Consider the following 57671-nt stretch of genomic DNA (forward strand, 5'->3'; position numbering starts at 1 on the left):
CAGTAAAGATAGAGCTTGAGAAGATATTCCCGACGGTAAGGTTTTTGCCCCGCTTTAGTGCCCGAATACATCTGAAACCCCAATTCTTCCAGGGCCAAACTATCGACGTAAGCATCAATGACTCGGACAGGATTTTCTTCTGCTACAAAGTCGTCCAACGTATTTGGCAGTAAATGAATTTGATGTCTATCTTCACCCTCAATATATGGCATACGAGCTCATCTCCTTTGATATGGAGATTCGACAAAAGCCAGCCATTTTCATGCCCAAACGAAGACTTTTCAATAATTGTTAGACAGTCTGACGTACGGTTTGATGAGGGGGAAGCCATGAAAGTGGTTTCCCTACTCTATTATTTCTTATAAAAAATTCATGTAAACATATAATGCAATTTTAACTATCATTCTTCATAGAATTTTATTAGAATTAATCCTAATTTTCTGGAAAATAATACTTATCTATGTTAGAATTCTGGTATGGTGAAAGGAGGGGATGAAGTGAATATCTATAAGTTGTTTTATTCTGAGAATAAACCAGATTTAGATAAAAACTTGTTGGTTTATATCACCGGGAAATGCCAATCGGTTTTTGGGCTTAAGGTTATTCCAGAAACCTATAGAGATTTTATGAATTCCTTATATGATTACTTTTACCAAAAAAAGATAAGACAGCACATTATGACTAATCATAAGTTTATATCCCTTATCAAAAACCATAAAATTTTAGGGCTTGAAATAGCAGATATCAGATTTGTTCAGGATGAAGAATTAAAAATTACTAAGAATGAGGTATATTTTGAGCTATGTAAAGGGTTAAATAATGAAGACTATCACAAAATTATAGAGTCACTAGAATTTCTATTAAGTGATGGCTTTCATATTTTTAGAGTGGATTTTTTTATAGAAACATCTACTGGAGGAGAAAGAATTTTAGTTCACCAGAATGGAACAATATCGTTTGCGATTAGCCCAGATATAATGGAAAGTTCTATACAAAAGAATAAAATATTAGATTTTCTAGTGAAGGGACCAGAGGTTATCTGTGAGGGATAAATTGCTAAAGGTGTTTATTGATCTATTATCGGTATGGATAGTTTTTTGTGTTGTTGGTAATCCCATTATTAAGATTATAAAATACGTTGGGATAACTGATAGTAGGGGAATTACTTTGGTTTTAGTCTCGATCTTCGGTTTTATATGCTATCTTTGTAACCATCTAATATTCAGTGTACTCCTAAAAAAATTAACATTAACAATATCATTTAGAAATAATAGTAACCACAAAGTTCGGAAAATTAGAATAGCTTGTCAAGATGTGATGGCAACTAGAGGAAACTTTAAGCTAGATATTTCAATATATGGTGGTAATTTAATAACTAACGGAATATTAAATTGGTTGGGTAGTGATATTCTTATACACTATAGGCCTGATTCCTATGATACTGAAATACCAGATGGATGGGCAAATTCAAAGGCTGATAATTTGTTCATTGATGGAGAAGGTATTGTAAGGTATTATTGGACAGACTGTGTTTCTGGTCAAGGGGAAATATCTGAGAATAAGTGTATGCAATTGAGACCAGAGTTAATTATTTGTCCTAAGAGGTTTGATGTTCCATTATGTCGAGTATATGTAGAAGTTGCTAGTAGTAAAAAGAAATGTGAGATTAAAAGATTTTTGTTTAGCTTAATAAGCAGTTGGTTAGTTAGTGTAAAACAAGTAGAATTTAGCATAGGACTGAAGGTGTAATAGGTGAGTAGTACAACTATACTATTATTATCAGATGAAATAAGTAATTTAGAGTGTGTCATTGAACAAGTATTAAGTATTCGGGTAGAGGAAGAACTTAAGAAGGTTCCCGTTAATGTCCTATATAAACTTCAAGGAAATGATAGGTTTTTAATTTCTGAGTGGAGGCAATTTGAGGATTATAGTAACGACATTTGTAAATTAACCATGCCTGATGGTGCGGACATTAGAATACTGATTAGAGAAGCATATGTTGAGACTTCTAGACAGTTGAAGAACATGTTTGATAAGGAAGGACACCTATTACCTAAAGTCGAAAGAATCATAACTGAAAATATAAGAACAGTATTTTTTGAAGTTAATAAAAAAGTTTATGCAATTTTATATACCACGTATTCTACCTCGATTAAAAAGATAAAACAAAGATTGTTTAATGAAGACTTACAAATTGAAGCTAATAATATAGATTATTCAATTAACGGGGAATTATTTTATTGGCTTTTATACATATACGAAGAAAAAAATAGATTAATTGCTGAAAGGTTTGAAATAGAGGCAATAGCAGGGTTTCTTGGTAACATTGCTGATGAAAATCACAAGATTAAAGGCGAAAGTGTAGATACTCCTAGTCTCTTAGTTACCAAGGCATTTGTAAGTAAATATCATCCATTTCGGGCTTTAGATGTTATGCTGAAATATGACGATTATAGATTAAACTTTGCATTTAACGATTTAGGTGAGTGTTCTCTTAATTCTGGTTGCAGAATACCTAATAGTACTTACGATAAAGAAATTTCTTCAGCAATTATTATTTATGCATTTATTATTCCATTACTTGATAAATTGTTTAAGAATGACAAAGACTGGTCTTCTCAAAAGAAAAAAGATTTTGCCAAAAATGTTGGAATTGAGGTTATCAAGGAGATTGCAACTTTTCACGGAATAAATTTAAAAGACATTTAATACTACCCACCACCCGGTGGGTTTTCTATTTCTCCTAAAAACGCAAAAACTATGATTCTGGCAGCTTGTTTACAAATATTTTTATCATTTTGTCAATATCCCAGACAGGTGACTAAGTGCCCCTACCTCATCGTAGGGCCTTTTTCTGTTTTCCCATTAATCAGCAGTTAATGACGAAACATGTCGGAATATTAGTCAAGGATACGTAAGCGACAAACCCACCGTCACCTAGATTCACACATACAAAACTGATACACTGGGCTACGAAAAACTTGAAAAACCACTAGTGGTAAATCAAGTAGAACTGGAGTATCAGCAATATGAATACTAGAGAAATAGCTGCGGAATACCGTTTAGCGCACTGGACACAGATCGTGCGCAGAAAAACTGAAAGCGGCCTTAGTATTAAAGCCTTCTGTGCAAGTGAGGGATTCCGTGAGAACACCTACTACTATTGGCAGCGGAAACTGCGGGAAATGGCTTGCGAACAGCTTGTAGAAATTCAAACCGGTGATGCAAAGCCGCATTCCCTAATCCCACCAGGATTTGCCGAATTGAAAATTACAAAAGCACATGAAAACCTACCGATTCAGGATGATGCCAAACAGGGTGAAATCCGCATTGAACTTGGAGGAATGCGGATTGCTGCGGACAGCGCCTATCCGGTAGAAAAGATAACCGCACTGCTTAGCCTATTTAAACAGCTATGCTAAGCCTTGCCGGAAAACGGGTATTTCTCGCCTGCGGTCAAACAGATATGAGGAAAAGCATCAACGGGCTTGCCGCCGTTGTGGAAGGAAGTTTCAAACTTGACCTCTGTGACGGGGCAGTGTTCGTATTCTGCAACAGAAGCCGCGACCGCATAAAAATATTGGAATGGGATGGCGACGGGTTCTGGCTTCACTTCAAACGTCTGGAAAAAGGACATTTCCGGTGGCCAACGTCCGGTGAGGAACAAACCCTTGTGCTTACAGGTGAGGAATTGTCAATTCTTTTAGGTGGGACAAGGGTGGCATTAAAGCTAAAACGGGAAGAGCTGATTGGAAAAAGAATTACATAAAAAACATGTAGAAAAAGCTACTAAAACAGGCAAAAACACTTGAATTTCGAAGATTTTCGTGACAATAGTAAGCTATGGAAACTGCTAAAAATTGGTCCGAAATAGTAGCAAAAAAGGATGCCCGTATAGCCGAACTGGAGGTGCTCGTAAAATTTTACGAGGAACAGTTTCGGCTTTCTAAACATCGCCAATTTGGACCATCAAGCGAAAAGGGCTGTTTGCCCGGTCAGCTTGGTCTGTTTGACGAGGTTGAAAATGTGGCTGATTTACAAAAAACCGAACCCAAGCTCGAAGAAATTGCCTATACCCGCCGCAAACGCATTGGCAAAAGAAAAGATGACCTATCAGCGTTGCCGGTGGAGATGGTGGAACATACACTTCCCGAAGAAGAACGGGTCTGCCCTGAATGCGGTGGAATGCTGCATGAAATGGGACATGATACCCGGCGCGAGCTTGTAATCATTCCGCCCCAGGTCAAGGTTGTGGAGCATAGACGTGCAGTACTCTCCTGCCGGAACTGCGAAAAAAATGGCGATCATGTGCCTATAGTAAAGGCTGAAATACCTAGGCCTTTAATCAGTGGCAGCCTTGCTTCGCCATCTGCAGTGGCCCACATCATAACACAAAAATATGTCATGCACACACCGCTATACCGGCAGGAGCAAGACTGGAAAAGGCAGGGGGTTCGACTTTCCCGCCAGACTATGGCCAACTGGATCATCCGCTGTAGTGAGGATTGGCTGTCGCCAGTTTACGAGCGAATGAAGGCTATATTGCTGATGCAGGATGTACTTCATGCTGACGAGACCACCGTGCAGGTTCTACGGGAGCCTGGGAAGTCTGCCGTTTCAAACAGCTATATGTGGTTGTACAGGACAAGTGGGGATACAAAACGGCAGGTTGTTCTCTTTGAGTATCAACCCAGCCGGTCAAGCACCCACCCGCGGCAGTTTTTAAAGGATTTTAGGGGCTTCCTGCACACGGACGGCTACGCTGCCTATCACACATTGCCCGGGGTCACCGTTGTGGGCTGTTGGGTTCATATGCGGCGTAAATTCGAGGATGCCCTTAAGGTTATTCCAGATTCCGAAAGGGCTGTATCATCAGCAAATGATGCTGTTAGGCTCATTGGTTCGCTTTTCCATCTGGAAGATCAGTGGGAAAGTTTAACCCCTGAAGAACGGCACAAACTGAGATTAGAAAAATCTAAGCCTTTGGCAGAGGATTTTTTGGGATGGCTTCAAACGCTGACTGTCCTTCCCAAAACCGCTATGGGAAAGGCAGTGCATTATGCATTGGAACAGCGCGAATGGCTAATGAATGTCTACCTTGACGGGCGTACTGAACTTTCGAACAACCTGGCAGAGAATGCCGTGCGTCCTTTTGCCCTGGGCCGCAAAAATTGGTTATTCTGCAATACTGTCAAAGGCGCTGCATCAAGCTCGGTGGTTTATTCAATCATAGAAACCGCCAAAGCAAACGGGCTGCTGCCCTTTGAATACATGAAATTCCTACTTGAAGCCGTTCCGTCCGCATCTATTCGGGAATTGGATGCCCTATTACCGTGGGGCGAAGCTATTCCTGAAAAATGCCGGATGCCGATGAAAAAGGAGAATGCCCGAGATGCCAAAGAACACTGCATCTAAATTTATGATGACCTTTGTCCAGGAATATCTGGACGGAGAGCGCAGTCGCTTGGATTTTGATCTTGATTTCAACCACTACCTGATAAAGCATTATGCAAAAATGGAACGCGAAAATCCTGATCTGGCTGAATGCTTTAATTTTTACCTAGCTGAGGACGGATTTGACCAAGCGGTGGGCCTGTCGGATGACCGGCACCGAAGGCTAATTCAAAAACAATTTAACAAATTCAAAGCGGCCTTGCGTGATGGATTTTTCTAGGGGGAGCCAATTATCCATATCCCCTTCATCCATTCCAGGGCGCTTTTTTATGTTAGCATACCCGGGGTGCTGATAACAGGTGATGCAGGGTTTGACGCTTACAAGGATACAGAGGTGAGGCTGTCAAATGAAACAGAAGAAAAGTAGTATTTCACTAAAAAAAAGGGGGGTGGAAACCAAAATCATTTTAATTAACCAACTGATTAAAGGGGGTCAAATTAAATTGAAAGAGGTAATAAAAATGAAAAAAGTAAAAGTCTGTGTAAGTTTATTTGTCTTATTTATGTTTTTTCTGCTAGGAACGAATGCGAATGCAGCAACAGTTGGACAACAATTAAAAGAACCAGAAGTAGGATGGAAAAGATATGATGATACTGATAGTAAAATTATATATACTGGATCTTTTATTAAAGTTGTTGATGCTTATGCATACAATAATAGCAGTACATATTCTGGAACGGTCCTTGATGGATCTACTATATCATTCCATTTCTCAGGTACAAAATTTAGAATCATAACAAGTGTGCACACATCTGACAGAAGTACAAAAACTAACGTTGTAGTAGACGGTAATATCGTAGGTAGTTACAGTCCATTAGGAACAACTACGCCACAATGTTTAATATATGAAATAACAGGTTTAACTAATGCGAGACATCATGTTCAATTAATACAAGTTGAAGCAGGAAGAATCATGTTAGACGCTATTGATATTGATAGCACAGGTAGCTTAATAGACTACTATCAACCTACCAACCTAACAGCAACTGCAGGTAACGCCCAAGTAAACCTCTCCTGGACTGCTGTAGCAGGTGCTACTGGATACAATGTCAAAAGAGCCACAACAGCAGGTGGCCCGTATACAACTATCGCCACCAGTGTAACTGAGGCAGTATATACAGATTCCACAGTAACCAATGGCACAACATACTATTATGTAGTTACAGCAGTTAGCAATGATGGCGAGAGTGATCCCTCAAACGAAGTATCGGCTACTCCCCAAGACCAATCATCTGGGGGCACTGGCGGGAAGGCAATATTAGTAATTACTATGGCCAATGGGATGGAGAAAGAGTACGACCTCACCATGTCCGAGATTAATGCATTTATAAACTGGTATAACAGCCGAACAGCTCCGTACTATACCATAAGTAAAAACTATAATCTCGGGCCTTTCCAAAGCCGGAAAGATTATATTGTCCAAGATAAAATAGTTAACTTTGAAGTGATGGAATACTAATCTAACAATTATAGCCCCAGCCGAAGCCGGGGCTATGTTTTTTTGTTAAAACAGGCTTTAACAAAATAGTAAAATAAATAAATTTTGCGGTTTACAAATATATTTTTATTTTGTTATCTCTCCCCACTTAATCATCCTCGATAGAATGTATTAAGTGGGGAGAGATAATTCAGTGCTGGAAAGCTATCTTACTTATTCATCAAATCCTAAACTGATCTTTAATAGAAGAATTTCCATACCAAATATCTTAATGTACGTATCAAACCTTAAGCCCCGCTTCATTATTGATAGTGTGAAAGATACCAAACCATTTATCAATTTCATAGTGTTAACCTCCTTAAAATTTAGGCCAACACTGGAATATCATACGCCCCACAATTAGAGTATAATCAATGCAGCTAAAAAATATAGGTGGATAATTTTACCGATTGATTAACCGTACATATGTTTGTTAAACTTAAGGCAAACAAATGTACGGGAGACGACACCATGAGCAAAATATACAAACAACCGGTTACAATGCAGCTAGGCCCTGGTGGTCAGCCGTTTAGCTTTTCCTGGAAAGGTAAGTGGCACCTTATCGAAAGGTGTTACCCCGTGGAGGTACAATTTCGCGACCATCAATTTTATCGCAGCATTGGCCGTGACCCTTACGCTGATTGTTACCGATGCGTGACCGATGATGGCATTGACTGCGATTTGGTGAAGGAAAAAGGCAGCTGGCTAATCGAAAGGGTGTGGGATTAGTGGGGCGGTGTGATAGCTGCAGATACTATGTTACGGTAAAAGGGCAGACTGCCAGCCGCCGATTGTGCGTGGCCGGGGTTAAGGCTTATAGGTCAGGGAGTAGGGTGCTGAATGATACTGTGGATGTTATGGAGTTAATCTTGGTGTTAGGAAAGGAAAAACTTGAGGCCATGATTGGCCGTGGCGGCGAGAATAAGATGGCCTGTGGGGAGTTTGAGAAGGGAAGAACTTAATTAATATGTCCTCTTTATGCCCTAGTAGCGACACAGTTACTAGGGTTATTCTTTTATAAAAAAGATAAGGAGGAAGAAGATGCCTACAACAACACCCAATTTGGGACTTAAAAAACCACTGGGCAATGAAATTTTCAATCGTCAGGTGTATAACGAAAACCTAGATTTGATGGATCAAAACGCTGCTAAAAAGATGGTTCTTGATGCGCATTTGGCCAACTACACGCAGGAATTAAAAACCGTCAGTAAACAATCCGTCACTTTGCCTCACGGTCTAAGCGTCCTAAACGCACCAAGGGCAGCACAGCTAAAGCCGAAGTTTAAAGGGCGGCAGTTGGTTAACTTGTTGGGGCGTGACGGGAATTGTGAGGATGCGGGGAAGTGGGGTAAAATCTATGGGGATTTATCTCTAGATACAGACAAGGTTTATGGCAATAACTCAATAAAATTAGCATCAACAGCGGTAAACGATTATTGTGTTTTGTTTAGCAGAAACATCGATATTGACCCTAATAAACACTATATTCTAATCGGCAATGTTAAGCTAACAAGCGGTAAAAACGCATATGTGCGCTGCTGTAAAATAGATGGCAGTATATCTATAGGCACCACAAAATTGGTTACGACAACAGGAGGATGGCAATTAAGTTATGCCAAGATAACCCCAACGCAATTAGCTAGATTTACTCAAATCAGAGTAGATGGCGTTCTAGCTGCGTCTGCTATTGGACAGATGGCAAACTTTGACGGCATTCGCCTCTATGAAATTACCCAAGCCGAATACAACGAAATCGACACACTAACACCCGAGCAATTTGCAGAACGCTACCCTTACGTTGACTCCTTCCAGTGTGTGCAAAATCCTGCTGTGAGGGTTGAAGGGGAGAATTTATTTAATCCCTTGAATTACAAGGGCGTTGGTGGTGCTGGCGTTAACTTCATTGACTTCTATCCAACCAAAATATCCATTAAAAATGCTTCCTCGCAAGCAATAGCTGTGTACTCGTTTAAACTAATACCTAATCAAGTGTATACGCTCCGAGTAAAGAAGAATTTTAAAGAATATGGCGCCGCAGACGTTTACGCAAATAACCAGGAAACTTTTTTAAAAGGAACTGGAGCAGGAGAGTTGGTACAATTTACTACCCCCGCACAGTTTGATACTATTGACATCTTTTTTTATAACAGCGTAAATAACATACCTGAGATTATTTTTTCGGATATTATGCTCGTCCTCGGCGACAGACTTCCAACCGAATTAAAACCGCATAACCCCTCTCACCTCTACCTACAAACCCCTCTATATGAAGGCGAAACGCTGGAGGAAATAGACGGTAATTGGGTGCGGACTAAGAAGTGGGAGAAGAAGGTGTTGGATGGGAGTTTGCCTTGGGAAAACTGGACTCGTGACACAGGAATAAAAAGAGTTCGGGTGCCAATAGTTAATGCAGTTCGTTATTTTGGATTCTGTGTTAAATATGACGGAAAGGTTCTTATATCTCAGACTAATGGAGATTTGCCACACCCTGGAGATACATTCTTTGTTTATGATAATAACTATGTTTATTTTGATATAAACATCACGGAATGTGGTTGGGGCGAAAACTACACCCCAACAGTAGATGAGATTAAGGCGTATTTTATGGGTTGGAAGATGCACCAAACCGGTTTAGCAGGGGCACCGTATGTTTCTGGAAATAAATACTGGGCAAATATAGCAAAAACCAAAGGTGGTGTAGATTTAACAGGTTGTGTTGATGGTGTTGATTATAACGTAACAACAATACCAACAACTTCTTACCCAGAGTGGACTCCTTATCTACTCCACTACCAACTCGCCACTCCCACCACCGAAGTAGTACCGCATGAAGGCGAACTTACCTTACATGAGGGTGAGAATCAAGTAGAAGTGTTTGAGGGTGTTGTGGTAAGGGAATTGGCGAAACCTTACACAGCAGGTAATGGTATTACAAGTATTAATGGCGGTAGTCCAAGTGCGGTAACTAATAATAAGGCATTGCAGATTTTAGCTGTTTATAAAAATAAAATTGTTGATTTTTCTTGGCAAAAGTCTGCAAGAACATCATTAATAGATATTTATGGTATTGGGGCGGCTAATATTATGGACGTTAGTAAATATGACCCGACCGCCCAATACAGCGTAACCTACCAAGCACTACCAGAAGAGTTTACCGCACCTCTCCTTAGTGTTGACGCTACCTACGACACCAACATCAAGTCAACTGTAGACACTCTGGTTGACGAGTTGGCTAAAGTTGCCACAAAGGCAGATGTTGGATTTAAAAGTGTATCAGACCACTTGGCCGATTTAGCGGCACACGGTGGGATACAACACAAAAATATTTTACATAACTGGGATTTTAGAAAAAAACCAGTAAATCAGCGTGGCATATCTGTGTACTCGGGTGGCGGATACAGTCTCGATAGGTGGCGAACAACGTCATCTGTAATGCAGGTTAACATCTATGATGGTTTTATCAAAGTAAGTAACGCTGACACAGGTGCGAAAAGCTTTTCGCAGATAATCGAGTCGCTTCTACCTGGATACTACGCTCTTTCGGTAATGCTATCAGACGGTTCCGTGTTTAGTGCGACCGCACACGTGAATGAAGACGTTGCGCTAGGTGCTACCGGAAAACACACAAATGCGCAAACTCTGATTCCGGGTCTTTCTGTTTTAATAGGAGATCTTAATGGATATCCTGCATTTAAAATAGTTATCGACACCGGAAAGTCGTTTAACATTGCAGCAGCGAAGCTAGAGCGCGGTAAAATTTCAACGCTGTCAAACGATACACCAGCAGACTACGGGGAGCAATTAGCATTATGTCAAAGGTATGCAACATTTATTGGATATCAAGAATTCCGCGTGTCCCATATCGCCACCGACTATCTTACATTTACAATACCTATTCCAGTAACTATGCGTTTAACACCAAGCTTGGAAAAGGGCAGCATTATAGTAATGAATGTATCAAGTACTCAACAGAGCGGGTTTACACTGCAATATCAGGCTAGAGATAACGGTATAAGGGTTGTTACAACAAAAGCGTCACATGGGCTTAGTGATGCAATCCTTAGAATTAATGCTGATGCATTATTTTCAGCAGACTTATAGGGGGTGCTAACCAATGGATAAAACATACATTGACACCGATGAAAGCATCGAAGAATACATTGACAACTACATTGTCTATGTCAAAACCGATGAAAACTCCAATATCACCGCAATTAACTCCTCTGCCTTTCTTCAAGACACAACCGATTGGAATAAAATTGATGAAGGCATTGGAGATGTATACCATCATGCCCAAGGCAACTACTTGGAAAAGGGTTTATTTGATAATAATGGTTGCTACAATTATAAGTTAGTTGATAGCATAATCCTCGAACGTACTGACGAGGAAAAGCAAATTGAAATCAGTGTCCGCCCGGTGCCGGAGCCTAGTGAGATAGAGTTACTGAAGAAACGGGCAGATCAAACAGAAGCTGATAACCTCACCGCATTGGAAGAGATTGCGGGAGCTTATGAAAAGGCCCTACTGCTGGAGGCTGAAAACGCCCAGTTAAAAGAGAGATTGGCAGCAGTAGAGGCAGATAATCTTACATCTCTAGAGAAGATTACAGAAACCTATGAAAAATCATTGTTGCTGGAGGCTGATAACACTCAATTAAAAGAAAGGTTAATAGTAGCAGAAGCAGATAACATCACAGCGCTGAAGGGCACGGCGTTGGTTTATGAAAAGACCTTGGATCTTGAAACCGAAAACGCTCAGCTAAAAGAAAAGTTAGCTGCAGCAGAAGTCGATACCCTTACTGCTTTAGAGGGTACAGCCACGGTATACGAAGAATTGCTAGCATTAAAAGAACAAATCAAAGGAGGTTCAACATGGCAGAGGTCTATTTTAAACTTATTAAAGCGGGGCGGCGAATAATCGACCAAGTACCGGATCACCTTAAGGAAGAAGTACAGGCGATGCTGGATGCTGAACAGTTAGAATTATAACAGACTTAAAAAGCGACAATCATGATAAAATTACGTATTAGATTTAATTATGGCCGGGGCTTAGTGCTCCGGTCCTTAATACTAATGGCGTGGGGGATTAAGCTATGATGACCCGCGAACAGTTGCAAAAACTTTTGGAGCAGCGGAAATCCAAGAAGAAATGATGCTACTCAGATCAGCGATGGAAAAAAGAGGGCACCCCGAGAACGTAACGAGTTTTGTGTAAATGGGAATACTTACCACAAAGGAGGAAGTACCATTTATGCAAAACTCGTCTTTTATTAAGGATTTAGCAAAGGGTTGCCGCACAGTTGAGGATGTTCAAGAAAAACTTAAGAATTTGTTTAAGGACACACTGCAAGAAGTATTTGAAGCTGAGATGGATGAACATCTAGGCTATGAAAAGCATGATGCTGTTGGCAAAAACAGTGGTAATAACCGCAATGGTTACAGTAAAAAGAAAGTCAAGACTAGGTTTGGTAAAACAGAACTGGATATTCCCCGGGATCGTAACGGAGAATTTGAACCCCAGATAGTAAAGAAGTACCAAACAACCTCAAATCAACTTGAAGATCAAGTTATCGCAATGTATGGCAAAGGCATGTCCACTCGGGATATTGAAGACCATATGCGTGACATTTACGGTATTGATGTTTCGCCAACAATGGTTAGCAGAATTACAGATAAAATTATGCCAATGGTATCTGAATGGCAATCCAGAGCCTTAGATAGGGTATATCCCATTGTCTTTTTAGATGCTATCCACTTCAAAGTACGTCAGGAAAACAGGATCGTTAATAAAGCTGCCTACAGTGTTCTTGGTATAACAGTAGACGGACATAAGGAAATATTAGGTATTTGGGTTGGTGAGCATGAGAGTTTAAAATTCTGGCTTGGCGTGTGTAATGATCTTAAGAATCGTGGCGTAAAAGATATTCTCATAGCTTGTAAAGACGGGCTTTCCGGCTTTTCTGAGGCTATCAACACCGCTTTCCCGAAAACACAAATCCAACTCTGTGTAATTCATCAAATACGTAATACCCTTAAATATGTACCCTATAAGTATCAAAAAGAATTAATGACTGATTTAAAGAGAGTTTACCAGGCATTAACCTTAGAGGAAGCAGGGTTTGCCTTTGAAGAATTCAAAGAAAAGTGGGGTAGTAAATACCCTGCGGTAATTAGATCTTGGGAAAACAATTGGGTTGAGTTAACCACCTATTTTCAATATCCCAGAGAAATACGGCGAATGATCTATACGACTAATGTTATCGAAGGTTATCATCGGCAACTAAGAAAAGTAACTAAAACAAAAACGGCCTATCCCTCAGATGAAGCATTAGTAAAAGTTCTATACTTAGCTACACTAGATATATCCAGGAAGTGGACAATGCCTTTAAGAGACTGGCGAGAATGCATATCTCAGTTTCTAATATTTTTTGGTGATCGTCTCGATAGAAGGGTTGTAGGATAATAATTTGGGGCTTCGCCCCAGAGTTTAACGCTTTAGTTCTCCCAGAAGTAGGATAAATAATAAAGGGGCAACCACAACAGTTACCCCTACTTCCGGCAGAAACCTATCTGGCGCTCAGGTTGCTCTCCAGCAGTGCCCTATCCTCCAGATAGGCAAGAGCCACGAATATTATCACCATTTATTGGCAAAATAATTCTAAGTAAGCAATTTAATAAAAATCCATTTACACAGAATTTTTTACACTCCCGGCACCCACCCCTGAAAAAACAGCTTCAATATAATACCTACTTTTGTTGCTCAACTGTGTGGTGCAGGTCTCCCAGTCTCGGATACTGGCAGGGTCTATTTCACATAGTTGGGCAAACTCATTTTGCTTTAGCCCAAGGAGGTGCCGCAGGTTCCGAAAGCGAATTCTTAAGTCATTATTCCGGTAAGAATCCGGAGTAATCAGAAACACTCCTGGGGATACACAAAATATCTTCGATAGTTTCAATGCCGTCGGTACTCTCGGTATCCATCGATCGCGCATAAGGCTACTGATTGTCTCCTTGGCTAACCCAGAGATTTTTGATAACTCATAAATAAATGTGTTTGTTTCTGTTAGCAATAACCGCAACCTCTCGCCGATGGTTAGTGACATATCAAACTCCTCTAATGGCGGCACTTTTTTTAAAGCTTTTATTACATTAACTCTTACCATTTCAATGTCCTTCTCTAACTCCCTACCTACATCAAGAGCAAGTCCAAATGTGTTTATACTGTTCCACTGCTTGTCCCGTACATATCCTTAGATTGTCGGTGTTAGGCCTAGTTACTGTGGTGGTGCTGGCCTTGCTGAGGTTGTTCAGATTTCCCTGGCGTTTTATAGCCTGGGTGGCCATTTCTGTAGTGCTCTTTTATGCCCTAATGAAAACGGGAAATGAGAAGAAGCATCGGTTATGCACCGGTGCTTTTTAAGTCACTAATGGAATCGGGGGATCATATCCTATGATAAGGATTGATAAGGTTTGGCAAAGGGTGTTGATTGATGAAGAATTATAAGAAAGAATTAGAATTTCTTTTGGCCAGTGATGCGTTTAAGAGTATCATCAATTCTGATGTAGTAAAGTTATGTCAATTAAATGCGGTACTGGCTTTGCTTATTAAACTGTGCATTCCCTTTGATACAGCCTTTTCGCCGGGAACCAGAAGAGAGGCTTCTGCAATTGAACTGGTTGTCTATATTAACCCAGTCACCACGATAAACTTTGTGTTAAATTTGGAATCAGGCAGCAGTGTTTTTACTGGCCCTCTGCCTTAATAAATGAACTAATAATTCTCAGCATCCCATGGAAGCTGGAACAAGGTCACAGCCCCTTTATGCAACTCATAAACCTTACCACTGATTGGATAAGGATTATTGATAAAACTGCTACGCCCAATCATCATGGCTTGTCGGAGATCACTTTCTTCCTTTCTTAATAAGAGCAAGACCACATCCCGATTTGGAATCATCACTTGCAAGCGGCGGCTGTTGGACAAGCCATGCTGCCTTGGCGAGAGGATCAGTGATAAAAGACGACTGGAATCATAGGTGTCACCATAGTTAAAGCCATAGATTTCCCGATTCTTATCGAATAACTGCAAAGGTTTTACTAAATCCCGGAAGAAATTATCAATAGCGGTTTGATGGATGCTTTCCAAGGAAAACTCTAACCTATCTATGGTTGGTTTATCGATAAAAAAAATACGCATACCCTCGTCTAACACATAGGCAACGGAAAGATCCTCAGCCAGAGTAGTAGTAGCAATTCCTTTTGTTTCCTTTGGACCAACAATGATGGGGTAGATTCGCTGTAGATTTTCCTTGACATCCTGGTGATTAACACCACTCTCTCTTTTTAAATCTTTGATAAAGGGTGCCAGAACTTCTGCCACATATTGCTGGCGTAGAGAAGCATTTTGACGGCAATAACCACGGTAGAAATTCTCTAGGGACAAATCAATCCAGTATTCTCCTTTTTTCATGCGAATGGCAAAGTTGTCTAGATTGTAGATCAGCGATTTAGGCACTGTTTCCAAGATATATTCAGACACTATTTTTCGAAAAACTTGCCGGTCCATGTATATTCAACCCCCTTAACGCAGGTAACCATTGTTTGAGATATGTGCGCTACTGTAATATAATATCTTTAGAAGAAATATATGCGAGGGAATTCTTCTAGAGGGGGTTTTTCTATGGCTTTAGTAGAATTAACCGTGATTCCATTGGGGACAGGTTCTACCAGTTTAAGTGGATTTGTGGCCGGTTGTGTCAAGTTTTTGCAACAGGCAGAAGGCATCCAATATCAATTGACACCTATGGGTACGATTATCGAAGGGGAACTTTCAGTTGTTCTGGAGCTTGCACGGCAAATGCACGAACAACCCTTTTTGGCTGGCGCTGATCGGGTTACCACAACCATCCGTATTGATGATCGCAGGGATAAAGAAGCTACTATGCAGGGGAAAGTGGCTGCTGTGGAAAGTAAACTAATTTCAGCAGGTGGCACCGACTGATGGAGTATTACAAAGGTCTCATGAACAGTTTGGCTAGGGGAGTGGTATCTCCTGTCTATTTACTATATGGGGAAGAAGAATACCTGAAAGAAAAAGCAGTGGCTAAGTTTAGAGAGGTTTTATTACCCCAGGCTGCGGATTTTAACTTGGACCTACTGGATGGTGAAACTGCCGAATTGCCTTCTGTCGTAGCCCTAGCAGAAAATCTGCCCTTTATGGCCGAACGCCGGCTCGTTATTGTCAAAAGTGCCCCCTGGTTTTCCAGTAAGGGAAAGTCTGGCGGAGATCCGGCAGCAGAGGGAAAGGCAGGGAGTCAGGAAGGAATACTGCTGCAATATTTAAGTAACCCCTCACCAACCACCTGCCTTATATTTATTGCTAGGGATTCCGTGGATCGCCGCAAGAAACTTTTTAAGGCGGTGTCTGCCGCAGGGGCTGCCATTGATTTTAAAGCTTTGAAAGCACAAGAAATGGTTACCTGGGTAAACCAGAGACTAAAGGCTGCTAGTAAGCAGATTGAACCGGCGGCAGCTAAGGCTCTGGTAGAAGTGAATGGTAAATTAGGTTTACTAAATTTACAGCATGAGGTAGAGAAATTATTGTGCTATCTAGGGGAGCGAAACCTGGTAGAACTTCAAGATGTACAGCAAGTGGCCGTAAATAATATTGAGCAGAATATTTTTAACGTCGTGGACGATGTTGCTTCAGGCCAAACTTCCAGAGCCTTACATGGTATTCGTGAATTATTGGCACAGAAAGAACAACCACCCAAAATACTGGCCCTACTGGCCCGCCAATTCCGCATTGCTCTCCAGGTGGCTATTTTAGCTAAAGAGGGTTATGCTGAAAGGGAAATGGCCAGCCGCCTAGGATTGCCTGATTTTGTGGTAAGAAAAACACTGCAACAGTGCCAGCGTAGCGGCGCTACCAAAATACGTCGGGCACTTCAGCAGTTAGCCGAACTGGATGCCGATATGAAAAGAGGCCAACAGGATTTTCCGTCGGCTATTGAAACTATGTTAATTAATTTCAGTAGATCGTAAATTTATCCTAAATAATAACTGTAAGGTTAGTTTGGGTATGGCATTATCATTTTCTGATGGTGCCAAATCCAGTCGGTATGCATGAAAGCAAAAAACCACCCGTTGGGTGGTTTTGTTAACGTGTGTGATTGTTTAGCCAGCTTTGTTAAATCTCTTGGTAAGGCGAGATTTCTTTCTGGCAGCGGCATTTTTATGTAAAACGCCCTTGGTAACTGCTTTATCTAAAGCGACCAACGCTTTACGAAGAGTAGTCTCAGCTACTTCACGACTTTCAGATTTTAAAGCTACTTCGTATTTGCGAATGGCAGTTTTAACGGCGGATTTAATACTAGCGTTACGAATGGTACGCTTCTGAGCAATTTCAACCCGCTTGATGGCAGACTTAATATTAGGCAAATTTTCTCACCTCCCCAACAAGCAGTATTTTACCACGGGCATTTGTAAAATGCAAGTAAACTTTCGTATATCATCTCCTAAATTGGTGAATCCTAAAAACAGATTTAATTATTAGGGGGTGATTTACTTGTTAGGAATGGTGGTTAGATTCATTGTTTCTGCACTGGTATTGATTGTTGTGAGTTGGCTTTCGCCTGGTTTTGTAGTTAAGGGTGGTTTCATTGGGGCGCTCATTGCTGCGGTTGTCATTGCCGTTCTGGGCTACATAGCCGAAAGCTTGCTGGGAGACAGGGTTTCGCCCCAAAGACGCGGACTGGTGGGTTTTGTAACTGCAGCCGTTGTGATTTACCTGGCCCAGTTTATTATTCCAAATCTGCTCAGCGTCAGTATTTTTGGTGCCTTAATCTCTGCTTTCATTATTGGACTTATTGATGCCTTTGTTCCCACAGTGGTGAGATAAGTAAGGATCTTTTTTAAAAAGCCCGGCTTCCGGGCTTTTTATATTTACCACCCTAAACCGTAATTAAAGAAGTGGTCAAAAAAGTAAAAATCATACCCCTCTATGGTACGGCATATCCATTATAAAAAACAAGCCCCACAGGGGGGTGATTTAATTTTAGCTCGCAAAAGGAAAGCATCCTTATATTGGATCATCATCCTTAGCCTAATTGTCTTCTATGGTCTATGGCAGAACACAACCGTTGGGACTCAGAGATTATTGAATGTATCTGTAAAGTGGCTGGTTTCTCAAGCATTACAAGACCCTCGGGCCATGATTTTAACCTCCATGCCAGCATTGGCCTGGCAGGATACACCCGAAGAAATGGAAAGTCCCAGTCGGGCGTTGGTCTCCTGGTTAGCTGGTGTTACCCGTATCGATAGTACTCCTGCGGGTATCCTAGCAGTCCAAATACCATTCTTGAGGCAGGTACAAACTATGGGTTTACCAGTGATTAAGGTGGGTCAGGAAGTACCTGTTCAAAAAACGATAGAGGTAGGAGATGAAGACAAAGATGTACTGGTCGGAATTTACAATACCCATACCGGAGAAACCTATTCCCGGACCGATGGTACTGATCGATTAGAAGGACAACGGGGAGGGGTTGTTAAGGTAGCCCAAGCCGTACAGGAGGTACTGGAAAAAGAGTACTCCTTTCGGGTAACCCGTTCGGATACCATTCATGATACCCGCTATGCTACATCCTATCTGGAGTCTGAAAAGACAGCCAAGGAAATGGTTGCCAACCATACTAAAATGATTACCATGCTGGATATCCACCGGGATGCCGGACGCAGCCATCAGGATAGTCTGGTAACTGTTAAGGGACAACAGGTTGCACCTATTTTATTCATTATCGGATCCGATGCTCGACGACCTTTCCCTAACTGGAAGCAAAACTATGCCTTCGCCTGTCGCCTGGCAGCTAAAATGGATGAATTGTATCCAGGTCTTTGCCTGGGAGTTCGCGTAAAGGAAGGTCGCTATAACCAGCAGTTACATCCTGGGGCCATTTTGGTGGAAGTGGGCACCGACAATAACTCCCTGGAGGAAGCTGTAGCCAGTGGCAAAATGCTGGCGGAGGCCCTGGCAAAACTACTCGAAGAAGAAATAGAAGTTAAGAAAGCTAGCCAACCAATAGAGGAGAAGCAGGAAAACAATCTGGAACAGAAAGAATTTGAGGATGAAGGAAAAGATCAAATGGTAGAAAATGTATAGACAATAAATGTAAGGTACATCCTTATAAAAATAGGGAGGTGCCTTTTTTATGCGACGAATAGGTTTTATTGCCATTACGCTGTGTGCATTTTTTATTTTAATGGGTTTAGGAATAACCATATCTGTCAAGCAGTTCAATCAGATGGTATTACCGGAGCAACCCCTTAAGATATATGAAGTCGTAGAGAAGGAACCAGAGATCCTGCAAATTGAACTGCTTGGGGAGACCTGTTCTGTCAATGTGGCCAACATTAAACAACAGGTGGCAACCGGCAAGGAACAGGTTGAGAAGAAGTGGCAGAAATTTAGAAATGACCCGCAGTTACATAAGCAAGTGGAAAGTGCAACAATCTTGGTAAAAAGACAATGGCAGGCACTGATACGGACCGAGGAAGTAAGGGCCGTTAACCAGTGGGTGAAGGACCAACTATAACGGATATTCTAAGTCGCAAAAAGTTGAAGCTGGTCAAATCCGGTGCTATAATAGAAGAGTATGTCTTTTTTAAACTAGGGGGAGTATTGAATGGCAACACCTCAACACCGTATTAGGAACTTCTGTATTATAGCACACATTGATCATGGAAAATCTACTTTAGCCGATCGGATATTAGAACATACCGGTGCCCTAAGTCAGAGAGAAATGACCGAGCAATTCTTGGATAAAATGGATTTGGAGAGGGAACGGGGCATCACCATTAAACTGCAGGCAGTAAGACTCTTTCACAAAGCCGCAGACGGTGAAGAATATCAACTGAACCTTATTGATACCCCTGGGCATGTGGACTTTACCTACGAAGTATCACGCAGCTTGGCGGCTTGTGAAGGGGCCCTGCTGGTGGTGGATTCTTCCCAGGGTATTGAGGCGCAAACTTTGGCCAACGTGTATTTAGCTCTAGAAAATGATCTGGAAATTATTCCGGTTATCAATAAAATCGATCTTCCCAGCGCCGAACCCGATCGGGTGAAGCAGGAAGTTGAGGATGTTATCGGCTTAGACACTTCGGAAGCAGTTCTGGCCTCTGCTAAAACCGGCCTTGGTATCAATGAAATTTTGGAGCAGGTAGTAACGAAGATTCCCCCGCCAAAGGGTGAGGCCACTGCTCCACTCCAGGCTTTGATCTTTGATTCCCACTTTGATGCTTACCGGGGCGTTATTGCCTACATTCGGGTGGTGCAGGGTACCTTAAAGCCCGGTATGCGCATTCGCATGATGGCTACCCAAAAGGAATTCGAAGTGACTGAAGTGGGAGTTTTTAATCCCCGGATGACTTTCATAGATGAGCTCAATACCGGCGAAGTTGGCTTTGTCACTGCCAGCATGAAGAACGTTCAGGACGTACGGGTCGGTGATACCATTACCACAGCCCAAAATCCGGCATTGGCACCATTGCCTGGCTACCGGCAGGTAACACCGATGGTCTTCTGTGGTCTTTATCCGGTGGATACAGTAGACTACGAAGATTTAAGGGACTCTTTGGACAAGCTGAAACTTAATGACGCTTCCCTTATCTATGAACCAGAAACCTCCGATGCCTTGGGCTTTGGTTTCCGCTGCGGTTTCTTAGGGCTGCTGCATATGGAAATTATTCAAGAGCGTCTGGAACGGGAATATGGCATTAATTTAATTACCACTGCACCCAGTGTGGTTTATCGGGTAACCACCACCAAGGGTGAAACCCTAGAGATTGATAACCCGTCTAATTTACCGCCGGTTAATAATATTGAAAAGATAGAAGAACCCTTTGTAAAAGCAACGGTTATGGTGCCAAAGGATTTTGTGGGCACAGTGATGGAATTGTGTCAGGGAAAACGCGGTATTTACAGTAATATGGAATACATGGGTGTCAACCGTGTTATGCTGACCTACGACATTCCCTTATCAGAAATTATTTATGACTTTTTCGATCAACTGAAATCCCGCACCAAAGGTTACGCTTCTCTGGACTATGAGATGAATGGCTATCGTGAATCCGATCTGGTAAAACTGGATATTCTGCTAAATGGCGAGGTTCTAGATGCCCTGTCCTGTATTGTGCACCGGGAAAGAGCCTATACTAGAGGAAGAGGTCTTTGCGAAAAACTACGTTCTTTGATTCCCAGACAAATGTTTGAAATTCCTATTCAAGCAACCATTGGCAATAAAATTATTGCCAGGGAAACCGTTAAGGCTATGCGCAAGGACGTATTGGCTAAGTGTTACGGTGGTGATATCAGCCGTAAGAGAAAGCTGTTAGAGAAGCAAAAAGAAGGTAAAAAACGTATGAAACAAGTGGGCAATGTGGAAATACCCCAGGAAGCCTTTATGGCGGTATTAAGCATTGAAGAATAGGAGTCGTTATGACTTGTTATTTGAAAAATCTAACCTCAGTGATAAAAAAGGCCGGTATCAATAAATTAACCAAGGATCAGCGTAAAGCGGTAGATTCTACTGTTCGCAGTCTGACTGGCGCCCAAGGAAGCTGTCCAGAAGTGTGGCCGGTGGTTAAAGGCTGGTTAGCGGAACCCGGCCATGAAGAATTGTTAGTTAAGGAAATTAAGGATAAGCTGGTGCTACCACCATGTCCGTAGGACTCTATATTCATGTACCCTTTTGCCTCCGCAAGTGTCTATACTGCGATTTTACCTCTTATCCCCGGCAGGAGGAGCAGGTACAGCTTTATTTGCAGAGTCTGACAGCGGAAATGGTTCTTTATGGAGACCGGCTAGATGCAAGGCATAAATCTATCAAAACTATTTTTGTGGGCGGTGGTACACCCACTTGCCTGAGGCCGGAATATTTGGCCGGGATTTTGGAGCAGGTAGGGAAAGTTTTCTCTATTGAACAGGGCGCGGAAATTACCACCGAGGCTAATCCCGGTACAGTGAACCTACCGGCCCTCAAAGAGCTGAGGGCCGTGGGATTTAACAGACTCAGCCTGGGAGTTCAATCCACTCACCGAGAACTACTTCGTTTAATCGGGCGAATTCATACCTTTTCAGAAGCCCGGCAAGCAGTGACAGAAGCCCGCATAGCAGGTTTTGAGAATATCAACCTGGATCTGATTTTTGGTTTACCTACGCAGACTGCCGCCCAGTGGCGGCAGTCTTTACATGAGATCATGGCTTTACAGCCGGAACATATTTCATGCTATGGATTACAGCTAGAAGAAAATACTCCGCTGACCAAAGCGGTGGAACAGGGGCAACTAAAACCCTGCCCGGAAGAAGAGGAACTGGCCATGTATCAGATGGCCCGCCAACTCTTGGGTGAAAATGGCTATCAACACTACGAAATATCTAACTTCGCCCAAGCGGGTTACCAATGCCGTCATAACCTGCTTTACTGGCAAAACCAAGCCTATTTGGGACTAGGGCCGGCCGCCCATTCCTATCTTAACCAAAGCCGCTGGGGCAATGTGGAGGGCATAGAGGAGTATGCTTCCTTGGTAAAACAAGGGCAAAGGCCAGTGGCTGAAAAAACAACCCTTACCATAAAGGAGCAAATGGAAGAAACTGTCTTCCTAGGCCTGAGAATGCTCGAGGGTGTAAACGTAGAGTCCTTTCAACAAAGATTTGGCAAATCTCTGCAAGAGATTTTTGGCAAACAAGTCAGCAGTTTAACCGCCAAAGGTTTACTAGAACAATCCTTTGGGCATCTTAAATTAACAGAGAAAGCATTACCTTTAGCCAACCAAGTGTTTGCTGAATTTGTCTAAGCCCTTGATAGCACTTTCAGAGAATGATCATGTCGTGGGGTATGGTGTATCCTGGCATCATCAGAAATTTATGAAACAGCCTTGGGCTGACACACCAATACCCTTGACTTTTTTTTGCCCATTTGTTAAATTCTATGTATAATTAGCACTCAATACGAGTGAGTGCTAACACCCTTCCAGGGGGTGCAGGCAGGAGGTGTGCCGACGTGAAAATGGATGAACGTAAACAACAGATTCTGTTGGCCATCATCAAAGATTATATTGATACTGCTGAACCGGTTGGTTCGCGTACTATATCACGCCGCTACAAACTAGGGGTCAGTGCGGCTACTATTCGTAATGAAATGGCGGATCTGGAAGATATGGGATTCATTGAACAGCCCCATACATCAGCCGGGCGCATTCCCTCAAACCTAGGCTATCGCTATTATGTAGATTGCCTGATGCAGCGGGAGCAGCTTACGGAGGAAGAAGAGGGGGCTATCCGCAACGGCTACGAAGATAAAGTGCGGGAAGTGGGGGAAGTCCTTAACCGTACCGGCAGACTGTTGGCCAATCTTACTAATTATACCGCTTTGGTGCAGACGCCACGGATGGGTATCAGTACGGTTAAGCACATTCAACTGGTGCTAATGGCATCTGGTCAGGCCATGATCATTGTAGTAATGGATACTGGTGCAGTAAATCATCAAATTATTTCAATACCAGAGAACATTACCCAGCAGGATCTAGACCAGATTTCTAGCGTACTCAATGCCAAACTTCAGGGTAGAACAATGGGTAGCATTCGACTTACCTTGATTAAGGAAATCTATTTTGAACTGGCTAAACACAGGAATATACTAGATTTGGCTATTGAGTTAATGAAGGATAAGATTCCTTCGGTAAAGGAGGATAAGATCTACCTCGAGGGAGTATTTAATATCCTGAACCAACCGGAGTTTCATAACGTAGATAAGGTGAAAGTGCTTCTCTCACTGTTGGAGCAAGAAGATAAAGTAAAGGATATTTTAAAGCAACCGAATCAAGGTCTAGGTGTTACTATTAAGATTGGCAGTGAGAATAGCCAACAAGAGATTCAGGATTGCAGCATGATTACTGCCACCTACCAGATAGGAGACAGAATCCTTGGCACCATTGGGGTACTAGGCCCTACGCGGATGGATTATGCCAAGGTGGTAACGGTGGTAGATAGTATGTCTCGCAATCTTTCCCGAACCCTGGAACGTATTCTCAAGGGTAACGGATAATATAAGGGGGAACCATTGTAGTGAGTCTCAAACAACAGGCCAGTCAGGGGGCCGAAGTTAATGAAAAACTGGCAGCCTTGATGACCAACGCCAACGCTGTGCGGGCGATTGCCTCGGCAGTGGAGGGAACCCTGGGACCCAAGGGACTGGATACCATGCTGGTAGATAAATTTGGTGAGGTGGTTATTACCAATGATGGTGTAACCATCCTGACCATGATGGAAGCGAACCACCCTGCGGCCCGTATGGTTATCAATATTGCCAAATCTCAGCAGGAGGAGATTGGCGACGGCACTACCACTGCCACCGTTATGGCGGGTGCTTTAGTAAGTACCGGGGTGGAGCAGGTGGCGAAAGGAGTACCGGTGGCTCGGGTTATTGAAGGAGTTCGGGCAGGCGTGCGGCGAGCGCTGGAAGTGATGCAGGAGCAAGCCACACCGCTAGAAGATTTGCAACATCCCTGGCTAAACCAAGTGGCTTTAGTAGCTGGCCGGGAACACCAGGATATTGCCGATCTGGTGGTGGAAGCGGCCCGACTAATTGGCAAAGATAAGCTTTTAGATGCCAACTTTAAGTTATCCGATACCGTGATGTCGGAAGAAGGGGCCAACAATCAGGTATTCATGGGGGTTATCGTCAACAAAGAAACCCTGAATAAGCAAATGCCACAGCAGTTGGCAGATGCTAAGGTTCTGATTATTGATGACGCACTGGAACCGGAGCAAATTGAAGACGGAGCACTGGGGACCGAAACTGGTTTTGCCCGTTACCTGGAGCTACAGGCTGAATTTAAAGCGAATATCCAAAAAATAATTGATATCGGCACGGGCTTGGTATTAGTGGACCGGGGAGTGGCTGATACGGCTGAAGAGATGTTAACCGATGCTGGAATTATGGTCGTACAGCGGGTACTTAATAAAGAACTGCGGCGTGCTGCTGAACATACCGGGGCCCGTGTTGTGAAACGCACCAGCCTTAAGAAAGAAGCGGCTGAATTAGAAAAATACTTAGGTTTTGCGAAAAACGTAGTGGGCAATGAAAAACTGGAGCAGCTCTGGATATTAGATGGCCGTGGCAAGCCTATGGCCACCGTGTTGGTGGGAGCCGCCACCGAGGAAGTGGTAGGGGAACGCGAACGTATTGCCAAGGATGCAGCGAGTTCTGTGCAGGCCGCCGTCAAAGGTGGCGTAGTACCGGGGGGAGGTTCCCTAGAGTTGGCTGTGTCCCGGGAAGTGGAGAAGGTTAGAGAGAATACTCGTGGTATGGCTGCCTATGGGGTTAGCTGTGTGGCGGAGACACTTAGACGGCCGATGTCTCAAATTGTCTCCAATGCAGGCTTTAACCACCTGGAAAAAATTGGTGATGTACTGGCCAGTCAGGTAGAACAAAATAAAAACTCGTTGGCTGTGGATTGTGACAGCGGCGAGATTGCAGATATGTTTGAACTGGGTGTTTTGGACCCAGCCCTGGTAAAGATCCATGCACTAAAAGCCGCCGGTGAAATTGCCGAGGCCATATTACGCATTGACACCATTATAAAAATGAGAGACTACCAACAACCTACAACAAACTCATTAGAGAGGTGATCAAGTGACCGAAGAAAATAAGCAACAGGGTCAAGAAACAATTTTGGAAGAACAACCAGTTGAGGAGCAAAACAACGAGACCGGTGCAACAGCAACCAATAACCAGAATTTGCCCGATGACCCAAACGAATTAAAGAAAATGCTGTTGGAGAAGATGGCAGAAGCTGAAAATAACTATAACTGGGCACTGAGGTTGCAGGCAGATTACGAGAACCTGCGCCGGCGTACCCGTCAGGAACGGGAAGAACTACTCAAGTATGGTTCAGAGCAACTTATTAAAAATTTATTGCCTGTGATGGATAACTTTGCCAGAGCCCTTAACTCCGCCGGGGATGGTGGAGAGAAATTTATCAATGGTGTAGAAATGATCCAACGCCAGCTCAATGATGTTTTAAGCAACGAAGGTCTAGCTCCCATACCTGCACTGGAAGAGCCCTTCGACCCCAACCTGCATGATGCTGTAATGCAAGTAGAAGACAGCGATCAACCAGAGAACACCGTCGTAGAGGAACTACTGACAGGGTACTACTTAAAGGGGAAAGTGATTCGGCATTCGATGGTAAAAGTGGCGAAGTAATAGCCGTTAGCTGTTTTACCTTTAACAATGTTGTTACCAACCAAAGCCAAAAGGCTAAAGGCCGGTGACTAACTTTTAAGAATTCCAAACCAACGTAAATCTTTTCATTAGGAGGCAAAGATAAATGGCTAAAGTAATTGGTATTGACTTAGGGACAACCAACTCCTGCGTAGCTGTGATGGAAGGTGGCGAAGCAGTTGTTATTCCAAACGCTGAGGGTGCCAGAACCACACCTTCGATAGTTGGTTTTTCCAAAACAGGAGAGCGTTTGGTGGGCCAAGTGGCGAAACGCCAGGCCGTTAGCAACCCAGATCGTACTATTTCCTCGATCAAGCGCTACATGGGGACCAACCACAAAGTAACCATTGACGGTAAAGACTACACCCCCCAAGAAATTTCAGCTATGACCTTAGGCAAATTAAAGGCTGATGCCGAGGCTTATCTGGGTGAGACCGTAACCCAGGCAGTTATTACTGTACCAGCTTATTTTGGTGATGCCCAGCGTCAGGCTACCAAAGATGCCGGGAAAATTGCCGGTCTGGAAGTACTGCGCATCATTAACGAACCCACTGCTGCGGCTCTAGCCTACGGTCTAGATAAAGAGGGGGATCAAACCATTCTGGTCTTCGACCTGGGCGGCGGTACCTTTGACGTATCCATTCTAGAATTGGGTGACGGTGTTTTTGAGGTAAAGGCTACCAGCGGTAACAACCGTCTGGGCGGTGATGATTTCGATCAACGGGTGATTGATTTCCTGGCCAGTGAGTTTAAAAAAGAAAGCGGCGTTGATCTGCTGAAGGACAAAATGGCTGTGCAGCGGCTGAAGGAAGCTGCAGAGAAAGCCAAGATTGAATTGTCGGGAGTGGTTAATACCAATATTAACCTGCCCTTTATTTCGGTTGGTCCAGATGGTCCCTTGCACTTAGATATTAATTTGAGCCGAGCTAAATTCGATGAACTAACTGCTGATTTAGTGGAAAAAACCATGGGCCCCACCCGTCAAGCGCTGAAAGATTCCGGGTTGGATGTCAAAGAAATTAATAAAGTTCTGTTGGTGGGTGGATCAACCCGCATCCCAGCGGTACAAGAGGCCATTCGCAAGTTCCTCGGTACCGAACCTCACAAAGGGATTAACCCCGATGAGTGCGTAGCCCTGGGTGCTGCCATCCAGGCAGGGGTATTAGCTGGGGAAGTAAAGGATGTTCTACTGCTGGACGTAACTCCTCTGTCTTTAGGTATTGAAACTCTGGGTGGAGTATTTACCAAACTGATTGAGCGCAATACGACCATTCCTACTTCCAAGAGTCAGATTTTTTCCACCGCGGCTGATAATCAACCTTCAGTAGAAATTCACGTGCTGCAAGGGGAACGTCAAATGGCTGCAGACAACAAAACCTTAGGCCGTTTCCAATTAAGTGGTATTCCCCCAGCTCCCCGTGGTGTGCCGCAAATTGAAGTGAAATTTGATATTGATGCTAACGGTATTGTTTCCGTTTCTGCTAAGGATATGGGTACCGGGCAGGCTCAGAGCATTTCTATTACCGGTACTGGTGCTTTAAACGATGATGAGATTAACAGAATGGTCGACGATGCTGAGAAATATGCCGAAGAAGATAAGAAGCGGAAAGAAGCCGTAGAAGTTAGAAATCAGGCAGACAGCATGATTTACCAAACGGAGAAGACCATTAAAGACCTGGGCGACAAGGCTGACAAAACCCAGGTGGAGGCTGTTCAAAAAGCTACCGAGGAACTTCGTGCAGCCATGAACAGCGATGACACCGACCAGATTAAAAACAAGTTAGAAGAAATGACGAAACTTCTTCATGAACTAACTTCCGCTATGTACCAGCAGCAAGAAGCTCAAGGTGGTTGTGCCGATGGTAGCTGTGGCGGCAATGCGAAACAGGACGACAACGTAGTAGATGCCGATTACGAAGTGAAAGATGAGAAGAAGGAAGACAAATAAGAAAAATTTTCATATACTAATGTAGTATTTCTGGCAATGGGGCTGTCGCAAAACTACTTTTTGCGACGCTCCCTTTTTGCCGTCAGCCATCAGCCATCAGCTTTTTGGTTTTCCCTGGTAGCAATCAACTGGCAATTATTTAAACCAACCAAGCTGAGGGCTGAGGGCCGATGGCTATCTTTTTATGAATATTAGGTGGTGTAACATGGCTAAGCGTGACTATTATGAGGTGTTGGGTGTTGCCAAAGGTGCCTCGACGGAAGAAATAAAAAAAGCCTATCGAAAACAGGCTCGGCAGTATCATCCGGACGTCTATGAGGGCCCTAAGGAAGAAGCAGAAGCCAAGTTCAAAGAAATAGCAGAAGCCTATGCGGTGCTCAGTGATGGAGACAAACGGGCGGCCTACGACCAGTATGGTCACGCTGCAACCGACGGCCAGGGCTTTGGGGCTGGTGGGTTCGGTGGTTTTGGCGATAGCGGCCTAGGCGATATCTTTGATATGTTCTTTGGCGGTATGGGACGGCAGCGCAATGGTCCTCAGAAGGGGAACGATCTACGATTTAATATGGAAATTTCCTTTAAGGAAGCGGCCTTTGGGGTGGAACGGGATATTCAGGTGCCACGCACCGAAACCTGCGATACCTGTGACGGCAGTGGTTCGGCCCCGGGCAGTAAGCCTCAAACCTGTGGTGTTTGTCAGGGGTCTGGTCAGGTACAATATGCTGCCAATACACCCTTTGGACGCATTGTGCAGAGCCGTACCTGCGACAAGTGCCACGGTTCTGGTAAGATCATAGAAAAACCTTGCCCTACCTGCCGTGGCGCAGGGCAAATTAGGAAAACCAAGACCATTCATGTCAAGATTCCTGCCGGTGTGGATGAAGGCTCTCGCCTACGTCTCAGTGGTGAAGGTGAGGCTGGCTTACGGGGTGGCCCGCACGGTGACCTCTATGTTTACATTTTGGTTCGCCCTCATAAGTTCTTCCGCCGGGAAGGCAATGAAGTCGTTTGTGATATCGATCTTTCCTTTGCTCAGGCAGCCCTGGGTGATGTGATCGAAGTACCTACCCTAGACGGTTCTGCCGATTTGAAAGTGCCCGAAGGCACCCAGACGGGTACCATTTTCCGCATTAAAGATAAAGGCATTCCCTATCTTAACGGTAACGGTCGGGGTGATCAGCATGTTCGGGTAAAGGTAATCACGCCAACCAAACTCAATGATAAACAAAAGGAACTGCTAAAGGAATTTGCTAAGCAGAGCGGCGACAAGGCCCCCAAGGCACAGGAAAAAAATATTTTTGAGAAAGTGAAAGAAGCGTTTAAATAGCTTAGGGGTATAACCCGAACAAGGAGGCACTCCCCTTGACCATTTGGCTTGAAATCTCCGTCCAGGTTCCTCATGAGGGAATTGAGATGGTTAGTTATATTTTTGATGAATTAGGTGCCGGCGGGGTAGTTATCGAAGACCCCGCTTTAATTTCCCGAGGCATAGAAGCCGATATTTGGGATCATTATGAATTTCCACCGGAAGTTCTTAACCGTACGCTACCTATCGTGAAAGCCTACCTGCCAGAAGGACCAGAGTTGGAGGACAAACTCGTTAGACTGCAGGAGCGGCTTTCGGGGTTACCCTTGGAGTCCATCCCTTCCTTCGAAACCAATCCAGTGGTTGAGGAAGATTGGGCCACCGCCTGGATGGCCTACTATAAACCGGTGGAAATTGGCAGCCGGTTAGCAGTAAAACCCAGTTGGGAAGAATATACCCCTCGGGATAATCGCATTGTTCTGGAATTGGATCCCGGCATGGCCTTTGGCTGTGGCAATCACCCCACTACGACCATGTGTATGGAGTTTTTGGAAGGCATTATTAAGGGTGGCGAGCTAGTGGCCGATGTTGGGACCGGCACCGGGATTTTGGCTATTACCTCTGCTAAATTGGGGGCAGACAGGGTTTTGGCTGTGGATTTAGATTCGGTTGCCGTCAAGGTGGCAAAGGAAAATGTGCAGCTGAATCAAGTGGCAGATCGGGTGACTGTCTTGGAGGGGAACCTGCTGGATAGGGCAACCGAAACGGTGGATATAGTCATTGCCAATATCATTGCCAGTGTGATCATTGTCTTGGCTCCCGATGTACTAAGAATTCTTAAACCAGGTGGATATTTGATTGCCTCTGGAATTATTCGCTTCCGGGCGGAGGAAGTAAAGGAAAAGCTGGAGCAAACCGGTTTCCGCATTGTCGAGAAGAAAGAAGACGGCGAATGGGTATCTTACCTAAGTGTTCTGGAGGGATAAGCCTTGGCCCGATTTTTTGTGCAGCCGCAGCAAATACAAGCAGACAGAGCCATTATTACTGGTTCGGATGTCAAACATATCAGCAAGGTATTAAGGATGGCACCGGGAGATCCCTTAACTGTCTTGGATGGTAGGGGGACAGTTTACCAGGCGGAGATTTGTGAAATAAATAAAGAAGAGATACTCTGCCGACTGTTGAGCTCTGAAAGGGGCGCTGGGGAGCCAGCTCTTAAGGTCACCTTGGTGCAAGGCTTGCCCAAGGGTGATAAAATGGAAAGCATTATTCAAAAGTGCACTGAGCTGGGTGTCCATCGCATCATCCCCCTGGCGGCTTCCCGGTCGGTTGTCAAACTTAACGATAAAAAAGTAACGGAGCGTCAGGAGCGTTGGCAAAGGGTGGCCTTGGAAGCCGCCAAACAGTGTCGTCGTTCCCATGTCCCGGAAGTCCAGCAGTTACGCTGTTGGGAAGATATCCTAAGGGATATTCCTGCCGACGCTTTGCTTATCATGCCTTGGGAGGAAGAAAAATCTCAGTCTCTGAGGCCTCTTTTGCAAAGAATGGAGAAGCCCACTGAATTGTACCTGTTTATAGGACCGGAAGGTGGCCTGGATGCAGTGGAAGTAACGGCGGCACGGGAGCGTGGCTGCCATCTGGTCACCTTAGGTGAGCGCATTTTACGTACCGAAACTGCTGGTCCGGCGGTTTTAACCATGGTGTTGTATCATTATGGAGAGCTGGGGTAAGGGGGATTATTTTTGTCAAAAACCGCTGCAATCTATACCCTTGGCTGCAAAGTGAACCAATACGAATCTTCTGCCATCGGTGATTTATTCCGCCAGGCTGGCTATGAGATGGTGGAATTTGAACAGCAAGCCGATGTCTATGTGATCAATACTTGTACCGTTACTCATCTAGGAGATCGCAAATCACGACAAATGATTCGCCGGGCTGCCAGGCAAAACCCAGAGGCGGTCATCGCTGTGACTGGTTGCTATGCCCAGACCTCACCGGGGGAAGTGCTGGAAATTCCAGGTGTAGATCTGGTGGTGGGAACCAAGGACAAATCGAATCTTGTCAGGCTGGTGGAGGACTTTGCCAAAGGGAAGGGCCAGGGTGTTGTTAATGCCGTGGCTAACATTATGGCCACCGACTGTTATGATGAACTGCCGGTGCCTACGGAACAAGGGAAAACCAGAGCATTTCTGAAAATTCAAGAAGGTTGCAATAGTTTTTGCGCCTATTGTATTATTCCTTACGCCCGGGGGCCCGTTAGAAGCCGACTGCCGGAGAATGTTATAGACTCTGCAGAGCAACTTATTGAACAGGGTTTTAAAGAAATTGTGCTAACGGGTATTCATATCGGTGCCTATGGTCAGGATTTTGCCGACCAACACATTGACCTGGGTTGGCTGGTGGAGCGTTTGGCAAAACTAAAAGGCCTGATAAGATTAAGATTGGGTTCCATTGAGCCTCACGATATCAATGATGCCCTGATCCAGGCTGTGGCCAGCAACCCCAACGTCTGTCGTCAATTGCACATTCCCCTGCAAAGTGGTGATGATGACATTTTAGCCAGCATGCGGCGACGCTATAATACAGGACAGTTTGTAGAACTGGTCAACAGAATTTATGCAGCTGTGCCAGGAGTAGCAATTACCACCGATGTCATTGTAGGGTTTCCTGGAGAAACCGAGCAGCATTTCCAAAATACCCTGCGTACAGTGGAACGGGTAGGCTTTGCCTCCTTACATGTGTTTAAATACTCTCCTCGTAAGGGTACCCCCGCTGCGGAGATGCCAGAACAAGTAAGCCCTCTGGCAAAAGATGACCGTAGTAAAAGGCTCACTCTGCTGGGGAGCAAATTAGCACAGCAATTCGCCCAGCAACAAATAGGCAAAGAACTGGAAGTGTTGGTAGAACAACCTCACGAAGGGGATAAGTGGCTTTTTGAAGGGCATACTGATACTTATTTAAAAGTAGTTTTTCCAGCCAATGAGAAACTGCGAGGCCAACTGGTAAGGGTACATATCGATGAAATTATTGGACAGTATTTAAAAGGCAGAATTATTTAACACGATTGCAGGATAATAATCCTAGTGTGTTGAATACATTTTTAGGGAAGACTATGATAAGATATTTAGCTTTCCGGGGGGAGGTGTTGTCAGTGCAAGACTGCCTCTTTTGTAAAATCATAGCCGGAGAGATCCCAGCCCAGAAGGTATATGAAGACGATAAGGTATATGCCTTTAAAGATATTGCTCCTGTGGCTCCGGTTCATGTATTAATTATTCCTAAAAAACACATTTCCACCCTCGAGGACATAAACGCAGAAGATGCTGAGCTGATGGGGCATATTATGGTTACAGCCTCTAAGTTGGCGAAGGAATTGAGTTTGGGGAAGGGATACCGGGTGGTTTCCAATTGTAAAGAAGATGGAGGCCAAACTGTGTACCATATTCATTTTCATCTTACAGGTGGCAGGCAAATGCAATGGCCTCCGGGCTAAAACCTGTTGACTGATTTTGAATATCAAGGTATAATAAAGTGGTATTGTAATTTTTGGGATATTATATTCAGACAAATCTGAAGTGAATATCCGAGGTTTTATGGTTTGGCGGAGGGAGGGAAATTGAGTGGCGGAAGTAAAAGTAGGCAAGAACGAGACACTGGACAGTGCCCTCCGGCGCTTTAAGCGGACCTGCCAAAAGGCTGGCGTTTTGGCTGAGGCACGCAAACACGAACACTATGAAAAACCCAGTGTAAAAAGAAAGAAAAAATCCGAAGCAGCACGTAAGCGCAAAAGTTTTAAATAAGTAAAGATCAAAACAAATGCTTGACATATAAATATGTGTCAGGCATTTTTTAATATCTCAACTTTCTTGCTATAATTGTTGTAAGATTTAAGAAGGGTAAATAATTTTTTAGGAGTAAGTTAAGGGGGTGTTAATGGTGTTTTTAGCAGAAATGGCTGGCTGGCTGGCTACCCTCGCCTTTGTCCTGGGAATATTCGCCTTGATACTGGAAGTATTTATTATGCCTGGCTTTGGCTTTGCTGGAGTGGTGGGGATCGTTTTGGTTGGTTGGGGTGTGTTGCTTTTATCGGTGGATGTTTTTCATGCCACCCAGGCCCTTACCACAGCCCTGCTGGTAACCCTAGTGGTATTGGTGGCGGGCTTTTGGTTAGCCACTAAGTATAATTTTTGGCGAAAGGTTACTCTGGTCAACCGGCAAAATCGGGAAGAAGGTTATGTTGCACCTCGACAAGACCTGGAAAGTTTGCTGGGCTGCCGAGGGGTAGCAGCCACTCCCCTCCGCCCAGCCGGTACTGCACTCTTAGCAGGGAATAAAGTAGATGTCGTCACCGAAGGTGACTTCATCTCCCCAGGAACAACCGTGTTAGTCATCCGGGTTGAAAGTACCCGGGTGGTGGTCAAAGCGGTGGAAAATGAGTAACTGGTTTCTAATTCGTTACATTTTTTGCGGTTGATCAGTCTAGACTTATAGAATACTGTCTAGACTAGGTTAAAGTAAAAAAGCTGACAGCGAATAGCTGAAGGCAAATAAAAGGAGGTAATGCACATGATAGGTCTAGGAGGTCTATCCTTCCTACTACTGCTCTTCCTGGTAGTCATCTTTATCGTAGTTTTGTTTAGCTTCATCCCGGTAGGGCTGTGGATTTCAGCCTTAGCTGCGGGAGTGAAGGTCGGTATTATTACTTTGGTAGGTATGCGTTTGCGCCGTGTACCGCCAGCTACCATTGTCAATGCACTGATTAAAGCTGACAAGGCCGGGTTAAATATTACCGTGGATCAATTGGAAGCCCACTACCTGGCAGGAGGTAACGTAGACAGGGTGGTGGATGCCCTTATCGCCGCCGAGCGGGCGAATATTCCTTTAATCTTTGAACGAGCTGCGGCCATTGACCTGGCAGGCCGTAATGTACTGGAAGCCGTCCAAATGAGCGTTAACCCCAAGGTTATCGAAACCCCTGTTATCAGTGCTGTAGCCAAGGATGGTATTGAGCTGAAGGCAGTAGCCAGAGTGACTGTAAGAGCTAACATCGACCGTTTGGTGGGGGGTGCCGGGGAAGAAACCGTTATCGCCAGGGTAGGTGAAGGTGTTGTTACCAGTGTGGGTAGTGCGGAATCACATAAAATGGTGCTGGAAAATCCCGACAGCATCTCTAAAACCGTATTATCCAAGGGCTTGGATGCTGGAACTGCTTTTGAGATTTTATCGATCGATATTGCCGATGTTGACATTGGCCGTAACATCGGTGCCCAATTACAGACAGACCAGGCCGAAGCCGATAAAAATATTGCCCAGGCTAAGGCGGAAGAACGCCGGGCTATGGCTGTGGCTCAAGAACAGGAAATGAAGGCCAGAGTACAGGAAATGAGAGCAAAGGTTGTAGAGGCGGAAGCAGAGGTACCCAGGGCTATGGCGGAAGCTTTTCGGTCTGGTCGTCTGGGTGTGATGGACTATTACAATATGCAAAACGTGCTAGCCGATACCAAAATGCGGGAAGCCATCTCCAATCCTAACAGCGGGAAAGAAAAAGAGAAGCATATTGATTAAAGAGGGAGTGAGGCTACATGAATAGTCTAATTTTCATGTTTATCCTCTGGGTTATCTTTCGTGTTTTTAGTGACCGTACCAAAGACAGAAGACAACCGATGCCTACGTCTCCCGCAGAAGAAGCGTCCACTTACCAGCTACCACCAGACCTGAGACGAAAATGGGGTCCCCCCCTGCCTCAGGAAGAAGTGGAGCCAGCAGAAACAAGTACTCAGCCGAAAAAATACAAGGTTGCTGCAACGGTACCTGCTACTGTTACACCGATTAAAAAGATAGAAAAACAGATGCCGGCGGCAAGCGAAGAAGCAATACAGCGGGCAGAGCAGAGCCCCGCCCCTAGTACCTGCCCAGCGGGTATAGGAAAACTAAACCCGGCTATGCTGCAGCAGGGAATTATTCTGTCAGAAATCTTAGGGCCGCCCATGGCCAAACGACGGAGAAATAGTGTCTTCCATTAATTAGTAATTTTCCCTTCCCGGGGTGCATAAAGATATCCCGAGGAGGGGATTTTTTATGTCCTTACGCGATCTGCAGAGAAAATTTAAAAAGCAGTTTTCAGATTTTTTTGAGATACCCCGTGACATTATGTTGGACTTGCCTAAAATTGTCTTGGTGGGCAATCTGCAAGTATTTATTGAGAACCATCGGGGAATTGTGGAATACACTGTTGAAAAAGTTCGTATTAAGGTGGGCGAAGGAGAAGTTGGTATTACAGGCCATGATTTAATGCTGCGTAATATCAAAATGGATGAAATATGCGTGGAAGGCCACATTAAATCCCTCTGCTTTTTAGAACCCGGGGAGGTGTGGTAAATGGTTCTGTTAAGGTTATTTTCCTTTTTATTAGGACATGTTTCTTTGGTAGTGAGGGGCGAATTTCTGGAGAAGTTTGTCAACTTAGCAGCTAGCCGGGGCATTTATTTATGGGACATTACCCGCTTAGAAAATGACAAGGTTCGGGTAAAGGTACGTATTTCTGATGTTCGTCCTTTACGGCATATTGCCAGGGCCACCCAAAGTTCCTTCAAGGTAAGGGAACGTCGGGGTATGCCCTTTATGATCAATCGGCTCAAAAAACGTAAGCTGCTGGCCATTGGGGGAATTGCCTTTTTAATAACCCTTTATTTCCTATCCTCCTTTGTCTGGTTCATTGGTGTTACAGGGAACGATAAACTATCCGACGAGCAGATTAAGAAAATTGCTGCTCAGGCTGGCCTACGACCGGGCGTTGCAAAATGGGAATTAGAGCCGAAAGAGATAGAAAAAATTATTCGAGAGCAACTTCCCTCCGTAGCCTGGGCAGGGGTCTATATAAAGGGTACCCATGTGATCATTGAGATCGCAGAAAGAAAATTGGTGCAGGAAGAACCGCATAAGGGGCCTGCCCATCTGGTGGCCGGCAAGGCCGGACTTATTAAAGAAGTGTTGGTATTAAACGGACAAGCAAAAGTAAAAGAAGGGGAAACTGTGCTGCCTGGTAGTATCTTAATTAGTGGTGAGATTTTACAAGAAGTTAAACCGGAAGCAAGCAACCAGCCGTTGCCGGAAGGTCAGGAACCATCGGCACCCCAATACGTCAGCCATTTTGTCCAAGCCAAAGGGATTGTCAGAGCCAGGGTTTGGTATGAAGGCTATGGGGAATGTCGTCTGGCAGAAACTGTAGAAAAACGAACAGGGCAAGAAAAAATATCCTTTTGTATTAAATTTAGGGGTAAGGAAATAATCATATCAGGACCTAAAGAGTCGCCGTATCAACACTATGAAGTTAAGAAGATCGTTAAAAGCCTGCCCCAATGGAGGAATATTGGAATTCCCGTCGAAGTTACAACAGTGCACTACCTTGAAAAGGTTGTATCTCGTCTTAACCATGGTTTGACAGGTGCCAAACAAATCGCAGAACAGAAGGCAATGGCGGAGATCAGTGCCAAGTTGCCCAAGGATGCTAAAATAGTGGAACGCCGCTTGGAAGTGGTCGACACAGGGCAGCACGAAGACCTTGTCAGAGTAAAAGCTTTTGTGGAAACCATAGAGGATATTGGTGTAATCAAACCGCTCAAGACACATGAGGAGGCTAGGGATTGACCGACAAAATGGAGCTAAAGGTGATCATTGATGACAATGAAGCCGCAGCGGAAATTTTAGGTAAACAAGATGAACATATTAATTTAATTGAGCAAAGTCTAGGCATACGTGTGGTGGCCAGAGGAGAAGAACTGGTTTTGCAGGGTTCCGTCGAACAGGTAGAGCAAGGCAAAGAAGTTTTTTCTCAACTGCTGGAATACTATCAATCCGGTAACCATATTGGTCGACATGAAATTAATTATGTGCTGCGAGCAGTGAAGGCAGGAGTTAAACAAGCCTTAAGCAGTCTGGCCAAGGATGTGGTCATGGTTACTGCTAGGGGGAAACAAATTAAGCCCAAGACTTTGGGTCAAAAGGATTATATTCGAAATATTAAGAACCATGATGTTGTCTTTGCCATTGGTCCCGCTGGTAGTGGTAAAACCTATCTAGCGGTGGCCATGGCTGTTAATGCCTTGCGCAAAAAAGAGGTTAATCGGCTAATTCTTACTCGACCGGCAGTGGAGGCAGGGGAAAAATTGGGCTTTTTGCCCGGCGACTTGCAGGAAAAAATTGATCCTTACTTGAGACCGCTTTACGATAGCCTGTATGATATTTTAGGGTTAGACCACACACAAAAGTACTTGGAAAGAAATATCATCGAAATTGCCCCCTTAGCCTATATGCGGGGAAGAACATTGGAAGATGCATTTATTATTTTAGATGAAGCCCAGAACACAACCCCGGAGCAGATGAAAATGTTTTTGACTCGCCTGGGATTTGGTTCTAAGGCTATCATTACAGGTGATATTACCCAAATTGACCTGCCTAAGGGCCAGAATTCCGGCTTGGTGGATGCCAAGGGAGTTTTGCAGGGGGTTAAGGGCATTGCTTTCCAATGGATGACTGGCGCAGATATTGTACGACATCCCCTGGTGATGGAAATTATCCGTGCTTACGAACAACAGGCTGAACAGTAGGATAGGCCTCTCGGCATATCAGAAGTACAAACTTTCCGATATGCGTAAGGGCAAACTAGGTTGCCGCCGACGTCTAAAGACTCGGCATACCTGGAAGGCCTAAACAAGCCAAGTTTTTCTAAGTTGGCCGGGGAGTGATAAAAAATGGTTTCAATACGACAAGTAGGCGGAGGCCTGGCAAAGGGTTTTAAATACCTATATAAAAATGAAAATTTTCGTCGCTATCTAGCTGCGTTGTTGTTTTTTGCCCTCATTACCCTATTGGTTTCCTTTGAGTTTGTACCAGAAAAAGTAAATTTGCAGTTGGGACAAATATCGTCTTCCACCATCTATGCACCTCGGGCGGTGTCGTACACCGATCAGACTAAAACCACCGAAGAACGGCGCAAGGCGATGGAAAAGGTACCGAGGGTACCCGAAATCAATCAAGATGTATCTACGGTAGTTCGCCAGGATGTTAATGAGGTACTCAAGGAAATTAAAACTGTGCAGGCAGATACCGAAAGTGAACCTGCAGCTAAGGTAGCTAAACTAAGAGCGATTATCCCTTTTAGTCTGCCGGAATCAATTCTCACAGAACTGGCCCAGAGTAATCCTACCAATACCGACCAGTTGGCGGCGGGTGTTGTTGGTGTACTTACAGAGTTTTTGGATCGGGGAGAAGGTATTAGTGCGGAGCAATTAGCAGAGGTAAAAGAAAAGGCTGCTACCCGTATTGCAGACAGACAATTTGCCGAGCCCTATCGAATTCTTGGGCAGGGTTTGGTAAAACATTTTCTACGTGCCAATGCTTTTTTTGATAATGAGAAATATCATTTGCTGCAGCAGGAAGCGGCTGAAGGTGTACCCGCTGTACGAGTGAATATTCAATATCGGGAACGTATTATTACCCAAGGCGATGTGGTTACCGAAGAACACATTGCCAAACTCCAGGCATTAGGGTTATCCAGGCCCCAGCAAACCTTTACCACGTTATTTGGGACCGGGTTGTTGGTAGCCCTGTTAATGACGGTGGTACTGCTGTATACCTATATTCACCATAAGGACATCTATCGCAATGACAGTTACCTTAATTTAATTGCTATTGTTGTGCTGATTACCCTGGTGGTATCCCGAGCAGTGATGGCAATCAATATCAGTAAATGGCCCGAATTTGGCTCTTTAATTGGTTTCTTAGCTCCAGTGGCAGCAACCGGCATGTTAATTACCATTCTATTGGAATCCCGGTTGGCACTGCTGGTGGTGATGAACCTGGCCCTGCTACTGGGAGTAATGTCCGGCAATCAGTTTCATTTTGGGTTGGTAGGATTTGTTGGCGGCGTCAGCGGTGTCTACAGTGTTTCCAAGCTCAGTCAGCGTGGGGACCTAGTACGGGCCGGTATTTATGTGGGAGCGGCTAACGTTATTATTATCGCCATTGTAGGGCTAATAGCGGGTACTCCCTGGTATTTGCTTATTACCTCTGCCCTGGGCTTAGGCATTGCAAATGGGTTGTTGTCTTCCATTCTTACCAACGGAGCGTTGCCTTATCTGGAAACCAGTTTCGGCATTACTTCTACCGTTAGACTTCTGGAGCTTTCTAATCCCAATAATCCGTTATTGAAGAAGCTGTTAACAGAGGCCCCCGGTACTTACCACCACAGCATTCTGGTGGGTAACTTAGCAGAAGCGGCTGCGGAAAGTGTAGGAGCGGAACCTCTGGTGGTGCGAGTGGGGGCCTATTATCATGACGTTGGTAAAATTAAGCGGCCCTACTTCTTTATTGAAAACCAATTAGGGGGAGATAATCCCCATGATAAAATAGCACCTTCCCTGAGTACGCTAATTCTTACTTCACACGTTAAGGATGGCGTAGAACTGGCTAAAGAGAATAAACTGCCGCAACCTGTTATCGATATTATTGAGCAGCATCATGGCAAGAGTTTGGTGAGCTTTTTCTATCATAAAGCGTTGGAAGGTGACCGCAGCGAGTCGGTCAATGAAGAGGATTTTCGTTATGAAGGCCCAAAGCCCCAAACAAAAGAAGCGGCCATCGTTATGCTGGCCGACAATATCGAAGCAGCAGTGCGTTCCTTACAAAATCCCACAGCTGGTAGGGTGGAGGGATTGGTCCGGAAAATTATTAAGGATCGACTAATGGATGGCCAACTTGATGAGTGCAATTTAACCCTAAAGGATTTGGATGCCATTGCTAGCAGTTTTGTCCGAGTCCTGTCAGGGATTTTCCATAACCGAATTGAATATCCTGATATGAAACAGGAGATGGAAAGGAGAAAAACTCCGCATGGCGGTTCTCGTAAGTAATCTACAAGAAGAAATAACAGTGGACGAGCAGTTAATTAAAATAGTAGAAGATGTCGTTACAGAGAGCATAAAATCCGAAGGATACTCTTCAGAAGCTGAGGTTAGTCTAATCTTCGTGGATGACGATTATATTCAAAGTTTAAATGCGGAATACCGGGGCTTGGACAAACCTACGGATGTTTTATCCTTTGCTTTAAATGAAGGAGAAGAAATGCCCGAGGAAGAAGAGGCAGAGGATCTGCTAGGGGATATCGTAATTTCTCTGCCCACCGCCCGCCGTCAGGCTGAAGAATATGCTCACAGTTTCCAACGGGAAGTGGCCTATCTAACTGCCCATGGTTCCCTCCATCTCCTTGGCTATGACCATCAGACTGATGAAGACCGGCAGGTTATGCGGGAGAAGGAAGAGGGGATTCTAGGTAGGTTGGGGATTACTAGGTAAGACACAGAACCTAGCTATTAGCTTTAGACCTTAGGCTATATGCCATAGGCTTGTCCATCATAGCTCGATGACGTACGGTTATAGCCAATTCATCCCGAAAGGTTACCTAAATGATGAAAGGTTTACTCAAAAGCTTTACCTTTGCCTTGGCAGGAATCTGGTACGTGGTTCGAACCCAGAAAAATATGAAGGTTCACTTCACTGCGGCACTGCTAGCAGTGGTGGTGAGCCTTTTTTTGTGTTTATCCCCTTTAGAATGGGGATTGGTCTTCTCTGCCATTTTTATGGTACTATTGACAGAGTGTATCAATACAGCCATCGAAGCAGTGGTGGATTTAATTTCACCCAAGTTTCACCCCCTAGCTAAAATAGCTAAAGACTGTGCCGCTGGAGCAGTACTCCTGGCGGCGGTATATTCGTTGGCAGTGGCAGGATTGGTCCTGTTGCCGAAAGTGTGGGGGAGGATGTAAAAATGGCCTAAGGCAGGCCCCAAAGTACTACCCTCAAGTTGAAGGAGGTTGTTTAAATGACCATATCTACGGAGAAACTCATAGAGATAGCCCAGGAAGCCAGAGAAAGGGCTTATGTACCCTATTCTAAATTTAAGGTTGGAGCGGCTCTTTTAACGAAAGAAGGAAAAGTTTTCTCCGGGTGCAATGTAGAAAATGCATCCTATGGACTTACCTGTTGTGCTGAACGTACTGCCATTTTTAAAGCTGTTTCGGAAGGGTATCAAAATTTTGCTGCCATTGCTGTCATCGCCGATGTACCCACCCTATGCAGTCCCTGTGGTGCCTGCCGTCAAGTTTTAGCCGAATTCGGCGGACAGATAAAAGTTCACATGGCAAATCTCAAAGGCGATTATGTAAGTAAAACTGTGGAAGAATTACTACCAGGTTTCTTTGCAGCGGGGGATATGGAGGAAAGATAGCCCTTGAACATTGGCCTTTTAGGGTTTTTAATCATGATGTAGTCATAAATACTAAATTTTTGATGTTATGCTAAAGCTTCACAACAGACAGTAATAGGCCAAAGCCTAGAATTTATTGCAGGAGGTTCATCATATATGCATACCACCCCCGAAAATTTCCGCTCCGGTTTCGTTGCCCTGGTGGGTCGACCCAATGTTGGCAAGTCTACCTTACTCAATAAACTGGTGGGTCAAAAGGTGGCCATTATGTCGGACAAGCCACAGACCACTCGGCATAAAATTCATTCGGTTCTCAGTAGAAACGATGCCCAAATTGTTTTCCTGGATACACCGGGTATTCATAAACCCAGACATAAATTAGGAGAGCATATGGTAGACGTGGCTCTGGGTGCTCTTAAAGAAGTGGATGTTGTATTGTTCCTGGTGGAAGCAACCGACCCGCCGGGCGCCGGAGACCAATATATTACAGAACAGATGAAAGAGATTAAAACGCCGGTATTTCTTCTAATTAATAAAATTGATTTGATTAAGAAAGAAGAAGTTTTGGAGAGAATTCTTAGCTATAAAGATTTGCTGCCCTTTGCTGAGGTGATTCCGGTTTCTGCTCTGTCAGGGGATAATGTGGAGCGACTGACGGATACTATTATTAAGTATCTACCCGAAGGTCCCCAGTACTATCCAGCAGATATGATTACTGACCGCCCTGAACGCTTCATCATGGCCGAAATCATCCGGGAAAAGGTGCTGCACCTGACCAGTGAAGAGATACCTCATTCTGTAGCTGTGGTGGTGGAACAGGTCAAAGAGCGTAACAATGGCCTGGTGGCCGTCAATGCCGTGATATTTACCGAAAGAGACTCGCAAAAGGCCATTTTAATTGGTAAGGGCGGTAACATGCTAAAAGAAGTAGGGCGTCGAGCTAGGGAAGAAATCGAAAATTTACTTGGCTCCAAGGTCTATCTGGAACTTTGGGTTAAGGTTAAAAAGGATTGGCGCAACAAAATAAATGATATTCGTAATTTTGGCTTTACCGAAGAAGAGTAGACGGGGGTATTAGCGATCAAAGAATGCATTAACCAGCTTAATGAGATCAAACTACGGCAATGTCTGGTGGACCTGCATCCTGCAGATATTGCTGAAGTCCTGCCAGAGGTTGCTCTGGCTCAAAGGGTTAGAGTGATGCGGGCAGCTGGGCCGGAAAAGGCTGCCTTAATTTTATATGAGCTGGATCGTGACATTGTGCCTCCTCTTCTGGAAGCTTTAGGGCCTAAAAGGCTGGCGGAAGTATTGAATGACATGTCCGATGACGATGCCGCCGATATATTGGGTGAATTACCAGAACCCCAAAAGGACCAGTTGCTTAGCCTAATGGAGGCCACTGAGGCCGCTGATGTACGGGAACTATTAAAATACGGAAAAGATACTGCCGGCGGTATCATGACCACCGAATATGTGTCCCTAAAAGAGGATATGACCGTAGACGAAGCTATGGCTACCCTGAGACAGATGGGCACCGAGGTGGAAACCATCTACTATGTTTACGCGATCAATGAACAAGCCCAGCTCACCGGAGCTATGTCCCTGCGGGAGCTGATTTTGGCACCCTTGGATGCCAGAATCGAGCAAGTGGTAAACAGAAGAGTGATTACCGCCCATGCTTGGGATGATCAAGAGAAAGTCGCCCGATTGGTGGCTAAATACGATTTTATTGCCATTCCGGTGGTTAATGATGACAACCAACTGTTAGGGATCGTAACGGTGGATGACGTTTTGGATGTCCTGGAAGAAGAGGCAACGGAGGATATCCTTAAGCTGGCTAACGTGGACGCAGAGGGTCAGGATTTAGTTGAGACCAGCCCATGGCAGCGGGCTACCAGACGCCTGCCGTGGTTAATTGCACTGTTATTTGGCGGACTTATTGCAGGTAATGTCATTAAAGAGTTTTCCGGCACCCTGGAAAAGGTTACCGCCTTAGCTTTCTTCATTACTGCTATGGCAGGCGGACCGGGCAACGCTGCTACCCAATCTCTGGCGTTGGTAGTACGGGGCTTAGCCACCGGGGAAGTGGACCAACGCCGCTTATTAAAAGCCGTTTTCAAAGAGGCCCAGGTGGGTATCATCGTAGGGCTAGTAAGCGGCTCTGTGTTAGCTGTAGTAGCCTACTTATGGCAGGGTGAAACTTCATTAGGGTTGGTGGTGGGGTTAGCTTTAGCTATCAATATTACCATTTCCACAATGCTGGGCAGCTTTTTCCCGGTGATTATCCACCGCCTGGGAGCCGACCCTGCGGTAGCTTCGGGACCGTTTATCTCCACCCTAATGGACGTTACCAGTATGTTTATTTACTTCAGTTTAGCTACTTGGCTATTACTGTGAGAAAGGATCCTTTAACCATAGGCAAAGCAAGCCAGTTTTTCTAAATAATCGCCTAGCACTTTTTAGAGTACTAGGCGATTATCTTTTACCATTTTTTCCTTTGAGTTTCATCCACATGATTATTTTGTCCCGAAGCAGATCATAAATTCGATATAATAAGATTACTTTATTATGGAAGGCTAATCAGAGAAGGGACATGCCAAATGAAATTGTATAAACTGGATGCCATTATTTTGAAATCCCGAGATATGAGGGAAGCGGACAAAATACTTACCATATACTCTATACAAAGGGGAAAACAGAGGGTTGTAGCTCATGGTGCAGCCAAACCAACCAGCCGTAAAAGAGGGGCGGTGCAGCCCTTTTGTTACTCTTCTCTTATGATGCACCAAGGTAGGGAACTGGACTCGATCAGTCAGGCTGAATTAAAAGAAGGTTTTGCAGACCTAAGAGTAGACCTGGATCGACTAACGGCAGCGGCTTACCTGGCAGAACTGACCGACAACTTTGTGGGGGAAGGGGAGGCGAATCAGGAGCTTTTCGCCTTACTACTAAGTACCCTCTATCTTCTAGCGGCGGGTGACGTGGAGATGACCTTACGTGCCTTTGAGGCTCGCTTGCTGCTGCTGGCGGGTCTTCAGCCAGAATTAAACAGTTGTAACCATTGCGGTGTCCCGTTTAAAGAAACCAAGGTTTGGTTTGGTAGCGAGCAGGGTGCATTACTTTGTCAGGGCTGTGCCGCACAGGAAAAAAAGGTGGCTGCTTTTAGTCGAGGAACCTTGGAAGTAATGAAGACCTTATATCGCTTCGAACTGACAAAACTACAGCAACTTAAGGTTTCAGAGCTATTAAGAAAGGAGCTCAATCTATTATTACGGGCTTATCTGGAATTTCACCTGGAAAAAAGACTTAAAACCATAGAATTCTTGGATAGATTGAATAAGAATAGGGCACAAGAGGGTACAAATATATAGTAAGGAATTCAAGGGAGGTATGATCCGGTGACAAGTGAACTGGAAAAAATAGACCTTTTACGGGCGAGGCTGGGTGTTGGCTATAAGGAGGCCAAAGAAGCCTTAGACGAAGCAGAGGGTGATGTGGTGCAAGCCCTCATCAGCTTGGAAGAAAGAAGTAAGCACTGGAATGAAAAACTACATGGCAGAATCCATGGCAAGGGCAATGAAGTTGTGGGCCAACTGAAGACCCTGTTTGAAAAGGGGCAAAAGACGAAAATAAAAATTAAGAAAGAAGATAACACCGTGGCCGAGATACCTGCTACTGTAGGGGCCCTAGGAGTTTTGGGAGCCATAGCCAGCACACCCATTCTGATTGTTGGTGCACTGGGGACCATAGCTGGCTTAGCCAATAATTATCGCTTAGAATTTGATGACCGGAAGGATAATTGGGAACCGGAAATTGTGGTCCCGGATGAAACCGATAACGACTCTAGTAAACACTAAGTATTGACAACAAACAGCTCTTTTGGTAAATTCTTTGATATATAGAAGAATTGTATTTGGCAATGAAGGAAAAAGTTATCTGGGATACTGTCTTTTACAGCGAGCCGGGGGGGTGTAAGCCGGTAAAGCAGTCCGGGTACGGGGGTTCCTGAGCCGCAGGGGGAAAGCTCCCATGAGGGGTGAGTAAAACCTGCAAGTAATTAAGGTGGGCTGCCGAGCAGCCAAACAGGGTGGAACCGCGGGATACTCTCCCGTCCCTGACGTTATGTCAGGGGCGGGAGTTTTTATTTTGTGTTTGCATTTTGCATACCATCCAGATAATAACTGAAAGGTTAGTTTGGGTATGGTGTTATCCACCGCTCAACTCCATGCTCTGCGTCGACAGTACTAGGTTCACTCCAGACGGAATTGGGGTCGCCTCAACTCAACGTCCTGTTTCGGTTCGGCTAGCGCGCACGTCCTGTGCGCGCTCCCCCAATTCCGTCTTGCGTTCACCAAGTACTGTTACCGACGCTCCGCAAGTCGTTCGCTATGGAAAACACCATACCCCTGTGTCGTTCATTTTCCGTATTTCACAAAAACAAGTAATAGGAGGTAAAAACTTTGAACTTTCAAGAATTAATCCTGGCCCTCAACAAATTCTGGGCCGAGCAAAACTGCATTATCCAGCAACCTTACGACATTGAAAAGGGTGCAGGTACCATGAATCCGGCTACCTTTTTGCGGGCCTTGGGGCCGGAACCCTGGCGAGTGGCCTATGTAGAACCTTCCCGTCGTCCTACGGATGGGCGTTACGGAGAAAATCCCAACCGTTTGCAACACTACTTCCAATACCAAGTGATTCTTAAGCCCTCCCCGGACGATGTTATTCCTATTTATCTAGACTCGCTGCGGGCTATTGGCATTGATCCAGATAAACACGATATTCGCTTTGTGGAAGACAATTGGGAATCTCCTACCCTGGGAGCCTGGGGATTGGGGTGGGAGGTTTGGTTAGACGGTATGGAAGTTACCCAATTTACCTATTTCCAGCAATGCGGTGGCATCGATTGCCGTCCGGTCAGCGCAGAAATTACCTATGGATTAGAACGGCTAGCCATGTTTATTCAACAGAAGGACAGCGTGTATGACATTATCTGGGTGGACGACATTACTTATGGGGATGTTTATCACCAAAACGAAGTGGAACAATCAGGCTACAACTTTGAAGTGTCCAATGCAGAAATGCTCTTTGACTTGTTTGATATGTATGAAACTGAGGCCAACAGCATTCTGGAAAAGGGTCTGGTACTGCCCGCCTACGACTACGTACTAAAGTGCTCCCATGCCTTCAATCTGCTGGATGCCCGAGGCGCCATCAGTGTATCCGAGCGTCAGGGCTTTATTGCCCGGGTACGGCAAATGGCTAGGGCTTGCGCCCATGCCTATGTGGAGCAGCGTGAAAAACTAGGATACCCCCTCTTGAAGAAAGGTGGCAAAAAGAATGGCTAAGGATTTTTTATTAGAAGTTGGTATAGAAGAAATGCCGGCCCGCTTTCTGGGTCCAGCTCTGGCACAATTAAAGGACTTGACCTCTAAAACTCTGCAAGAGCAAAGAATTGAACATGGCTCCATCGAAACCTATGGCACCCCCCGTCGCTTGGTGCTTCACGTTAAGAATGTAGCAGAAAACCAAGCCTCTTTGGAAAAAGAAGTGAAGGGTCCGGCCAAAAAAGCTGCCTACGATGTAGATGGCAATCCTACCAAAGCCATCCAGGGTTTTCTACGTTCCCAGGGTGTAAACCTGGAAGATTTGGTGGTTCGCAATATTGGTCAAGTGGAATATCTATATGCTATTAAGCGGGAGGAAGGACGTCCCGCTGCCGAGGTGCTGGCCGAAATCTGCCCGGGGCTGATCACCGGCCTGCATTTTCCCAAGCCCATGCGCTGGGGTGATTTAGAGTTGCGTTTTGCCCGCCCCATTCGTTGGCTGCTCTGCCTTTTTGGTGAACAGGTCATTCCCTTTGAATTGGCCAACATAAAATCCGATTGTTACACCTTTGGTCATCGCTTCTTAGCCACTGGGAACCTGCCTGTGGCCAATCCCGAGGATTATTTTACCAAGATTCGGGCGGCCTATGTCCTGATCGACCCGGCAGAAAGAAAAGAACTTATCTGGCAGCAAGTGCAGGAATTGGCAGCGACCGAAGGTGGTAGGGTTGAAGAAGACGAAGACTTGTTAGATGAAATTACCAATATCATTGAATGGCCCTCAGCCCTCTGTGGTAGCTTTGATGCAGATTATTTGAAGCTTCCTGCTGCTGTACTGGTTACCCCCATGCGGGAACACCAGCGTTACTTCCCTGTCTTGGGGTCGGACGGCAAACTATTAAATAAATTTATTGCCGTGCGGAATGGTACAAAGGATTACATTGAAATTGTTACCGCCGGTAATGAAAAGGTTTTACGAGCCCGTCTAGCCGATGCCGCCTTTTTCTTTGAGGAAGATTTAAAGCAGCCTTTGGCTAATAAAGTCAACGGTTTGAAAAAGGTTGTCTTCCTGGAAGGCTTAGGAACCATTGCCGACAAAGTAGATCGGATCGGTGCCTTGGCGGATCATTTAGCCGAGGAGCTGGGAGCTGATGAGCATCAGCGAGAAAAGGTACAGCGGGCCGCTCTGCTGGCTAAGGCCGACTTGGTTACCAACATGGTTTTTGAATTTCCTGAACTACAGGGTGAAATGGGCCGCGAATATGCCCTGCGTAATGGCGAAGACAAGGAAGTGGCTGAAGCTATTTATGAACACTACCTACCGCGGAATGCCAGTGATCGTTTGCCGGCCAATCTGGCGGGTCGAGTTTTAAGTTTAGCCGATAAACTGGATAGCATTGTAGGTTGCTTTGCCATTGGTATTCAACCCACCGGTTCTCAGGACCCCTATGCTCTGCGTCGTCAGGCTTTGGGTATTTGCCACATACTAATCGAAGGAAGAAGCCACCTCTCCTTACGAGAACTTATCGCCTGGGCCTACCAGGGTTACAGCGAAGGTGTCGAACTAAAACATGATTTAGATCAAGTAACCTCCGAGATTGAAGAGTTCTTTAAGCAAAGAGTAAAGGGTATCTTACATGATCGGGGGCTTTCCTACGATACCGTGGATGCCGTGCTGGCTGTCGGCTTTGATGACATCGCAGATGTGCTGGACAGAGGACTGGCTGTGGCTGCATTCCGGGAATTACCCGCCTTTGCTGCGCTTATGACAGCCTTTAACCGGGCCAATAATCTGGCCAAACACGCTGCCGGTTTCGCGGTCCAGGAAGCCTACTTGGAGCACCCCTCTGAGCAGGAGTTATACAGCCGTCTGATGGCTCTACAGCAAGCCGTACAACCACTGTTACAGAGTCGCGATTATGCGGCGGTACTGCAGCAGGTTGCCACCATTCAGAAGTCGCTGGATGCCTTCTTTGAGAGTGTGATGGTGATGGTAGAAGATGAAAATATCAAAAACAATCGTTTAGCGTTATTAAAAAGCCTGGTTGAATTGAGTAAAAGTGTGGCAGATTTCTCAAAAGTTGTTGTTGAGGTTAAATAATTTTAAAAATAGGTAAAAAAATTTCGTAAAAGTAAGGATTTTTTTCTTGAAATGTACTATATTATAAGTATCATATTGATTAAATAGTATGTCACATTTAACGGTTGGGGGTGAGGGGATGGATCTTTCCCAAAGACAGGAAACCATTATAGAGATTGTTAAAAATCATGGCCCCATCACCGGTGAGCAAATTGCAGAGCAGCTCAACCTAACCAGAGCTACCCTAAGACCGGATCTATCTATTTTAACCATGGCCGGCTTGTTGGAGGCTCGACCGAGGGTAGGATATTTTTACAGCGGCAAAACCACCGACCGAGTTTTGGCCGACAAAATTACCCGCTTTAAGGTGGGTGATGTTAAGTCCGTGCCCATCGTGATACCTGAGAGCTGTACAGTCTATGATGCAGTGGTCACCATGTTTATTGAAGATGTGGGAACTCTCTATGTAGTCCGGGAAGGTGGTCTGCTGGAGGGTGTGGTTTCCCGGAAAGACTTGTTAAAGACCACCCTGGGTGGTCATGACATTCACAAACTACCGATCAGTGTTATTATGACTCGGATGCCTAACGTCCACATGACCCTAGAAAATGATTCGGTTTGGTTGGCAGCTGGCAAGCTGTTAAGCCATGAAGTGGACTCTCTTCCGGTAGTAAGAGCGGTGTCAGGAACCAATGAGAAAGAATATGAAGTGGTCGGTAGATTTTCAAAGACCAATCTAACCCGGATTTTTGTGGAGTTGGGTGAAGGGTCTTGAGGAGGGATTAGCCTTGATTGCACCAAAGGATGATAATCCGGTAGTCTATATTGTTTCTGATTCCATTGGTGAAACAGCGGAATTGGTAGCCAAAGCGGCAGTTAGCCAGTTCAACGGAGGGAACGTGCAAATTCGGCGGGTTCCTTATGTCAATGACCCTCAGGATATAGTAGATGTTGTAGATGAGGCTCAGGGACAGAATTGTATTATCGCTTTTACCTTGGTGTTGCCAGAACTTAGAGAGGTTTTGGTAAGGGAAGCAGATCGACATCATATACCGACCGTGGATATCATGGGGCCCTTTTTGGATTCTCTTACTCTTATTACCTCCGGTCCACCTAAACTAGAACCAGGATTGGTGCGTAAATTAGATGAGGAATATTTTCGCCGTGTAGAAGCCATTGAGTTTGCTGTTAAATACGACGATGGCAAAGATCCTCGGGGGATTTTGCGAGCAGACCTAGTACTTTTAGGGGTATCTCGCACTTCCAAAACGCCGCTTAGCATGTATCTGGCCAACAAACGCATTAAAGCAGCTAACGTACCCTTAGTACCAGAGGTGGCGCCGCCCCAGGAAATCTTTAACCTACCTCCTTATAAGGCCGTGGGTTTAACCATTAAACCACAACAGCTAAATGTAATACGAACCGAGCGTCTAAAAACCCTGGGACTCACTTCCCACGCAGATTATGCCAGCCACGAACGTATCTTAAAAGAGTTGGAATACGCAGAAGGCATCATGAAACGTGTGGGTTGCCCGATCATTGATGTAACCAACAAGGCAGTGGAAGAAACCGCCAGTAAAGTACTGGAAATTTACTACCGTGGTGAAAGACAAAGAGCTGAGAAGTGAGAAGTTATAAATTATAGAAATAAAAAAGAGGCGGGGTACTTATAGAGTGATTTGTGGAACCAGGAGGCAATTCGGCTTGCCCGAATTGCTTCTAAAAGTCCATCTTTCACCTCTCACTTCTTGTCTCTCAATAATTTAGGGAGGGAATTTTCTGGTGAGCAAAAAATTTGTCTATGCTTTTTCCGAAGGTAAAGCAGAAATGAAAGGACTCTTAGGGGGTAAGGGTGCTAACCTGGCTGAGATGACCAACATTGGTCTGCCGGTGCCTCCGGGATTTACCATTACCACCGAAGCCTGCAAAGAGTTTTATGTGGCCGGACGTCAATTTCCTGTTGGCATGGAACAGGAAGTGGAAGAAAAGGTAGCTTGGTTAGAGCAAACTCTGGGCAAAAAATTTGGTGATCCCAATGGCCCGCTTTTGGTATCAGTTCGCTCCGGAGCGGTTGTTTCTATGCCTGGTATGATGGATACGGTACTTAACCTGGGACTTAATGACCAAACCGTTATTGGTCTAGCTGCCAGCAGTGGCAATGCCCGTTGGGCTTACGATTGCTATCGCCGTTTTATCCAAATGTTTGGTAACGTAGTACTGGATATCGAGCATCATAAATTCGAAGGTGTTTTAGAAGACCAAAAATATAAAAGAAATGTCCAATTTGATAATAAACTGACTGCTGAAGATTGGCAGGAAGTGATTGAGAAATATAAATTTATTGTTCGCAAGGAGACCGGCAAAGACTTTCCCCAGGAACCCCGGGAACAACTGTATCAGGCTATTTATGCGGTGTTCAATTCCTGGGAAAACGACCGTGCTATTATCTATCGCAAAATCCACAAGATTTCTGACGACCTCGGCACCGCCGTTAACGTGCAAGCGATGGTATTTGGTAACATGGGTGACGACTGCGGTACCGGCGTAGCCTTTACACGTAACCCCTCCACTGGAGAAAAGCTGCTCTACGGTGAATTTCTCACCAACGCCCAGGGGGAAGATGTGGTGGCCGGCATTCGTACGCCTCAGCCCATTGCCAAACTGGCAGAGGAAATGCCGGAAGTTTTCCAGCAATTTGACCGTACTTGCACCTTGCTGGAAAACCACTATAACGATATGCAAGATATCGAATTTACCATTGAGAAGAATAAACTTTGGATGCTGCAGACCCGTAACGGCAAGCGCACTGCCCAAGCTGCCATTCGCATTGCCGTAGAGATGGTAGAAGAAGGAATCATTACCAAAGAGACTGCCATCACCCGGGTAGATCCTGCCCAACTGGATCAGCTACTACACCGCCGCATCGACCCTAATGCTAAAATTGATGCAGTGGCCAAAGGCTTACCGGCTTCCCCTGGCTCCGCCTGTGGTGAAGTAGTCTTCGATGCCGATCTGGCAGAAAAGCTTAACGAACAGGGACACAAGGTTATCCTGGTGGGTACCGAGACTACGCCCGATGATATTCACGGCATGGTGGCGGCCCAAGGTATCCTAACTTCCCGGGGCGGCATGACCAGTCACGCTGCTGTGGTGGCCCGGGGTATGGGTAAACCTTGCGTTTGTGGCTGTGAAGCCATTAAAATTGATCATGAGAACAGACAGTTTACCATTGGTACGATTGTTGTTAAAGATAGAGAAGTGATCTCCATTGATGGCTCCACCGGCCAAGTGATCCTGGGTGAAGTACCCATGATTGAGCCGGAACTGTCCAAGGAGTTTCAAAGATTACTGCAGTGGGCTGATGAAATTCGTACTCTGGGTGTCAGGGCCAACGCGGATAATCCCGAGGATGCTACCAAGTCCAGAGAGTTTGGTGCCGAGGGTATTGGCTTAACCCGTACTGAGCACATGTTTATGGCTTTGGATCGTCTCCCCATTGTTCAGAAAATGATTTTGGCTGCCGATATCGAAGAAAGGGCCGAAGCCCTGGCCCAATTGCTGCCCATGCAAGAAGAAGACTTCTACGGTATTCTAAAGGCTATGGACGGTCTGCCTGTTTGCATTCGTTTGTTGGATCCTCCACTCCATGAGTTCATGCCTAATGCGGAAGAACTATCGGTGGAAATTACCAAATTAAAGCTTACCGGCGGCAGTGAGGCAGAAATCAAGCATAAGGAGGAACTGCTACGTAAGGTTCGCTCTCTATCTGAGTTTAACCCCATGCTGGGCCACCGGGGCTGCCGCTTAGGCATCACCTGGCCGGAAGTGTATGCTATGCAAGCCCAGGCTATCTTCCAGGCTACCGCACGGCTGGTTAAGGAAGGGTATCATGTGGGGCCTGAAGTGGAAATTCCTCTGGTTATCGACGTAAAAGAACTAATCTACCTGCGTGAGCTGGTAGAGAAGGTGGCTGAAGAAGTGAAGCAAGCCACCGGTGTTGATTTCCACTACGGTGTAGGCACTATGATTGAAGTACCAAGGGCAGCCCTGCTGGCTGATGAAATAGCCGAACGGTCAGAATTTATTACCTTCGGTACCAATGACCTGACCCAGACAGCCCTAGGTTTCTCCAGGGACGACGCGGAAGGTAAATTCCTACCACCTTACATTGAAAAGAAAATCCTCAGCGACAACCCCTTTATCGTACTAGATCGTAAAGGTGTAGGGAAACTGATGCAGTGGGCAGTGGATCACGCTCGACGGGTGAAACCGGAGATTTCTATCGGTATCTGCGGTGAGCATGGTGGCGAGCCTAACTCCATTGAATTTTGCCACTCCATCGGTCTAACCTTTGTTAGTTGCTCTCCTTACAGAGTACCGATCGCCCGTTTGGCAGCTGCTCAGGCAGCAGTAAGCAATAAAGGCCAATCGAAGTAGCTTATATATCAAGGGTTTGATGGATTTAGTATAAAATAAAGCAAGGGTATTATTTCTTAGTAATTTAAGAGATAATACCCTGTTTTTTATAGTTTTATTGTGAAGTAGTATCATTTTAGTTTAGTCAGGAAACTCGTAAAACCGGGAATAATCACCTAATAAGGACGAGAATATCTAGATGCAAGTTTATGGTGCTTTATAGAGATTTGTTACAATAGCAAAAGGATTTACACGACCCGAATAATAATATATGATCGTTATTTACAAAGACCATAACAACGACATATAAAATGATTATGAACAAAAGTCACTATTCTCTAATTACACTGGAGGTTTAGCAATGCAGGATGCTATTTTTATCAATCCCGTGGGGATCGTGAGATCGGATTACAAGAATACCAAAACCTTGCCACTTTCAGGCCAACATCAGGCACAGATTGAAATTTTTCCTCAATATGCGGAAGCCCTTCATCGCGTAGAAGATAATTCACATCTCTGGGTACTGTCCTGGTTTCATCTGGCTCCACGTCATAGACTTAGTAACACTTTGGGAAAATACAACCCAACTTTACCCGAATACGGCGTATTTGGTCTGCGTACTCCCGGCAGGCCAAACCCGATAGCTCTGTCCCTGGTTAGATTACTAAGTGTAAAGGAAAATATTCTCTATGTTGAAGGACTTGATGCAGTTGACCAGACGCACGTTATTGACATCAAACCCTATAAGGAAAGTGACACTATTTTTTCACCCCTAACTCCATTCATTTATCCCCTTGATAAAAAACATAGGGTTAATAAAATTTTCAAACAGGCTTTAGCACATCATCAAGAAGAATGTCTAGCTTTACGCATGGCTGTCCGCATGGCAGCAATGGCTCAGGAGGAATTCGGGCACCTTAATACACCAGATTTGAAGGTATCTGTTAAAGGTTCAGCCTGCCTCGCTGATTCGCTTCAAGGAATTACCCGGGCCAGGTTGGCTAACCCTGCCAGGTTTCATTTTATAGCTTCTGATACCACCAGCCAAAGTACCTGGCAAAAAGCTGATCGAGTCCTTGTCATCGAAGCCCATGGACAAGTGGATTTAGCAAGTATTATGGCTTTGCCTGATAAGGAGATATTCTTAATTAACAGATATCAAACACAAGGCAGGTCGACTTACTAGCTGTTATTTGGTCTTATATGGTGACCAAAAACAACTTTCTGTCATAAGGTATAACATCACCTTTGCGAATGAAAGGGAGTATACCCGTGGCAAATCATGAACCGACAATCCCCCTAAGTTGTCCAGTCGGATTTAATGAACGTTATACCATAGAAGCAGGCGACACAATGTTCAAGATCGCCCAACGCTATAACATCAATGTAGCTACCCTAGTAGCCGCCAATCAACATATTCCAAATCCTAACCTGATCTATCCTGGCGATATCATCTGTATCCCCTCTGTCCCTACCCCTCCTACAACGGCTCAAGAAACCATCGTATTAGCCACCACTACCAGTACGGTTGATACTGGTTTATTGGAATTTTTACTGCCTAGATTCGAAAGTATGACCAACTTTAAGGTAGACGTAAGATCAGTGGGTTCTGGTGAAGCGTTGGCCTTGGGGGAAAAGGGAGAGGCTGATGTACTCTTAACCCACGCTCCTGATGCAGAGCGAGAGTTGGTAGACCAGGGAATCGTAACGAATTACCAGCAGGTTATGCACAATGACTTTGTAATTGTGGGACCTTCTTCAGACCCGGCAGGTATTAAGGGCAGCACGTCGGCAAGCAGAGCTTTCCAGGGTATTGCAAAAAAGCAAGCACCCTTTTATTCCAGGGCAGATAAGTCTGGAACTAACCTACGAGAATTGGAGATTTGGTCCAAGGCCAAAATTGAACCATCCGGCCCTTGGTATATCCGTGTTGGTAAAGGCATGGCGGAAACACTGTTGGATGCTTCAAAGGGTCAAGGTTATACCTTGTCTGACCGTGGGACTTATCTAGCCATGAGCAGAAATATTGACCTGCAGATACTCGTGGAGGGAGACCCTATGTTGCTTAATATTTATCATGTCATGCAGGTAAACCCAGAGAAATTTCCTAATGTTAATGCAGCAGGCGGCAAAGCCTTTGTTGAATTTATGATCTCTCCGGAAACCCAACGGATAATTTGTGATTTTGGCAAAACACTGTATGGTCAGTCGTTGTTTATTGCTGATCGAATACAATGTTAACTAGATCTGGAATTGTCAAAAGAGCAATTTATAAAGGAAGAATTAGGGAATACAGGAAATTAGGTTATCAAGTTGTATGAGACCTCCAAAACAGTCAGCATTTTGCATTTCTTCTGGAGAAGTTTCATATACAATGAAAGATGGGTACTGTTTCTTGCTGATTTTTAAGAGACAGTACCCTTTCTTTTTATATAAATGTAAAGGAAGCTTGATAAAGCAATAAGGACCAATCGAAAATAAACAGCTAAAAAAGACCTTATATAATGGATAAAAAAGGTGCTACTACTGAAATCCTAAACAAATTTTAGAAGCAGCACCTTTAAATTTTTTCTAAAAGTTTAATCAGGGACGCTATCGACAGAAATGCTACTATGCAGTACAATGTAGCCATGCTACTATGCACCGCAATATAGCAAGTGCGTACTGAAAGGTGGGTTAGATTTTGTTTGATAAATCACAGTTAATGCGCGGAACGTTAGAGGGGTGCATCTTAAAGATTATCAGTTTAAATGTAACATATGGATATGAAATTATGGAAAAACTTAAGAACTATGGTTTTGATGATATTCAGGAAGGGACAATATATCCATTGCTTGTAAGATTGGAAAAGAAAGGCCTTATCCTTGCTGAATTTAGGCCCTCTCCACTAGGGCCAAGTAGAAAGTATTACTTTATAACAAATGAGGGCTTAGAAACATTGAATTCTTTTGAGGTATATTGGAACAGCATTTCCATTGCTGTAAGAAAAATTATAGATTTGGAGGGCAAACAATGAACCTGTTGAAAAAATTGCGTAAGGAGAATAATATGCAGGACAAACTATTGTCGAAAGAAAGCAATGCCATTATTACGGACATGGTATGCTATCTCAGGTCCTCTGACCTATGTGGATATGATATCGAAGTCATACGTAAAGAATTAACGGGTATGGCGTTAGAAACACAATTGAGAAATGAAAAATTCAATGATATTATCGCCGAGGATTATAAGGCTTTGTGCGACGAACTGATGAAAAACGGAAGTAAAAAAACACGATATGAAAAAGTATTGGAAATAGTCTATATTCTTGTATATGGTATTTTTGTGTTGTATCTTGCGGAAATTGTTTTTTCATCTACAATAATTAATATATTTAAATCAGGTCAATTTTCAATGCAGATTACGCTAGGGTTTGTTATTTCAACCTTGATAGCTGTGGGAATGGGATTTGGCGTTTACTATTTCATAACTAAGAATTCCTTTGAGCTATCAAAGAAAAAACGCAAAACGCAAGTGTTATTCATTATAAGTTTTTCAGCAGTTTGGACAACAGCAGTATTATCAAGATTATTCATGGGGAAGATATTTTTATTGACCATAAACTGTTTATATCCAATTGTATTACTGGGACTTGCAAGTTTGATTATAAAGTTTTTAAACGACAAATATGCAAACAGTTTTTTTAAGGTATAATAATTAGCATTTTCAGGTTATTGAATGAGTAGTTGATAACAACGAAGATGGGTCCATTTTGCTTGGCAGCAGTCCAGGCTAAGGTTATTCAACAAAGACCAATCGAAGTAAGGATTTAAATAGTCGGGTAGGGGCCTTACCTATGAAGGATTAAGAGGTTTTGTATAAAATAGAGAGAGGGTACTAACTCTTAGTTCACTAAGAGTTAGTACCCTCTCTTTTTCAATTCAGGGAGCTCATGGGATTTGGGTGTGCAGAGCGCTGGAACGGTGCTGTGTATCATATAATGTTTTTCGCCTTGGTCAATTTTTAAAAAGTTGCCTATTGACAAGGGTGGTCTATAATATTAGACTACAAAACATAACAAGTCTATAAAAATAGACCAAAGGAGATAAGCTATGAATAAATTAGATCTTTGCGA

62 protein-coding genes (1 of these 62 running past the window's edge) are annotated in these 57671 nt (G+C 44.4%); 58 read left to right on the forward strand and 4 right to left on the reverse strand.

The window, feature by feature from the left end:
- Positions 1-212: transposase (locus BUA78_RS15090; protein ID WP_476580464.1), on the reverse strand; the 212-nt coding region annotated here is incomplete at its 3' end.
- Between the two features lie 285 nt (positions 213-497).
- On the opposite strand from BUA78_RS15090, the gene BUA78_RS15095 reads away from it, so the two are divergent.
- From BUA78_RS15095 to BUA78_RS15155, 14 genes are all read left to right on the forward strand, one after another.
- Positions 498-1052 carry a hypothetical protein gene (locus tag BUA78_RS15095; RefSeq protein ID WP_072916188.1) on the forward strand — a complete coding sequence of 185 codons (555 nt, stop codon included), beginning with the start codon at positions 498-500 and terminating at the stop codon, positions 1050-1052.
- On the forward strand, positions 1042-1749 hold the full coding sequence (locus BUA78_RS15100; RefSeq protein ID WP_072916189.1) for a hypothetical protein: 708 nt from the start codon (positions 1042-1044) through the stop codon (positions 1747-1749). Before BUA78_RS15095 ends, BUA78_RS15100 begins: the two co-directional genes overlap by 11 nt.
- 3 nt (positions 1750-1752) lie before the next feature.
- Positions 1753-2712 carry a hypothetical protein gene (locus BUA78_RS15105; protein WP_072916192.1) on the forward strand — a complete coding sequence of 320 codons (960 nt, stop codon included), beginning with the start codon at positions 1753-1755 and terminating at the stop codon, positions 2710-2712.
- Positions 2713-3032: 320 nt separating this feature from the next.
- Positions 3033-3425, forward strand: a complete 393-nt coding sequence (gene tnpA / locus BUA78_RS15110; protein ID WP_072916194.1) for an IS66 family insertion sequence element accessory protein TnpA — start codon at positions 3033-3035, stop codon at positions 3423-3425.
- Positions 3426-3469: 44 nt separating this feature from the next.
- Positions 3470-3772 carry an IS66 family insertion sequence element accessory protein TnpB gene (tnpB, locus tag BUA78_RS21100; RefSeq protein ID WP_238456846.1) on the forward strand — a complete coding sequence of 101 codons (303 nt, stop codon included), beginning with the start codon at positions 3470-3472 and terminating at the stop codon, positions 3770-3772.
- A gap of 74 nt (positions 3773-3846) precedes the next feature.
- Complete coding sequence (tnpC, locus tag BUA78_RS15120) at positions 3847-5418, forward strand: IS66 family transposase (protein WP_072916198.1); 1572 nt, start codon at positions 3847-3849, stop codon at positions 5416-5418.
- Entirely contained in the window at positions 5396-5677 is a 282-nt protein-coding gene (locus tag BUA78_RS15125) for a hypothetical protein (RefSeq protein ID WP_072916201.1), read from the forward strand. The genes tnpC and BUA78_RS15125 overlap by 23 nt, the downstream gene beginning before the upstream one ends.
- Before the next feature lie 127 nt (positions 5678-5804).
- Positions 5805-6917, forward strand: a complete 1113-nt coding sequence (locus BUA78_RS15130) for a fibronectin type III domain-containing protein (RefSeq protein ID WP_084082456.1) — start codon at positions 5805-5807, stop codon at positions 6915-6917.
- 489 nt (positions 6918-7406) lie between these two features.
- On the forward strand, positions 7407-7664 hold the full coding sequence (locus BUA78_RS15135) for a hypothetical protein (RefSeq protein WP_072916203.1): 258 nt from the start codon (positions 7407-7409) through the stop codon (positions 7662-7664).
- Entirely contained in the window at positions 7664-7897 is a 234-nt protein-coding gene (locus BUA78_RS15140; RefSeq protein ID WP_072916206.1) for a hypothetical protein, read from the forward strand. The genes BUA78_RS15135 and BUA78_RS15140 overlap by 1 nt, the downstream gene beginning before the upstream one ends.
- Before the next feature lie 79 nt (positions 7898-7976).
- A complete protein-coding gene (locus BUA78_RS15145; protein ID WP_072916208.1) occupies positions 7977-11036 on the forward strand; it encodes a hypothetical protein in 3060 nt (1019 codons plus the stop codon).
- A gap of 13 nt (positions 11037-11049) precedes the next feature.
- The gene (locus tag BUA78_RS20290) at positions 11050-11853 is read left to right on the forward strand and encodes a hypothetical protein (protein WP_072916210.1); all 804 of its coding nucleotides are present in this window, start codon (positions 11050-11052) and stop codon (positions 11851-11853) included.
- Positions 11808-11924: a CD1375 family protein gene (locus BUA78_RS20500; RefSeq protein ID WP_207650509.1), complete on the forward strand. Its 117-nt coding sequence runs from the start codon at positions 11808-11810 to the stop codon at positions 11922-11924. The genes BUA78_RS20290 and BUA78_RS20500 overlap by 46 nt, the downstream gene beginning before the upstream one ends.
- A gap of 262 nt (positions 11925-12186) precedes the next feature.
- Positions 12187-13398 (forward strand): IS256 family transposase, encoded by a 1212-nt coding sequence (locus BUA78_RS15155; RefSeq protein ID WP_072916213.1) that lies wholly within the window; start codon positions 12187-12189, stop codon positions 13396-13398.
- A 223-nt stretch (positions 13399-13621) separates the two neighbouring features.
- On the opposite strand, the gene BUA78_RS15160 is transcribed toward BUA78_RS15155, so the two are convergent.
- A complete protein-coding gene (locus BUA78_RS15160; protein WP_072916215.1) occupies positions 13622-14098 on the reverse strand; it encodes a helix-turn-helix domain-containing protein in 477 nt (158 codons plus the stop codon).
- 47 nt (positions 14099-14145) lie between these two features.
- Here BUA78_RS15160 and BUA78_RS15165 point away from each other — a divergent pair, with 47 nt between their 5' ends.
- Both BUA78_RS15165 and BUA78_RS15170 read left to right on the forward strand, forming a co-directional pair.
- Positions 14146-14355 (forward strand): hypothetical protein, encoded by a 210-nt coding sequence (locus BUA78_RS15165; RefSeq protein WP_072916217.1) that lies wholly within the window; start codon positions 14146-14148, stop codon positions 14353-14355.
- A gap of 70 nt (positions 14356-14425) precedes the next feature.
- A complete protein-coding gene (locus BUA78_RS15170) occupies positions 14426-14698 on the forward strand; it encodes a hypothetical protein (protein WP_072916219.1) in 273 nt (90 codons plus the stop codon).
- An 8-nt stretch (positions 14699-14706) separates the two neighbouring features.
- On the opposite strand, the gene BUA78_RS15175 is transcribed toward BUA78_RS15170, so the two are convergent.
- On the reverse strand, positions 14707-15501 hold the full coding sequence (locus BUA78_RS15175; RefSeq protein ID WP_072916221.1) for a DUF1444 family protein: 795 nt from the start codon (positions 15499-15501) through the stop codon (positions 14707-14709).
- A 114-nt stretch (positions 15502-15615) separates the two neighbouring features.
- Here BUA78_RS15175 and BUA78_RS15180 point away from each other — a divergent pair, with 114 nt between their 5' ends.
- Together BUA78_RS15180 and holA are read left to right on the forward strand one after the other, a co-directional pair.
- Positions 15616-15936, forward strand: coding sequence for an MTH1187 family thiamine-binding protein (locus BUA78_RS15180; protein WP_072916224.1), 321 nt, complete (start codon positions 15616-15618; stop codon positions 15934-15936).
- A complete protein-coding gene (gene holA, locus BUA78_RS15185) occupies positions 15936-16979 on the forward strand; it encodes a DNA polymerase III subunit delta (RefSeq protein ID WP_072916226.1) in 1044 nt (347 codons plus the stop codon). The genes BUA78_RS15180 and holA overlap by 1 nt, the downstream gene beginning before the upstream one ends.
- A 132-nt stretch (positions 16980-17111) precedes the next feature.
- Here holA and rpsT read toward each other — a convergent pair whose 3' ends face one another.
- Entirely contained in the window at positions 17112-17375 is a 264-nt protein-coding gene (rpsT, locus tag BUA78_RS15190) for a 30S ribosomal protein S20 (protein WP_072916228.1), read from the reverse strand.
- A 136-nt stretch (positions 17376-17511) separates the two neighbouring features.
- Between rpsT and BUA78_RS15195 the strand changes: the two genes are divergently transcribed.
- From BUA78_RS15195 to BUA78_RS15390, 40 genes are all read left to right on the forward strand, one after another.
- Positions 17512-17835, forward strand: coding sequence for a phage holin family protein (locus tag BUA78_RS15195; protein WP_072916375.1), 324 nt, complete (start codon positions 17512-17514; stop codon positions 17833-17835).
- A gap of 258 nt (positions 17836-18093) precedes the next feature.
- Positions 18094-19092 carry a stage II sporulation protein P gene (gene spoIIP, locus BUA78_RS15200; RefSeq protein ID WP_238456847.1) on the forward strand — a complete coding sequence of 333 codons (999 nt, stop codon included), beginning with the start codon at positions 18094-18096 and terminating at the stop codon, positions 19090-19092.
- Between the two features lie 49 nt (positions 19093-19141).
- Complete coding sequence (locus BUA78_RS15205; protein WP_072916231.1) at positions 19142-19525, forward strand: hypothetical protein; 384 nt, start codon at positions 19142-19144, stop codon at positions 19523-19525.
- Between the two features lie 90 nt (positions 19526-19615).
- Positions 19616-21421 carry a translation elongation factor 4 gene (gene lepA / locus BUA78_RS15210; RefSeq protein ID WP_072916233.1) on the forward strand — a complete coding sequence of 602 codons (1806 nt, stop codon included), beginning with the start codon at positions 19616-19618 and terminating at the stop codon, positions 21419-21421.
- Between the two features lie 8 nt (positions 21422-21429).
- A complete protein-coding gene (locus BUA78_RS15215; RefSeq protein WP_072916236.1) occupies positions 21430-21660 on the forward strand; it encodes a hypothetical protein in 231 nt (76 codons plus the stop codon).
- Positions 21651-22787, forward strand: a complete 1137-nt coding sequence (gene hemW, locus BUA78_RS15220; protein ID WP_072916239.1) for a radical SAM family heme chaperone HemW — start codon at positions 21651-21653, stop codon at positions 22785-22787. Before BUA78_RS15215 ends, hemW begins: the two co-directional genes overlap by 10 nt.
- A 206-nt stretch (positions 22788-22993) precedes the next feature.
- On the forward strand, positions 22994-24037 hold the full coding sequence (gene hrcA / locus BUA78_RS15225; RefSeq protein ID WP_072916241.1) for a heat-inducible transcriptional repressor HrcA: 1044 nt from the start codon (positions 22994-22996) through the stop codon (positions 24035-24037).
- Positions 24038-24057: 20 nt separating this feature from the next.
- Positions 24058-25623: a TCP-1/cpn60 chaperonin family protein gene (locus BUA78_RS15230; protein WP_072916243.1), complete on the forward strand. Its 1566-nt coding sequence runs from the start codon at positions 24058-24060 to the stop codon at positions 25621-25623.
- A gap of 4 nt (positions 25624-25627) precedes the next feature.
- Complete coding sequence (gene grpE / locus BUA78_RS15235) at positions 25628-26200, forward strand: nucleotide exchange factor GrpE (protein WP_072916245.1); 573 nt, start codon at positions 25628-25630, stop codon at positions 26198-26200.
- A gap of 124 nt (positions 26201-26324) precedes the next feature.
- Entirely contained in the window at positions 26325-28166 is a 1842-nt protein-coding gene (dnaK, locus tag BUA78_RS15240; RefSeq protein WP_072916248.1) for a molecular chaperone DnaK, read from the forward strand.
- A 205-nt stretch (positions 28167-28371) separates the two neighbouring features.
- A complete protein-coding gene (gene dnaJ, locus BUA78_RS15245) occupies positions 28372-29493 on the forward strand; it encodes a molecular chaperone DnaJ (protein WP_072916250.1) in 1122 nt (373 codons plus the stop codon).
- Positions 29494-29528: 35 nt separating this feature from the next.
- Positions 29529-30458, forward strand: a complete 930-nt coding sequence (prmA, locus tag BUA78_RS15250) for a 50S ribosomal protein L11 methyltransferase (protein WP_274377403.1) — start codon at positions 29529-29531, stop codon at positions 30456-30458.
- A 3-nt stretch (positions 30459-30461) separates the two neighbouring features.
- The gene (locus BUA78_RS15255; protein WP_072916251.1) at positions 30462-31202 is read left to right on the forward strand and encodes a 16S rRNA (uracil(1498)-N(3))-methyltransferase; all 741 of its coding nucleotides are present in this window, start codon (positions 30462-30464) and stop codon (positions 31200-31202) included.
- Positions 31203-31214: 12 nt separating this feature from the next.
- Complete coding sequence (gene mtaB / locus BUA78_RS15260; RefSeq protein WP_072916253.1) at positions 31215-32531, forward strand: tRNA (N(6)-L-threonylcarbamoyladenosine(37)-C(2))-methylthiotransferase MtaB; 1317 nt, start codon at positions 31215-31217, stop codon at positions 32529-32531.
- A gap of 92 nt (positions 32532-32623) precedes the next feature.
- Entirely contained in the window at positions 32624-32965 is a 342-nt protein-coding gene (locus BUA78_RS15265; protein ID WP_207650510.1) for a histidine triad nucleotide-binding protein, read from the forward strand.
- A 127-nt stretch (positions 32966-33092) separates the two neighbouring features.
- Entirely contained in the window at positions 33093-33272 is a 180-nt protein-coding gene (gene rpsU / locus BUA78_RS15270; RefSeq protein ID WP_013841189.1) for a 30S ribosomal protein S21, read from the forward strand.
- 133 nt (positions 33273-33405) lie between these two features.
- Positions 33406-33912, forward strand: a complete 507-nt coding sequence (locus BUA78_RS15275) for an NfeD family protein (protein ID WP_084082458.1) — start codon at positions 33406-33408, stop codon at positions 33910-33912.
- A gap of 126 nt (positions 33913-34038) precedes the next feature.
- Positions 34039-35037: a flotillin-like protein FloA gene (gene floA, locus BUA78_RS15280; RefSeq protein ID WP_072916257.1), complete on the forward strand. Its 999-nt coding sequence runs from the start codon at positions 34039-34041 to the stop codon at positions 35035-35037.
- 17 nt (positions 35038-35054) lie between these two features.
- Entirely contained in the window at positions 35055-35495 is a 441-nt protein-coding gene (locus BUA78_RS15285) for a hypothetical protein (protein ID WP_072916259.1), read from the forward strand.
- Positions 35496-35550: 55 nt separating this feature from the next.
- Positions 35551-35850 (forward strand): sporulation protein YqfC, encoded by a 300-nt coding sequence (gene yqfC, locus BUA78_RS15290; protein ID WP_072916261.1) that lies wholly within the window; start codon positions 35551-35553, stop codon positions 35848-35850.
- The gene (gene yqfD, locus BUA78_RS15295; protein WP_072916263.1) at positions 35851-37119 is read left to right on the forward strand and encodes a sporulation protein YqfD; all 1269 of its coding nucleotides are present in this window, start codon (positions 35851-35853) and stop codon (positions 37117-37119) included.
- A gap of 8 nt (positions 37120-37127) precedes the next feature.
- Entirely contained in the window at positions 37128-38078 is a 951-nt protein-coding gene (locus BUA78_RS15300) for a PhoH family protein (RefSeq protein ID WP_420795519.1), read from the forward strand.
- A 144-nt stretch (positions 38079-38222) separates the two neighbouring features.
- A complete protein-coding gene (locus BUA78_RS15305) occupies positions 38223-40382 on the forward strand; it encodes an HD family phosphohydrolase (protein WP_072916268.1) in 2160 nt (719 codons plus the stop codon).
- Complete coding sequence (gene ybeY, locus BUA78_RS15310; RefSeq protein WP_072916270.1) at positions 40363-40824, forward strand: rRNA maturation RNase YbeY; 462 nt, start codon at positions 40363-40365, stop codon at positions 40822-40824. The genes BUA78_RS15305 and ybeY overlap by 20 nt, the downstream gene beginning before the upstream one ends.
- A gap of 110 nt (positions 40825-40934) precedes the next feature.
- Positions 40935-41294, forward strand: coding sequence for a diacylglycerol kinase family protein (locus tag BUA78_RS15315; protein WP_072916272.1), 360 nt, complete (start codon positions 40935-40937; stop codon positions 41292-41294).
- Between the two features lie 56 nt (positions 41295-41350).
- Positions 41351-41755, forward strand: a complete 405-nt coding sequence (locus BUA78_RS15320) for a cytidine deaminase (protein ID WP_072916274.1) — start codon at positions 41351-41353, stop codon at positions 41753-41755.
- A 135-nt stretch (positions 41756-41890) separates the two neighbouring features.
- On the forward strand, positions 41891-42799 hold the full coding sequence (era, locus tag BUA78_RS15325) for a GTPase Era (protein ID WP_072916277.1): 909 nt from the start codon (positions 41891-41893) through the stop codon (positions 42797-42799).
- A 27-nt stretch (positions 42800-42826) separates the two neighbouring features.
- Positions 42827-44131 carry a magnesium transporter gene (gene mgtE, locus BUA78_RS15330; protein WP_274377407.1) on the forward strand — a complete coding sequence of 435 codons (1305 nt, stop codon included), beginning with the start codon at positions 42827-42829 and terminating at the stop codon, positions 44129-44131.
- Positions 44132-44334: 203 nt separating this feature from the next.
- On the forward strand, positions 44335-45105 hold the full coding sequence (gene recO / locus BUA78_RS15335; RefSeq protein ID WP_072916282.1) for a DNA repair protein RecO: 771 nt from the start codon (positions 44335-44337) through the stop codon (positions 45103-45105).
- A 27-nt stretch (positions 45106-45132) separates the two neighbouring features.
- Positions 45133-45591, forward strand: coding sequence for a DUF4342 domain-containing protein (locus BUA78_RS15340; RefSeq protein ID WP_072916285.1), 459 nt, complete (start codon positions 45133-45135; stop codon positions 45589-45591).
- Positions 45592-46194: 603 nt separating this feature from the next.
- Complete coding sequence (gene glyQ, locus BUA78_RS15345) at positions 46195-47082, forward strand: glycine--tRNA ligase subunit alpha (protein ID WP_072916287.1); 888 nt, start codon at positions 46195-46197, stop codon at positions 47080-47082.
- On the forward strand, positions 47075-49162 hold the full coding sequence (gene glyS / locus BUA78_RS15350; RefSeq protein ID WP_072916290.1) for a glycine--tRNA ligase subunit beta: 2088 nt from the start codon (positions 47075-47077) through the stop codon (positions 49160-49162). Before glyQ ends, glyS begins: the two co-directional genes overlap by 8 nt.
- 118 nt (positions 49163-49280) lie before the next feature.
- A complete protein-coding gene (ccpN, locus tag BUA78_RS15355; RefSeq protein ID WP_072916292.1) occupies positions 49281-49916 on the forward strand; it encodes a transcriptional regulator CcpN in 636 nt (211 codons plus the stop codon).
- Positions 49903-50769, forward strand: a complete 867-nt coding sequence (locus tag BUA78_RS15360; RefSeq protein WP_072916294.1) for a pyruvate, water dikinase regulatory protein — start codon at positions 49903-49905, stop codon at positions 50767-50769. The genes ccpN and BUA78_RS15360 overlap by 14 nt, the downstream gene beginning before the upstream one ends.
- Before the next feature lie 151 nt (positions 50770-50920).
- Positions 50921-53578, forward strand: a complete 2658-nt coding sequence (ppdK, locus tag BUA78_RS15365; RefSeq protein ID WP_072916296.1) for a pyruvate, phosphate dikinase — start codon at positions 50921-50923, stop codon at positions 53576-53578.
- 340 nt (positions 53579-53918) lie between these two features.
- On the forward strand, positions 53919-54743 hold the full coding sequence (tsaA, locus tag BUA78_RS15370; protein WP_072916298.1) for a tRNA (N6-threonylcarbamoyladenosine(37)-N6)-methyltransferase TrmO: 825 nt from the start codon (positions 53919-53921) through the stop codon (positions 54741-54743).
- Positions 54744-54829: 86 nt separating this feature from the next.
- Positions 54830-55798: a substrate-binding domain-containing protein gene (locus BUA78_RS15375; RefSeq protein ID WP_238456849.1), complete on the forward strand. Its 969-nt coding sequence runs from the start codon at positions 54830-54832 to the stop codon at positions 55796-55798.
- A gap of 442 nt (positions 55799-56240) precedes the next feature.
- On the forward strand, positions 56241-56573 hold the full coding sequence (locus BUA78_RS15380) for a PadR family transcriptional regulator (RefSeq protein ID WP_072916303.1): 333 nt from the start codon (positions 56241-56243) through the stop codon (positions 56571-56573).
- Positions 56570-57250 carry a hypothetical protein gene (locus tag BUA78_RS15385; protein ID WP_072916307.1) on the forward strand — a complete coding sequence of 227 codons (681 nt, stop codon included), beginning with the start codon at positions 56570-56572 and terminating at the stop codon, positions 57248-57250. Before BUA78_RS15380 ends, BUA78_RS15385 begins: the two co-directional genes overlap by 4 nt.
- Positions 57251-57648: 398 nt before the next feature.
- Positions 57649-57671, forward strand: the beginning of a protein-coding gene (locus BUA78_RS15390; RefSeq protein WP_072916310.1) for a BlaI/MecI/CopY family transcriptional regulator. Its footprint extends 337 nt past the window's final position; only the first 23 of its 360 coding nucleotides appear in the window; the start codon lies at positions 57649-57651; the stop codon falls past the right edge of the window.

The sequence above is a fragment of the Desulforamulus aeronauticus DSM 10349 genome, from assembly GCF_900142375.1.
Taxonomy (GTDB): Bacteria; Bacillota; Desulfotomaculia; order Desulfotomaculales; family Desulfotomaculaceae; genus Desulfotomaculum; species Desulfotomaculum aeronauticum.

What these genes read in the sequence shown, in the direction of transcription:
- tnpA (WP_072916194.1), top strand. Translation starts at nt 3,033, where the DNA reads ATGAATACTAGAGAAATAGCTGCGGAATACCGTTTAGCGCACTGGACA.
- tnpB (WP_238456846.1), top strand. Translation starts at nt 3,470, where the DNA reads ATGAGGAAAAGCATCAACGGGCTTGCCGCCGTTGTGGAAGGAAGTTTC.
- tnpC (WP_072916198.1), top strand. Translation starts at nt 3,847, where the DNA reads ATGGAAACTGCTAAAAATTGGTCCGAAATAGTAGCAAAAAAGGATGCC.
- BUA78_RS15125 (WP_072916201.1), top strand. Translation starts at nt 5,396, where the DNA reads ATGCCAAAGAACACTGCATCTAAATTTATGATGACCTTTGTCCAGGAA.
- BUA78_RS15130 (WP_084082456.1), top strand. Translation starts at nt 5,805, where the DNA reads ATGAAACAGAAGAAAAGTAGTATTTCACTAAAAAAAAGGGGGGTGGAA.
- BUA78_RS15135 (WP_072916203.1), top strand. Translation starts at nt 7,407, where the DNA reads ATGAGCAAAATATACAAACAACCGGTTACAATGCAGCTAGGCCCTGGT.
- BUA78_RS15145 (WP_072916208.1), top strand. Translation starts at nt 7,977, where the DNA reads ATGCCTACAACAACACCCAATTTGGGACTTAAAAAACCACTGGGCAAT.
- BUA78_RS20290 (WP_072916210.1), top strand. Translation starts at nt 11,050, where the DNA reads ATGGATAAAACATACATTGACACCGATGAAAGCATCGAAGAATACATT.
- BUA78_RS20500 (WP_207650509.1), top strand. Translation starts at nt 11,808, where the DNA reads ATGGCAGAGGTCTATTTTAAACTTATTAAAGCGGGGCGGCGAATAATC.
- BUA78_RS15155 (WP_072916213.1), top strand. Translation starts at nt 12,187, where the DNA reads ATGCAAAACTCGTCTTTTATTAAGGATTTAGCAAAGGGTTGCCGCACA.
- BUA78_RS15160 (WP_072916215.1), bottom strand. Translation starts at nt 14,098, where the DNA reads ATGGTAAGAGTTAATGTAATAAAAGCTTTAAAAAAAGTGCCGCCATTA.
- BUA78_RS15165 (WP_072916217.1), top strand. Translation starts at nt 14,146, where the DNA reads ATGTGTTTATACTGTTCCACTGCTTGTCCCGTACATATCCTTAGATTG.
- BUA78_RS15170 (WP_072916219.1), top strand. Translation starts at nt 14,426, where the DNA reads ATGAAGAATTATAAGAAAGAATTAGAATTTCTTTTGGCCAGTGATGCG.
- BUA78_RS15175 (WP_072916221.1), bottom strand. Translation starts at nt 15,501, where the DNA reads ATGGACCGGCAAGTTTTTCGAAAAATAGTGTCTGAATATATCTTGGAA.
- BUA78_RS15180 (WP_072916224.1), top strand. Translation starts at nt 15,616, where the DNA reads ATGGCTTTAGTAGAATTAACCGTGATTCCATTGGGGACAGGTTCTACC.
- holA (WP_072916226.1), top strand. Translation starts at nt 15,936, where the DNA reads ATGGAGTATTACAAAGGTCTCATGAACAGTTTGGCTAGGGGAGTGGTA.
- BUA78_RS15195 (WP_072916375.1), top strand. Translation starts at nt 17,512, where the DNA reads ATGGTGGTTAGATTCATTGTTTCTGCACTGGTATTGATTGTTGTGAGT.
- BUA78_RS15205 (WP_072916231.1), top strand. Translation starts at nt 19,142, where the DNA reads ATGCGACGAATAGGTTTTATTGCCATTACGCTGTGTGCATTTTTTATT.
- lepA (WP_072916233.1), top strand. Translation starts at nt 19,616, where the DNA reads ATGGCAACACCTCAACACCGTATTAGGAACTTCTGTATTATAGCACAC.
- BUA78_RS15215 (WP_072916236.1), top strand. Translation starts at nt 21,430, where the DNA reads ATGACTTGTTATTTGAAAAATCTAACCTCAGTGATAAAAAAGGCCGGT.
- hemW (WP_072916239.1), top strand. Translation starts at nt 21,651, where the DNA reads ATGTCCGTAGGACTCTATATTCATGTACCCTTTTGCCTCCGCAAGTGT.
- dnaK (WP_072916248.1), top strand. Translation starts at nt 26,325, where the DNA reads ATGGCTAAAGTAATTGGTATTGACTTAGGGACAACCAACTCCTGCGTA.
- dnaJ (WP_072916250.1), top strand. Translation starts at nt 28,372, where the DNA reads ATGGCTAAGCGTGACTATTATGAGGTGTTGGGTGTTGCCAAAGGTGCC.
- BUA78_RS15275 (WP_084082458.1), top strand. Translation starts at nt 33,406, where the DNA reads ATGGTGTTTTTAGCAGAAATGGCTGGCTGGCTGGCTACCCTCGCCTTT.
- floA (WP_072916257.1), top strand. Translation starts at nt 34,039, where the DNA reads ATGATAGGTCTAGGAGGTCTATCCTTCCTACTACTGCTCTTCCTGGTA.
- BUA78_RS15285 (WP_072916259.1), top strand. Translation starts at nt 35,055, where the DNA reads ATGAATAGTCTAATTTTCATGTTTATCCTCTGGGTTATCTTTCGTGTT.
- yqfC (WP_072916261.1), top strand. Translation starts at nt 35,551, where the DNA reads ATGTCCTTACGCGATCTGCAGAGAAAATTTAAAAAGCAGTTTTCAGAT.
- yqfD (WP_072916263.1), top strand. Translation starts at nt 35,851, where the DNA reads ATGGTTCTGTTAAGGTTATTTTCCTTTTTATTAGGACATGTTTCTTTG.
- BUA78_RS15300 (WP_420795519.1), top strand. Translation starts at nt 37,128, where the DNA reads ATGGAGCTAAAGGTGATCATTGATGACAATGAAGCCGCAGCGGAAATT.
- BUA78_RS15305 (WP_072916268.1), top strand. Translation starts at nt 38,223, where the DNA reads ATGGTTTCAATACGACAAGTAGGCGGAGGCCTGGCAAAGGGTTTTAAA.
- ybeY (WP_072916270.1), top strand. Translation starts at nt 40,363, where the DNA reads ATGGCGGTTCTCGTAAGTAATCTACAAGAAGAAATAACAGTGGACGAG.
- BUA78_RS15315 (WP_072916272.1), top strand. Translation starts at nt 40,935, where the DNA reads ATGATGAAAGGTTTACTCAAAAGCTTTACCTTTGCCTTGGCAGGAATC.
- BUA78_RS15320 (WP_072916274.1), top strand. Translation starts at nt 41,351, where the DNA reads ATGACCATATCTACGGAGAAACTCATAGAGATAGCCCAGGAAGCCAGA.
- era (WP_072916277.1), top strand. Translation starts at nt 41,891, where the DNA reads ATGCATACCACCCCCGAAAATTTCCGCTCCGGTTTCGTTGCCCTGGTG.
- recO (WP_072916282.1), top strand. Translation starts at nt 44,335, where the DNA reads ATGAAATTGTATAAACTGGATGCCATTATTTTGAAATCCCGAGATATG.
- glyS (WP_072916290.1), top strand. Translation starts at nt 47,075, where the DNA reads ATGGCTAAGGATTTTTTATTAGAAGTTGGTATAGAAGAAATGCCGGCC.
- ccpN (WP_072916292.1), top strand. Translation starts at nt 49,281, where the DNA reads ATGGATCTTTCCCAAAGACAGGAAACCATTATAGAGATTGTTAAAAAT.
- tsaA (WP_072916298.1), top strand. Translation starts at nt 53,919, where the DNA reads ATGCAGGATGCTATTTTTATCAATCCCGTGGGGATCGTGAGATCGGAT.
- BUA78_RS15385 (WP_072916307.1), top strand. Translation starts at nt 56,570, where the DNA reads ATGAACCTGTTGAAAAAATTGCGTAAGGAGAATAATATGCAGGACAAA.